This window comes from Komagataeibacter sp. SM21 (genome assembly GCF_041402665.1).
Taxonomy (GTDB): Bacteria; Pseudomonadota; Alphaproteobacteria; order Acetobacterales; family Acetobacteraceae; genus Komagataeibacter; species Komagataeibacter saccharivorans.
This window is the reverse complement of the sequence record NZ_JBGLOV010000004.1, coordinates 56,637-114,307: the sequence shown is the minus strand read 5'-3', so window position 1 is coordinate 114,307 and position 57,671 is coordinate 56,637. Positions and strand designations below refer to the sequence as shown.

The window sequence follows — 57,671 nt, the reverse complement described above, 5'->3', positions numbered from 1 at the left end:
GGCGTCGATGCCGTTTTCTTTCCCTTTCACAAGGCGTTGGAATTCCTTGGCATGTCCGGGCTGCCTACTTTTCTGGCCACCGATGTGATCAAGGCGCCTGCGGTTGACGTGACGCTCAGCCGCTACCGCCAGCATCTGGGCGAAGTATTCGGTAACGCAGCCTGACGGCCCTGACCGGCCCGGTTCCCCTGCCATAACGGCGGGGAAACCGGGCCTGAAGGATGAAGCCAGGGCTGAAAACGCGCCCTTAGTGGTTTTCCAGTGTGGGGGACAGCACGGGACCGGTCAGGTTGTCATCCGGGTCGGCGCCATGCGTATGGGGGGCAGGCACATCGCCGGTCGCACGGGCGTTATGCAGGCCGGAATACTGCATGGGATCGACCGAAAACAGGCTGTTGGGCGCGGGTAGCTGCGCCGCATCCCAGCCGCCGCCACATGCCCGGATCAGGCCGATCTGGGCCTGCAGGTAGCGCGTCTGCACTTCCACCTGCTGGATGCGGGCATCAAGCGTGCTGACCTGCGCGATCAATACGTCCAGATAGGCGGCAAGCCCCCCTTTATACAGGTTCATCGTAATGTCCTGCGTCTGGCTGGCAGCCCCCACGGCGGCGCGCAGGCGGCCATTTTCACCATCCAGCCGGTTGGTGCGCGACAGGCCATCTTCCACGTCGCGGAACGCGTTCAGCACGGTTACCCGGTAATGGTCGCGTGTTTCACGATAGGCGGACCAGCTCTGCTGCAACTGTGCGCGGCGCAGCCCGCCTTCGAATACCGGCATGGTAACGGTGGCGCCGTAGGACCACATGCTGTTGGCCAGATTGGCCAGGTTGAAGCCATTATCGTCAAACCCGCCATCCATATGGAACGAGACATGCGGGTAGAACGCCGCCCGTGCGATCCCGATACTGCGGTTGGCCTGCGCCATCTGGCGTTCCGACATGGCGACATCCGGCCTGCGTTGCAGCAGTTCGGAAGGCATGGCGGGGCTGAGTGCAAAACGGGTGGCGTTCAGGTGGCTGTCCGCCGGCAGATGAAAGGCGGAGGGCGCGACGTTGACCAGAACCGCGATGGCATGTTCCATCACCTCACGCTGGGCCTGAATGTCCAGCAGATGGGCCTGCGTGGTGTAAAGCTGGTTTTCAGCGCGGGCCACATCCAGCCGCGATGCCGCCTGATCCGCCAGCCGCGTGCGCGTGACCCGCAGGGATTCCTCATAATACCCGATCGACTGGGTATAGATCGCAGCCTGCGCGTCCAGTCCGCGCAGGGTGAAATAATCGGTGGCCAGTTCCGATTGCAGGCTCAGACGTGCTGCCGCATATTCGGCGGCCTGTTCCTGCGCGAAGTCTTTCTGCAGCCTTATGCGATTGCGGATGGAGGACCAGAAATCCGGCTCCCACGACGCCATGCCGCCATAGAATTCATCCGAATCCGTAATCGGCCCCTTGTAGCGGAACAGCCGCTCGGCGGAGCTTTTGTTGTTGCTCCCCCCGAACGCCAGCCCGAAATGCGGAAGCAGGTCGGACCGGGCCTCGCTTACGATGGAGCGGGCCTGCAGGAAGCGTTCGGATGCCGCCTGCAGATCCCCGTTATGGTCGGTCGCCTGAGCCTCAAGCGTATCGAGTTGCGGGTCGCCAAAGCGTGTCCACCATCCGGCGCGGATGCTGTCATCCATGGGGTGGGCCACGCCGAACGGGGCCTGCCCTTCCCATGTGGTGGGAATGACGTAATGGGGCGCATGGTAGGCGGGTGCGAGATCGCACCCCGCCAGTGACAGCAGCGACAGGACGCAGGCCCCGCCCATCGATACGGAACGGCGGATGTCACGCACCATCATTCATCGTCCTTTTCAGATGCGTCGTTGCTGTATCCGGTTGCGGGCTGGACGACATGGACCTTCTCGCCTTCCAGAAGGTCGGCAGGCGGGTTGTCGATGATCCGGTCGGAAGGCGACAGGCCGGAGAGGACCTGCGTTGACCCATCCCCCATGCGGCCGACCGAAATGCCACGGAAATGGGCCGTATCCTGTCCGTCCACCACCGCGACCTGCATGCCATGTTCCTGAAACACCAGCGCCCCGGTGGGTATGCTCTGGTGGCCTGACTGTTCCGGGGCACTCAGGCTGACGGCGGCAAACGTGCCGGGCCACAGTGCATGGTCCGTATTGTCGATGATGAATTCACTTACGCTGGTGCGGGTATCGGGATCATATCCGCCTGATACGGTCAGGAACCGGGCCTCGAACACCCGGTCGGGAAACTGCGGCACATGCACCTGCGCGCGTAGGCCGGGCTGCAGGATGTAGGACATGTTTTCGGGAATGGAGACGAACAGGCGCATCTGATGCGTGTCCGCCACGCTGAACAGTTCGCTAGCCCCCCCGTTGGCGTTCAGGTTGCCACCCCCTTCATGCACGTAGTCGCCTACGTTGATGGCGCGTTCTGTCACCACGCCATCGAAGGGGGAAACAATCACCTTGAACCGTTCCAACGCCGCGTAGCGGTCCAGATTATGGCGCGCGGCCTCCAGATCGGCGGCGGCTGATTTTTCGTTCGCGTCCTGCACCGATACCGACTGCCCGGACACGGCCTGTGACTTGCCCATAAGCCGCCAGCGCTGCGCCGTTACCACGGCAAGGTCGTATTTCGCCTGCGAGGACTGAAGGTCGGCCTGTGCCTGCGCGAACTGGGCATCAAGGCCGGGCGTGTTGATTTCCGCCAGAACGTCGCCGCTTGAAACATGCGCGCCGTAGTCCTTGTACCACATCTGCACATACCCGGACACCTGCGGGTAGATCGGCGCCTGGTACCACGCGTCGATCGTGCCGGGCAGGTCAAGGCTGACCTGCCGTGCTTCGGGACGGGGCGAGATGACCATGACATCCGGCACGGCAGCCGCCATTGCATCGCGGCGCAGATCGCCCGCGTGATGCACGCGTTCGACCAGCAGGTAGCCACACCAGCCCAGAAACACGGCGGCACCAGCCATTATTATGATTTTCGATGATTTTGCGGTCGACATCAGTTCATTTCCTCCCGGCTCCGGGTCGGGCGGTTGTGCAGGATTGCGTAAACACACGGCACAAACAGAAGGGTGGATACGGTGGCCACCAGCAGCCCGCCAATTACGGCGCGGCCCAGCGGGGCGTTCTGCGAATTGCTCATCGCCATAGGCACCATGCCAATGATCATGGCCAGCGCCGTCATCAGGACGGGACGGATACGGCCGTACCCCGCCTCGATCGCGGCACGGAGGGCGTCGCCATGTTCCTCGATCCGTTCGCGTGCGAAGGAGACGACAAGGATGGAGTTGGCCGTGGCTGTCCCCATGCACATGATCGCCCCCGTCAGCGCGGGCACGGACAGGCGCGTATGGGTCAGGAACAGCGCCCATGCGATCCCCGCCAGCGCGCCGGGCAGGGCGGTGATGATGATGAAGGGGTCAAGCCACGACTGGAAATTGACCACGATCAGCAGGTAGATCAGCATGACCGACACCACCAGCCCGAAGATCAGTTCCACATAGGAATGCTGCATGGTTTCGGTCTGGCCCCGGATGGCGACCGCCGCGGTGGAGGGGACCATGCCCCGTGTTTCGTGCAGCACACGTTCCACGCCCTTTGTGACCTGACCCAGATCCGCCCCTTCGGCGGAGACATAGATGTCAACTTCCGGCATGGAATTGAAATGCGAGACCTGTCCCGGCGTGCCGGTTGCCGTGACGTTGCTGATCCCGCCCAGAAGCTGCATGTGCCGCCCCTGCGGATCGCCATCGCCCTTGTCCACCGGTATGGTCATGAGGTTGTTGAAATGGGTAAGCTGATCCTGTGACACATAGACATTCAGCGGGAAGGTGATGCCTGTCTGCGGGTCCAGCCAGTATTGCGGGTCTACCGTCTGGCTGCCTGACAGGGTCATGAGTTCGTTGTTGGCCAGATCGGCTTCCGTCATGCCGGTGGCCTGCCCGAAGGTGCGGTTGCCCTGCACGAACAGGGTGGGCGTTTTCATGGTCTGCTGGATGGTCACGTCGGCCGCACCGGGCACCAGCCGCAGCCGGTTGACCAGCTGGCGGGCGTATTCGTAATTGTCGCGCAGGTCCGGCCCCGAAATCTGCACGTCAATGGGCGAAGGCGAGCCGAAATTCAGGATCTTGGCTGTAAGGTCGGCAGGCTGGAAGGTAAAGACCGTGCCGGGAAAACGTGCCGACAGGTCACGGCGCAGGACGGCGCGGTAATCCCATACCGGCGTTTCCTCGTCCTTCAGGGCGATGGTGATGTCGCAGTCCTGCGTGCCGATGGTTGGGGTAGGAATGAAGGCCTGGTTATGCGCGCCTTCAGGCAGGCCGCAGTTTTCGATCATGGTATCGACCTTGCCGGGAAACAGCGCCCTGACGCGGTCTTCCACCAGTGAGGCTTCGCGGCCAGCGACCTCGATACGGGTGCCCAGTGGGGCGCGCATGTGCATCTGGAGCGTGCCGGATCTGGTTTCGGGAAAGAAGTCGCGCCCGGCCATGAAATAAAGCCCCATCGAGCATATCGACACACCCAGAAAGATGCCCACGAAGCGCTGCCGCCGTTCAACGGCCCGGCGCAGGACGCCGGCATACTGTTCGCGGAATGTGTTGAACCCGCGTTCAAATGCCTGCTGGAAGCGTTCGGGCAGACGGGTGGGATATTGCAGGTTGTGGACCTGCGGTTCGCAATGATGGGAATCCCCATGTCCCGCCACGCTGTGCCCGGCCAGAAGGTATTTGGCCATGGTCGGCACCAGCGTGCGCGACAGGATGAAGGACGCGATCATGGCGAAGATGATGGCTTCCGCCATGGGCATGAACAGCCAGCCTGCCACGCCGCTCAGCCCGAACAGGGGCAGCCAGACAATGCAGATGCAGGTGGTGGCGACAAAGGTGGGAATGACGATCTGGTTGGCGGCGTCGATAATGGCGGGTTCAAGCTGCTTGCCCATTTCCAGATGCGCGTCGATGTTCTCGATCATGACGGTGGCGTCATCGACCAGGATGCCCACCGCCAGCGCCAGACCGCCCAGCGTCATGACGTTGATCGTCTGCCCCGCCCAGTGCAGGCCGATAATGGCGCACAGGATCGCAAGCGGGATGGATGTTGCGATGATGACGGTCGGCCGCCATGAGCCAAGGAACAGCAGCACGATCATGCCGGTCAGGAAGGCCGCGGTCAGCATTTCGCGCACCACGTCGAAAATCGAATCCTTCACGAAGATCGACGCATCCCCCAGAATGCTGATCTTCACATCGGGCGGCAGCAGTTTCTGGATACGCGGCAGCAGCGCCTTGGCCCCCGCCACGACATCCAGTGTCGAGGCATCGCCACTTTTCATGACAACGATCTCGACCCCCTGCTGGCCCTTGACCAGTACGAGGTTCGTCTGTGGATGGCCGCCGCGATAGACCTCGGCTACGTCATGCACGTAGATTACGGCGTTGCCCACGCGTTTGACGGGAATATCGCCCAGTTCCTTCATGGAACGCGGGGTGGCGTTGGTCTGGACCATCCAGTCCGTGGACGAGATTTTCTGGTCGCCCGCTGGCAGGACGATATTCTGCCCGCGCAGCGCGTTCTGCACGTCCATGGCGGAGAGGTGATGCGCCTGCAACTGCTGCTGGTTCAGCGATACCATGACGAAGCTGTCCATCCCGCCATAGGCCTGCGGCACAACGGCGCCGGGCACGGTCACCAGCAGGGGACGGACGCGGATCATGGCCAGCTTGAACAGGTCGGACGGCGTCTGCCGGTCGGAGGTGACCTGCAGCGTCAGCACCGGCACGGATGAGGCATCAAGGCTCATCACCATGGGGGAGGGAATGTTTTCCGGTAGCTGTTTTATCACCGTCTGGGAAATGGCGGTGACTTCCGCTTCGGCCTTGCCAATATCCGTTCCGGGCTGAAAGTATATGTTTACGATGCCGCGCCCATAATACGAACTGCTTTCCATATGTTCGATACCCTCGACAGTCGAGGTTACCATCAGTTCGTAATTATAGATGATGCGGCCCGCGAATTCCTCCGGCAGCATGCCGCCATAGGTCCAGACAACGGACACAACCGGAATGCGGATATTGGGGAATACATCCGTCGGCGTACGGAATACCGACATGATGCCAAAGACCACGATAAGGATCGATAGCACCACAAAGGTATAGGGCCGACGCAGTGCGGTGACTACGATGGCATTCATGGGATGGAAAATTCCCTATGTTATTATAAGCGTAGTTTTTTGCGGAACGGTCCGCGATATCTGCGTGGGTCCTGTCGTATTATTTACGGAATACGGACCGGATGGTACGCATGACTTATGGAATACAGGATATCGTGACGGGAAAAGACATGGCGGCCCACTCCGGCGTGATTGGTGGCAGCATGCCGGGATGGATTCATGTGGCATCTGCTTATGCGACAGATACCGTTTTTTTTTACAAAGTATGAACGGTTAATATTTAAAATAATTTTTCATTACAGGTAATTTGTTTCATAATTACCAATACTTAATAAAGTAATTTTTAAGGAACCTGAATGTTCTAATTAACAGTGCAGATCAGATCGAACCTGTTCTTTGTCATGACATATCGGCGGCCCGGGGTATGTTGCGGTATGAAACACGACCACACGCATTATTGCCATCATGGCATGATGGACGGTCCGGTTATTACAGTATTGCCTGCCCGGTCCTGTATGGTGGCAGGATGCAGAAAGATCGCTGTCCGACCATGATTTCAGGACAGGACACAGATTGTTCTATTGCCACGCAGCAGGGCAACCTGTTTGATACGATATGGAAATGTTAACCCGCTGTGAGTGGTCATGGCAGCAGAGCAGGAAAAAACCATGAATACCCGCCCCTATCGTATCGGGCAGATCGTCCCCAGTTCCAACCTGACCATGGAAACAGAGATCCCGGCCCTTCTGGCCGCACGTCAGTTGATCCGGCCCGAACGCTTTACCTTTCATTCGGCGCGCATGCGGATGAAGACCGTACGTAAGGAAGAACTGGCATCCATGGATGCGCAGTCCGACCGCTGCGCGCTGGAACTGAGTGACGCGCATGTGGATGTGCTGGGCTATGCCTGTCTGGTCGCGACGATGTCCATGGGGCTTGGCTATCACCGGGTATCTGAAAAACGGCTGCATGAATGCACGCAGGCCAATGATGGTCCCGCCCCGGTGGTAACCAGCGCAGGCGCGCTGGTGGATGGCCTGCGTGTCCTGAAGGCACGGCGCATCGTTCTGGTCGCGCCCTACATGAAACCGCTGACACGGCTTGTGGTCGATTACCTGCAGAACGAGGGTTATGAGGTCATCGACCACATCGCGCTGGAAATTCCCGATAACCTGGATGTGGCGCGGCATGACCCGGCGCGGCTGCCGTCCATCGTGGCCGGACTGAATTATGCCGATGCGGATGCCATTGTAACCTCCGCCTGCGTGCAGATGCCCTCCCTTCCGGTCATCCCCCGGATCGAAGCCCTGACCGGAAAGCCGGTGCTGAGTGCTGCGGTTGCAACCACCTACGCCATGCTGGACCGGCTTGGGCTGGAAACCATCGCACCGGGCGGCGGCGCATTGCTGTCAGGTGCTTACTGGCAACCTGCGGCAGAAAAATGATCGTAGCGGCTGCGCGTGGGTGAAGATGGGGCGCGTCATGCCCCGTCGAACTGCGTGTCCATTTGCCCGATACCTGCCCGGAATTCCCGTTCTTTGTGGCGGGCATGATGAAGGTGTTTAACGGATTTCACCGGTCCTGAAAGTCGCCACTTTTTCCTGTCCGGTATGACGGGACGGGAAAGGTACGCGGCGTTACGTTTCTGTATGGAAACATGATGGGCGTTAGTGAGTACTGCCATGAATGCTGTTTCCCCCACGGGCATGAGTGAACACGATCCCGCCCTGCCGCGCCTGTGCGCGCGCGTGGCGTGGCGGCTGCTGCCGCTGCTGTTTCTGGGTATGCTGGCGTCTTACCTTGACCGGGTGAATGTCGGCTTCGCCAAGCTGCGCATGCTGTCCGACCTGTCCATGAGCGAGGCTTCGTACGGCGCGGGAGCAGGGCTGTTCTTTCTGGGCTATATTTTATGCGAGATACCCAGTAACGCGCTCATGATCCGTTTTGGTGCCCGGCGCTGGCTGGCCCGTATCCTGATCACGTGGGGCATCTGTTCCGGTGCGATGGCGTTCGTGCATTCTGCTGGCCTCTTTTACCTGCTCCGCCTGCTTCTTGGCGTGGCGGAAGCCGGGTTCATGCCCGGTGTCCTGTTTTATCTGTCGCAATGGTTTCCACCGGGCTACCGCGCACGGGTAACAGGGTGGTTCATGGTCGGGATACCACTGGCCAGCGTGATTGGTGGCCCGGTTTCCGGTCTGATCCTTGGCCGGATGGAAGGGGCGATCGGCATTGAAGGCTGGCGCTGGCTGTTTTTTCTTGAAGCCATGCCGCCGGTCCTGCTGGGTCTTATGGTCTTCTTCTGCCTGCCCGACCGGGTGGAGAATGCCCGGTTCCTGACCGAACGGGAGAAAACACTTCTCATCACCCATCGCGTCATGCCCGATCATGCCCATGTGCTGCAGGGTATAAAGGCGGCATTGTGGGACCGGCGTATATGGAAACTGGGGCTGGCGGATGGCGCGTTGCTGCTGGGGCTTTATACAATCGCGTTCTGGATGCCATCGCTGCTGCATGATGCAGGTGTGCATTCCCTTGTGCGGACCGGGGTTCTGACGGCCATACCGAATATAGGGGCCGCAGTCGCCATCATGCTGATCGGCTGGGATTCCGACCGGACGGGGGAACGGCGCTGGCATATCATCGTGCCCATCCTGATCGGGGCGCTGAGCATGGCGCTGCTGCCACTGGCGCGTGGCAACCTGACGCTGGCCATCATGCTTATTACACTGGCGAATATGGGTATTATTGGTGCGCTGGCCCCGTTCTGGGCGCTGCCTTCGCTATTGCTGACCGATACCGCAACCATTGCGGCGGGTCTGGCGCTGATTGGCGGCATATCCAATCTGGCGGGTTTCATGGCTACGGGGCTGATTGGGTGGGCAAGAAGCATGGCGCCCGGATCGTGGGGAATTTTCGTTATTTTCGCAGGGTTTGTTGCCATGGGGGCGGCTCTTGTATGGTCCATTCCCGAAGTGGCTGCCCGCGCAGACAGGGACAGGACATGAAGTTTTTGGTGAAGCTTTTTTCAAAAAACTTTATGAAACACCGCCTTTGTGAAGAAAAAGGCAGCACCCGGAAATGTCTGTTTTCATATGTTAATGAATTATTTTCAGACCATCTACCAACGCGGGCGAAGCCGTGGCCGCGTTATGCTAGGGAAGGTGAATAAAGGCCCATGGGGCGGGATATCGGGAATGGAAAAGGTCGCGGACGGTGAATGACAGAAGGGATGATGAGGTCATGGCATATGATCTCAATAAACAGATCGGCCATCTTTTGCGGCGTGCCTATCAGCGTCATACTCACCTGTTCCAGACCGCCATTCCCGACGAGCATCTGACATCGGTGCAACTGGCGGTGATCGCCACCATTTTCCGCGAGGGTGAGCGGTCGCTCATGTATATTGGCCGGGTTACGGCAATAGATCACGCAACCCTGCGCGGTATCAGCCTGCGTCTGAAACAGCGAGGGTTGATAAGGATACGCAGCAACCCCGATGACAGGCGCGAACGTCTTGTCTCCCTTACCAGAGAGGGAGAAGAAGCCGCCCGCCTGTATATCCCGCAGGCCGCCCATGTGACGGAACTGACGCTGGAACCGCTCGACCCGTGTGAACGTATCGCCGCGCTGCATGTGTTGCGTAAGCTGGCGGGTGCATAGATGTATAGACTTATAAATTCTGTTAAATCCTGAACGACGGGACGGACTGCATAGCTGTTTATGATGGGCATGATGCAGTCTGCTGTTTCTGATACCGCATGGTCTGTCTGGGAACCTTTGATTGGGGAGGTCCGCCCGAAACGCCGAAGAACCTGCGGCGGACGATATCCGCGATTTTCTGGCGGCATCAGAACGGCGCGAAGTAAAGATGCCCTTCAACGTCAACTGAATCTCCGTCGCTGACGTTCTTGAGTCACGCATCAATCCTGAAAGAATCATGCCCAGGCGCTGCGTGATAGGTCTCCGCAGCAGAACCGGGGCGTGGAGTGCGTCAAGACGCACGCGGGCATGGCGGTCGGTATTGTATTGGCGGTGGTGGATTATGTATATTTTCTGATAAAATCAGCAATGTTCACTGCATGTTGTGGTGTCTTCCGGTCCGGTTCTGTCGGTCTGGTTATATGGATCATGGACGGTGCCGGTAATATGGGAAGCACAACAGGCGGAACGGATCTGCCGCTGAAGGGAGACACGTCGGATGCCGTGCGCGGATGGCGTGCCAGACTGCGTGATGTTGTCGCGGGCGTATCCCTTGCTTCAATGAATATTCCGCAGGTGCTCGGCTATACCCGTATCGCCGCGATGCCTGCGGTCACGGGCCTGTACACGGTTCTGCTGCCGCTGGTGGCCTTTGCCTGTTTTGGCAGTTCGCGGCATCTGGTGGTTGCAGCGGATTCCGCTACTGCCGCGATCTTTTCCAGTGCGCTGGGGCGCATGGCCACGCCCGGCAGCCCGCATTATATGGCGCTGGTCAGCATGGTCGCGCTGCTCAGTGCGGGGTTCCTGCTGGTTGCGCGGCTGTTCCGCCTCGGCTTCCTTGCCGATTTCCTGTCGCGTACGGTGCTGGTGGGATTTATGGCCGGTGTCGGCGTTCAGGTTGCCCTTGCCATGCTGCGTGACATGCTGGGTCTTGCAGTCACCGCGCATAATCCCCTGCTGCAACTGTTCCAGATGCTGGCCCATCTGCCCCGGCTCAGTGTGCCGACAATGGCGCTGTCGGCCTGCGTGGTGGGACTGATAATGCTGGGCGATCGTCTGGCCCCCCGTGTGCCGCTGGGTCTGCTGACCGTAGTGGGGGCCATTGCCGCAAGCATGATGTTCGACCTGTCGCGCTACGGGATCGAGACAATCGGCCTGATTGAAAGTGGCCTGCCGCATCTGGGCCTGCCGCATGTTTCGTGGAATGACATGCTGGCGCTTCTGCCGGTGACAACATCATGCGTGTTCGTGATTATTGCGCAGAGTGCCGCGACATCACGTGCCTTTGCCATGCGGTTCCACGACCGCGTGAATGATAACGCGGACATACTTGGCCTGTGTGCGGCCAATGCGGTGGCCGGACTGAGCGGGACCTTTACCGTCAACGGCAGTCCGACACAGACGGCCATGGCCGCCCGTGCCGGCGCACGCACACAACTGGCGCAGTTGACCTTTGCTGCCGTTACGATGCTGGTATTGCTGTTCCTGACCGCGCCCCTGCGTTACCTGCCGCGTTGTGTGCTGGCCTCCATCGTCTTTACCGTTGCGCTGGGGATGATCGACCTGCGGGCCATGAAAGCCATCTGGCGTGAAAGCCCCGGTGAATATGGACTGGCCATGGCAACCGCCGCCGCCGTGGTGGGGATCGGGGTGGAACAGGGCATATTTCTGGCCATCGCCCTGTCCCTGTTCCGGCATGTGCGGCACAGCTACGAACCCCATACGATGGTCCTGCGCTACGATACCCATACCGGCCTGCTGGAACCTGGTGCCGTCGCCGCGGGGCAGCAGACCGCGCCGGGACTGGTTGTCTATCGTTTCAGCGCGGACCTGTTCTATGCCAATTCCGCGCGGTTCGTGGCGGATGTCCGCCTGTTGGTGGATAATCCGGCCACACCCGTTTCCTGTCTGGTTGTGGAGGCGAGCGCGATTACGGATATCGACTTTTCCGCAGCCAGTGACCTGCGCGATCTGTTTATGGCGCTGCGGCGGCGTAATATCGGCGTTGTATTCGGACGCGTCAGTCCCTACCTGCGGGCGGACATGGACCGCCATCGCATTACGCCGGTGGTGGGGGCGGAAAACCTGTATACCCAGTTGCACACTGCCATCGGGGCAGCGCAGGCGATCGTAAAAGCACGCGGGGAGGCTGCCATCCACAGGCAAGGATAGACCCGAACACCCGCGATGGCACCTTTCCACGTTGCCAGCATAGCAGTTTTGCACCTGTTTCCGGCTATGTGCGTATAGAAAGGGGAACGATTATCCGCCCGGATCCTTTTCATTAAGGGAGTGCGCCCGTTTCAGCATCTGTCGCGACGTGGATAGTCAGTTTTAGGGAAGGAAGTATGAAATCGTTACCATTTGTAAAATGCCAGTCCGTATAATTCTGGCATGAATATTATGGCGTTCAGTCTGCTACCCTGCCTGTCAAGAGAAGGTGCAGGTCCCCCACCCCTAGATGCCAGAGATGAAATGAAAGCCGGGATCTACACGCAAAGCCACATTTCCCCTGTCCAGAAATCCTCTTCGGGTCGGCGTATTGTCCCGCTTCTTATGGCGCTGTTGCCCCTGTCTGGTCTTGCGGGCTGTGGTTATACGGATTCCCGCACCGCTCATCGCGCCCAGATGACCATGATCGGCATGGACAGTACGGATGTACAGTCCTGCGTCGGCATCCCGGATAAAATAAAGAAAATAGATGATAACGTGCAGGTATTTGAGTATGTGCGCACGCTCAATATTCCCGCTGCCAATGATTCCACGCTGTTTCCGTTACAGACGATCGTGAACCTGACGCAAACGGCGCTGGGTGGCGCGGGCAAGACCTGTGTTGCCGACATACGCTTTGAAAATGATAAGGTCACGGACCTGCATTACAGTGGCGATGATGATGAAATCATCGGGGTGGATGGCGTGTGTTCCATCGTGACGCGCGGGTGTATCCGTCGTCCCCTTTCGTCCATGCGGCATGTGAAAAAGGGTATATTGGGGCCGGTATCGGCCTTCCATCCCCCGGCAGCGGAAACGCCGCCTGCGAATACGCCGGTTTCAGCCACAAAGTAATCTGTTGCCGCCAACTTTTTAAGAGCTCCCATACGTTCGTTTTCTTACGCAGATCCCCGCATCATCCCGTGTTGCGGCAGGACGGGAGAAAATGCGGCGAAGGGGAATGGAGCAACAAGTCCAGAAGTGGGGGCGCAGGGGGGGGCGGCTTACGTCTCTTGCCCGGATGGCACGCCCATACGGGCAATGACCTTCAACGCACCGGCCAGACGTTCAATATAGGGGTCATCGTGGTCCTGCCAGTGCCGGTCGTGCAGGATGGCGCGTGCCATGGCCTGTGCCTTCGGGTCATGATCCTGCCATGCCCGAAGGAAGACGCGCAGCCGCCGCTCCAGCCATCGGGACAGGAAGCCCGAGCGTGCCAGTTCCCGCACTGTGATGACTTCAATCCCGACCGTCATGGCGTCAAGCCGCATCTGGATATGGGCCAGCACGACCGGACGGGAAACGCCGTGTGCGTTACGGACCGAGCGGACCATGCTGTCCGCATTTTCCGACAGCCATTGATATACGGACATCCCGTTACGCCGGTCAGCCAGTGCCCATAGCCGCCGCCGCGTCCAGGCTTCGGTGCGCCGCATATGTGCGTCCGGCCGGAAGGGCAGCACCAGCCGGAATGTCCACCATGCGAACAGGACCGCCCCCAGGAACGCGGAAATGCCGTTGAGGAAGGAGACCTCGTCAAACCGCCCCTGATTGGCTGGTCCGATCAGCACCGGCAGGAACATGTTGAATGAAAACGCGTAACCGGCAGTGGCAGGCGTGCGCGCCGCAAGGCCGCCAATCGTCATCGGGACCAGCAGCAGCAGCACCAGTGTTTCCGGCGCCGTCACGGCAGGCATGACCAGAAAGACGAACACGGCGGCAACAGCCGCGCACCATACCGCCCCCTTGAAAAACGGGCTTGAAGCCAGAAGCGGGTTTTCCCGTGTGGCCAGCAGCCCATAGACCAGCGATACAAAGGATACGAAGCCTGCCCCGGCGGGCCAGCCCGTTACCTCCCACAGCAACCACGCGGCCATGATCCCCGCGGCGGCGCGGATGCCGTTTTCCGCCGCTTCCACCGCCAGCCTGCGTGAACGCAGCGCGAAGCGGAACCTGTCGCCCGGAACGGGTGTTTCACACGCCTGTATATGGGTCCGTGCCGCAGCCAGATCGGCCGCGATTCCGTGGCTGTCCGTCATGTCCGCCACCTGCCCGGCAATGGCCATGCCACGCGCGCGCGCGATCAGCATCATCATGTCCGCAAGGGCGGCACGCGCATGGTCCGCGACCCTGCCGCCCTGTGGGCCCATTTCCAGCGTGTCGTATTCCACCCGGCTGTTTGCGCCCACCAGATCGGTCAGCAGGCGGCCCTGTGTCTCGGCGTCGATGCGTCCCTGCGTAAGGGGACCGACATCTCTCGAGACCTCGCTCCACAGGGCGTGGAGCCGGGCAAGCAGGCGGGTGCGCGCCTGTTCGTTCAGGGCGGGAATGAATATCGCCGCCAGCGTCGCCTCACACACGATACCCAGAATGATGTAGGAACCGCGTGACATGGCGATGTTGAACACGTCATCGGGTGCCGTGATGGCCCCGGTGGCCACTATGGCCGATGTAAAGCTTGTGACCAGCAGGCCGTAGGAACGATAGCCGTCAAAAAAGGTGGCGCAGCCGCAGCACAGGCCGATCCATAAGGCCAGTCCCGGAAAAAACAGCCCCGGAGCCTGCGGGAATGCCGCGATCAGCGCCACGGCGGCGGCACAGCCGATCAGGGTGCCCACGACACGCCAGCGTGCTTTGGACAGGGATTCCCCGCGGGAGGACTGGGCCACGACCCATACCGTCAGCGGCGCCCATTGCGGGCTGTCCAGTTCCATCCACATCGCGATCAGTAGCGACAGCGCCGCTGCAAGCGACGTGCGCAGCGCAAACACCATATCGGCGGGGGAAGGGGCAAGAAGCCAGCGCAGTTTTCCATGCCACAGACCGGCGTGGTTGTGAAAGGGGTGGCGCAGGGCGGAGATGAAAGCCTTTGTCTGGCTTCCTGCTGCATCCGTCTCCGCATTCATGGCGCATTCCACCTTCAAAAAAGCATACGCTGCGAAAAACGGCGTTTTTCGTCCAAGTCTTTATAATGATAAAATCATAAGCAGGATTTATCAGAAGTTTTTTTTGGCGTAAGGGCCCTTCAGGTTCACCCGGAAGCCGGACGGAAACGCGCAGGAACAGGGGCGGCAGACCGGCTGGTGCTTTCGGCCCGCGGAAGTGGGGCGAATGTGCCCGATTTCCAGTATATCCACACGCATGGCTGTCGCCCTGTGTCGGCACTGGTTCTCGGTCACTCTTATCCATAATGCCGCAATAGCGGTACCATATAGGCAAGACAGATGAATACGGCCTTCCTTTCCTCCGGCATGATGCTGGCATTTGCGGCGTTTTCTGCGTTCTCGATCAGCGATGCGTATTCAAAGCTGCTGGCCGGGCAACTGGACCCGTTCGAGGTCGCGTTTTCAGGCGGCGTGTTCGGTTTCCTGATCATTCCCTTCATCCGGCGTCCCGATGAATCCTACCGGGATATCTTCTCCACCACCCACCCGCTCATGTGGCTGGTGCGGGCGGTGTCCATTTTCGCCGCCACCGCCGCCAGTGTCGAAGCCTTCATGCTGCTGTCCATGCCTGAAGCGCTTTCGCTCATGTTTCTCATGCCGCTGTTCGTCACCATCCTTTCGGTCGCCCTGTTGCATGAAAAGGTGTCCGGCTGGGCGTGGCTGGCCGTCATTCTGGGCTTCGTGGGCGTGCTGATCGTGCTGCGGCCGGGCGTGCGCGCCATGCATCTGGGGCATCTGTGCGCGCTGATCGCGGCGGTGGCCAATGCCGTGGGGGTTATCGCCTACCGGCTGGCGGGTACCAGCACGCCCCGGCTTTCCCTGTTCGGGTCCAGCCTGTTCGGGCCGCTGATAGGGGACGGGGCGCTCATGCTGGCCCATGCGCACTGGCCGCATGGGGTAAAAACATGGGCGTTCCTGTTCGGCTACGGTTTTCTTGCGGCCCTTGGCCAGTTACTGATGATGATGGCAACCGAACGGGCACCGGCAAACCGGGTCGCGCTGCCGCAATACAGCCAGATGCTATGGGCCGTGGCCTTCAGCTACTTCCTGTTTCATCAACCGCTGGATGGCTGGACGTTCGTCGGGATCGTCGTCGTTACCTTTTCGGGCATGCTGAACTGGATACGCCAGCGTATCCGCTACCGACACATGGCCATGAAGGAAAGACGGGCGGCGAAACAGCGCGCGCAGGCCCAGTATGTCGTCAGCAGGAACTGATCACCCGGCAAGGGGCAGGCCGGGTGTCCGGGCACAGGCGCTCCGGCTACGTGACATGCCGTAGCCGGACGGTGGTGCGGAGCAGGGATTAAAGTTTCATCCCGCCGGAGGCTTCGATACGCTGGGCATTGATCCAGCCGGTATCCGGCCCCAGCAATGCCGCGACCACACCACCGATATCGTCAGGCCGCCCCGCGCGGCCCAGCGCCGTGACCGAGGCGACATAGCCATTGATGTCGCTGTTATCGCGCACCGCCCCGCCACCGAAATCGGTTTCGATCGCGCCGGGGGCCAGCGTGTTCACGGTTATTTTCCGCGCCGCCAGTTCCGTGGCCTGATAGCGGGTCAGCACTTCGACCGCCCCCTTCATCGCGGCGTAGGCGCCATAGCCCGGCAGGCAGAAACGGGTCAGTCCGGTCGAGATATTGAGGATACGGCCCCCATCAGCCATGAGCGGCACGAGCTTCTGCGTCAGGAAAAATGCGCCCTTGAGATGGATGTTGACCAGCGTATCGAACTGCGCCTCGGTCGTTTCCATCAGGGGCGCATGAATCCCGATCCCGGCATTATTGACCAGAAAATTGAAGTGACTGGTCTGCCACTGGGCCAGTGTTTCGGCCACCTGACCGGCAAATGTGTCGAACCCGGCGGCATTAGCCACATCCAGTTGCAGCGTCCGGACCCGGCGGCCCTGCTGCGTCAGTTCCGCCGCCACGGCCTGCGCGCCTTCAAGATTGCTCCGGTAGGTCAGGATGATGTCAACGCCTTGGCGTGCCAGATGCCGGATCATGCTCAGGCCCAGTCCCCTGTCCCCACCCGTAACCAGTGCGATCGGTGCGGTATCTGCCATGTCTCTCTCCATTATCTGTAATGGTGGCCAGCATACAGGGCGGGGTAGGGCCAATAATCCCTGAACTGGCGATCACACCTGTCGCCAGTTCCGAACAATCCGGGACTGACTTCCGGACTTCTGTCGCTTTTCAGTTACTATCCTGTCTCGACATAACATGAACGGCATGGCAGAAGCCGTTGCCAGTAATAATGACGATGGTTTCATTGCCGGAAGCCATTATCCGGCGTGAGCGCCTGTTTTCTCGCGTCTTGAATGTTCCGTATGCCGTGGGGCAAGATGGATAAGGACGAGAGGAGAGGGAATGAAGCCCGTCGCCATGACAGATGCCCCGGTACAGGGATTGCGGGAACGCAAACAGGCCCGCGTGCGCAGTACCCTGATTGCGGAAGCGATGCGGCTGTTTTCCACGCAGGGATACGATCAGACAACGGTGGATGAAATCGCCGAAGCGGCCGAGGTCTCGCGCCGTACCCTGTTCCGCATGTTCGAGACAAAGGGCGACATCGTTCTGGCATGGACAAAGGGCATGACCCAGACCCTGACCGATGCCCTCGCGGCTTGCCCCCGGGACATGCCCGCGGGGGATGCGATGATGCACGCCTTCATTTCCCTTGTGCCCCGTATCGCCGCAAACTGGCAGGATACGTATGATTTTGTCTATCTGATCGAAAAGACGCCGTCCCTGCAGACGGTCAGCCTTCAGAAATATGGCAAATGGGAAGACTGTCTGGCGGAGGGGCTGGCAAGGCGCCTGCCGGTACGCAGGAACCGCAAGATTGCTGCCCGTCTCATGGCGCGTGGCGGCATCGCCATTTTCCGCACGGCGCTGGATGACTGGATCAGGCTGAAGGGTCGTCCCGCACTGGTGCCGCTGCTGCAGAAAACCTATGCGCTGCAGACCGCGCTATGGTCACACCCCGCTGATCCCGAAACGGATGCCCCGGCCTGACCGGCCGGGACATTTCATTGATATGATGGCGGGTTCTCAGTCCAGCCGGACGGAGGGGCGCACGAATACGTCCAGCCAGTCCACAAGGCAGGACACCGTGCCGCGGAAGGTGCCGTACAGTTCAAACTGATGCTGGCGATAGAGCATGATATGCACCAGTCGCGCCGTAATGCCGCGCAGCCAGCCGCCACCGAACACCTTGCCGCCGGGGAAAGTGCCCCAGCCGTTGTAATCGCCCAATGCGACGACCGCGCCCTTGTTGTGGAACGCAAAGGCCGGTAGCGGGCGACCATTGATCCATGCGGGCATGTAGCGTGCCAGATGATGGGCCTGCTGGCGTGCCGCCTGCGCCGTGGGGGCCACCGGCTTTTCGGCAATGAAGGCGCAGTCACCCATGGCGAAGATATTGTCGTCTTCCACCAGTTGCAGGGTGGGACGGACTTCAAGCTGACCGGAGCGCGACAGCTTCAGTTCACCGAATTTGCGCGTGACATCGGGCGCTTTTACGCCTGCGGCCCAGACACGCAGCGTCGCGGGGATGCGGGTGCCGTCCTTGAGCATGAAGCCCTTTTCATCGGCGCCACTGACCATGGCCGATGTCATCACCTCGACCCCGATGGCCTCAAGCTGCTTGGTCGCGGCGGCCGATACGGATTCAGGGAAGGCGGGCAGGATGCGCGGGCCAGCTTCCAGCAGGGTGATCTTCAGCTTGGGCGGCTTCTTGCCAAAGCTGTAGAGGGAGGCGAGATCAAGCGCCTTGTGCAGTTCGGCCGCAAGCTGGGTACCCGTGGCGCCGCCGCCGACGATGGCGATGTCCAGTTCCTCGTTATTGCCAAATGCCTTGAGCAGTTCCATGCGGAAACGCTCGTTAAAGCCGTTGGCTTCGACAAGGTTGTCAATGAACAGACAGTGCTCGGCCACGCCCGGCGTGCCGAAATCGTTCGCGCGGCTGCCAATGGACAGGACCAGTGCATCATATTCCAGCTTGCGCTCTTCCAGAATGACCTCGCCCGACGTCTCGATCACCGGGGCCAGCGTGATCGTCCTGGCCTTGCGGTCCATGCCCGAAATCTCGCCGGGCCAGAACTCGAAATGATGGCGGCTGGCCTGTGACAGGAAACTGATGCGGTCGTTCTCGTTGGCCGCCGTGCCCGCCGCGAAGCAGTGCAGCATCGGCTTCCACACATGGGCGAAGCTTTTATCGACCAGCGTGATTTCCGCCCGGCCCGACTTGCCAATTGAATCGCCCAGACGGGTGGCCAGCGCCAGCCCGGCCACGCCGCCGCCAACGATCACGACCCGAAACTTTTGTGCCATCCCCAAACCCCCAATTACCCTGTCGCACAGCATCCCGGCCCCTGTGGAGAAGCCTGCCGCATAAATAAAAACATATCCGGCCGCCCGCCCCACATGGGCAGGACGGCCTGCGGCCGGACCGGAAAAAACCGGTCCGGCCGCTGCGCCTGCCCTTCAGGGCAGGGCGGTTTTCAGCTTGTCAGCGGATCAAAAGAAACCGCGCTTGTTCTCGCTGTAGCTGACCAGCATGTTCTTGGTCTGCTGGTAGTGTTCAAGCACCATCTTGTGCGTTTCACGCCCGATGCCCGACTTCTTGTAGCCGCCGAACGCCGCATGCGCGGGGTAGACGTGATAGCAGTTGACCCACACGCGACCGGCTTCCAGCCCGCGACCCATGCGGTAGCAGGTGTTGGCGTCGCGGCTCCATACACCCGAACCCAGGCCGAACGGCGTGTCGTTGGCGATGGCGAGTGCTTCTTCTTCCGTCTTGAAGGTGGTCACGGCCAGAACCGGGCCAAAGATCTCTTCCTGGAAGATGCGCATCTTGTTGTTGCCCTTGAACACGGTCGGCTGCACGTAGCATCCCTTGTTCAGGTCGCCGCCAAGGTCCGGACGGCCGCCACCGGTCAGAAGCTGCGCGCCTTCTTCCTTGCCGATGTCGATATAGGACAGGATCTTTTCCTGATGACCGTGCGAGTTCTGGGCGCCCATCATGGTGTTGGGGTCCAGCGGGTTGCCCTGACGGATGGCCTTGATGCGGGGCAGGGCGCGTTCCATGAACTTTTCATAGATCGATTCATGAACCAGCGCACGGCTGGGGCACGAACAGATCTGGCCCTGGTTCAGGGCGAACATGGCGAAGCCTTCGAGCGCCTTGTCCAGATAGGCATCATCATGATCCATGATGTCGGCGAAGAAGATGTTCGGCGACTTGCCGCCCAGTTCCAGCGTGGCGGGGATCAGGTGTTCCGCCGCGGCATGCGCGATCATCTTGCCGGTGGGTGTGGAACCGGTGAAGGCGATCTTGGCGATGCGGTCGCTGTTGGACAGGGCGGCGCCCACGTCACGGCCCAGACCGTTGACGATGTTCAGCGTGCCGGCCGGGAACAGGTCCCCGATCAGTTCCATCAGCACCAGCATGCTTGCGGGCGTGCTTTCGGCGGGCTTCATGACGACGCAGTTGCCTGCGGCCAGTGCCGGCGCCAGCTTCCATGACCCCATGAGCAGGGGGAAGTTCCACGGAATGATCTGGGCAACGACGCCAAGCGGTTCGTGGAAATGGTAGGCGATGGTGGTGGCGTCGATTTCGCCCAGCGTGCCTTCCTGTGCGCGGATGCAGCCTGCGAAATAGCGGAAATGGTCGATCGCCAGCGGGATGTCAGCGGTCAGGGTCTCGCGGATGGGCTTGCCGTTATCCCATGTTTCGGCGCGGGCCAGCAGGTCCAGGTTCTGTTCCATGCGCTCTGCCGCGCGCAGCAGGATCAGCGCGCGATCGGCAGGTGCCATGTGGCCCCAGGCGGTCTTCGCCTTGTGCGCGGCATCAAGTGCCAGTTCCACGTCCGCTGCGGTGGAAGCGGGCACTTCACACAGCACGCGTCCGTCGACGGGGGAAGTATTGGTCAGGTAGTGACCTTCAACCGGGGCAACCCATTCGCCACCGATATAGTTGCCATAACGCGACTTGAACGGCGGGGCCGCCGTGAGGCTATCTGCTGACACGTGAATATTCCTTCAGGATAAGGCTTCGTGCCCTAATAGACCTGACATGGATTCATGTAATTCCATGAGGTAATGAGGGTACTGCAAAACTGTATTTCGGTTCGATATGGCCGCCATTACTTTCATGGGTAATGGCATTGGCCGATCCGGACCGTAGGTGTGATTTCTTGAAACCTGTGGACGTGATCTCCCTGGAAACCAAACCGAACCTTGATGCGCCCCGGTAAGGTATCGGGGGATAATCTATATACGGTGATATATAGACGCGTCCGGTACCGCAAGCGTTCGGATTATAACGTAACCGTGAGGTGTGCATCTGGTGCCATAATGTGTTAATTAAAAACGTTTAAATACAGTATGTTAAATAATAATGAATAATAAATATCTATTGATTTCGACATCCTGTGTCACAAAACCGGCGAATGGAATTTTAGCGCCTTGCGGGGCGCAAGGGCCGATTCCTGCCCGGTCAGGTCTGAAATGATCCCCTGTCCGGATTCCGGCGGTTTCATGCGTATGACGCAGGAGGCAGTTACGGCTGTGTAGTCAGCCATCCGAGTCCGGGTAATGCGTCCCGCCTAGTGCGGTTTTCTACGCGGCATCCATATGGGATGTGACAATCCGGATGGGTGGGGCCACGTTCTATTGCGTGCAGGCGTGTCCCGCATGGCGGATGTCATCCGGTTGCCCGGTTCAGCAAGCGGGGCGTGGGCTTACCGGTGGCTGCGACCTGTCATGGGCTGACCATAATCCAGCCGGAACTGACAGTTCAGCTCCCGCGCATCCTTGCCGCGTTCTGGCCCCGCAACCGCGACACGCTGACCAGCGCGCCCAGCCAGGCCGTTGCCACGCCACATTCCATGCAGCGTAACGTCGGTTCATGCGCGACATCGGTCAGGATCAGCGCCACCAGCATGCCGCCTGTCGTCTGACCAAGGATGCGCGCCACGGAAATCATGCCACTGGCGCTTCCTGAACGGTGCAGCGGAGATGCGGCGACCATTGATTTATTGTTGGGTGCGACAAACAGCCCAAAACCGATACCCGCGAAAGCAAAGCGCCACATGATATCAAAATTGCCCGCATCCAGCGGTGTCAGGCGCACCAGCAGATAGCCAAGTCCAACAATAAACAGTCCCGCCGATGACAGGATGCCCGCCGGATACCGGTCGGCCATACGCCCGACAAATGGTCCCGCCACAATCATCCCCACTGGCCATGGGGTAATCAGCAGTCCCGTTTCCACGGCGGAGCGGTGGAAAACTCCGGTCAACGCAAAGGGAATGGAGATCATGTAGAAATTGGCGGCCATATATCCAAGAAAGCAGGTGATGAATCCGGTCCGGAAGGCAGTAATGGCAAGCAGGTCAACCGGAAGCAGGGGGGCAGCGCGTCCGTGCTGACGTCGCACCAGACCGGTCAGGGCGGCAAGTCCTGTTCCCGCCAGTCCGAGGGAGAGGACATCGACATTCCCATGGACCAGCATGTCGCAGCCAACCAGAATACCGCCGAAGGCCAGAATGTTCAGCACGATGCTGCCCCAGTCCAGTCGACGTGGCTGACCGCCCGCGCGTGGCAGGAACCCGACCACCAGCGCGAGTGTCACGATCCCGACCGGCAGGTTGAACAGGAACAGCCAGCGCCATGATGCCACCCCAAGGATCAGGGCCGCGACGGACGGACTGAGGGCCACGCCCCCCGCGATGGCCAGCGCATTGAGCGCCAGCCCCCGTCCCAGGCGGGAGGGCGGATAGACAAGGCGCACCAGGGCCGTATTGACGGCCATGATGCATGCGCCCCCCGCGCCCTGCACGGCACGGGCCAGTACCAGCACGCCCAGCGACTGCGCATTGGCGCAGATCAGGGACCCGATCATAATGACGACCAGCCCGATCGTGCATAATCGGGCCGGGCCAACCCGTTCCGACCATGCCGCCAGCGGCAGCAGCAGCATCGCGTTGACAAGCTGGTATGCATTTACCACCCATACCGATCCGGCGGCGGAAACATGTAGTTCACGCGAAATCGTGGGCAGGGCGATATTCGCAACGGCGTAATCCAGAACAGACAGTACCACCGCCAGAATGACGGGAATGATGGCGAAGCGATGTACTGCGCTTTCCGTTCCTCCCATGGAGGAAATGCCGTGTCTGCCCTGCTGCATACTGCCCATGCCGCGCCCCTTGCCCGCACTGTTGGTAATAGTGCGTAACCGAAACGACATGTCTTTTCCACCCATATGCGGGATGCTGTTCATCCGCGCATCTGTTCGAGATGGTTTGAAAGAAAACTGTGATAAAAATCAGGAAAAGTTTTTTGGGTGTCGCCGTCTTTCAAAAAAGCTTCACCAAAAACGTTTTTATGATCTCTGGATGTTTTCCAAACAGGCGCAGGAATTTCCGGATTGGGAGAATTCATGTGATGGCAATACGCGCGGTCGCCATTGCAGGGGATGGCCTATCGGCTTTCATCTTTTCATGCAGTTCGACGGGGCATCGTGTTCCACATGAATTCTGGGGCGGAGCTTAATCAAGGGCAGTAGCGATCAGGGTCCCCTGAAAAACTCGTCTCCCAGATATTCGGGCGGGCCGCCATCCAGCCCTTCGGCTTCAAACCCATCATTATATGGCCCCGAATAATCGCCCATGCCGTAACCGTGTTCGTTCCAGTCATTATTGGCGATCATCGGACCGTCCATGCCCATCGGTTCCGGCCCCGTGGGGCCGGAGCATGCTGCAAGCGCACCAGCCAGCACGAGCAGGCACAGGGCGGGGCGCAGGCGCGAAAAGGGTGTACGGAAGGGGCAGGCGATACGCATATCAGTCTGGTCGGGCTGAAGATACAGGTTGCCCCGCCAATGGGCCGGGAACCTGCCGGCCCCGATGCCATACCTGCGTCAGATGGTCGATGGCTGTAATATCCTGCGCGGGGTTACCTGTAACAACCATAAGGTCAGCCAGTTGCCCCAGCGCGATGGTGCCGCGGTCGGACAGTTGCATGAGGCGGGCCGCATTGCTGGTTGCCAGTGCAACGGCCTGCAGCGGCGTCAGTCCCGCCATTACCGAAAGACGCAGTTCCCTATGTTCGGCAAAGCCGGGAATGCGGGTAGGGGTCGCGCCTGAATCCGTGCCAAACCCGATGGCGACCCCCGCCTGGTACAGCGTCATGAGATTACGCATGTTCATCGTCAGCGCCTTGCGGGAGGCTTCCGTCAACGGGGCGGCCAGTACCTTTGCGCGCCATGCCGGGTCGGCAAACTGCTGGCGTAGCGCAGGCGACAGGCCATAGGACAGGAATGGATCGTCCAGCCATTCGGGGTGTTCGGCAAATATGTAATTGGCTTCATCCAGATCCAGCGTGGCGATGTAGCCGGTCCCCTGCTTTTTCATCGCACTGATCAGGGTCGGATCGACCGGTTTGTCGCGCACGCCATGGGCCAGAATGTCCACCCCTGCGGCAACAAGGGCCTGGGCATCCGACAGGTCATGGATATGGGCTGCCACCCGCTTGCCGCGCAGATGGGCCTGTATAATGGCCGCGCGGTAGATTTCCGGTCTCATCTTGGGCAGTCCGTGCGCCTTGGGCACGCCATTGCGGAAATCATCCACCCATAACTTTATAAGGTCGGTGTCTTCATCCGCCATCTTGTTGACTGCGGCACGGGCTTCGTCCGGTGTAGTGGGCCGGAAGACCTGATCCGCGCCAAGATGGAACATGTTTTCGGGCGGCACCCCATCGGGAGCGCCAATGCCCTGATCCACCCCGAACAGGTCGGCACCAGGGTTCAGTCCCGCATGCTGCTCCCGGCGCATGTCATCAAACAGGGGGGAACGGTTCAGCCCCAGCGCGGTGACGGTCAGCACGCCGTAATGTTCGTACTGCGCCAGCGCGGACAGGATATTGGCTCGGGTATAATTGACTTCCCCGTTCTGGGTGCCGCTGACCTGCCCGACATGGCTGTGGTCGGAAATCAGGCCCGGCAGCACCGTCTGGCCCGTCAGATCTATTTTACGGATATGGGCGGGGGCGTGGAGATTGCGGCCGATCGCGGCGATGTGGCCATCGCGGATCAGAATATCCGTATTGTCCTGCGCGGCGCTGCCGGTACCATCAATCACCGTGGCATGACGCAGCAGCACCGGTCTGTCCGTGGCGGCATGGGCGACGGCAGGCGTGGTGAACAGCCCCGTCAGCAGGGCGATCAGCGCGGGGCGATAACAGGACATGACGAAACTCTCCATCCAGCGGTGCCCCAGTGTTGATTGCGTGTAGCCCTGCGTCCAGTCACGTCTGTGTCGGTGGATGAAGGATTCTAGCGGGGCAGGGGCGTGGCGCCGCCTTCCGTCAGGTCGGTGAAGGCATCCTGCACGTCTCCGCTTTCGGGAAAGCATATCAGTACATCGTCGCTTTCCGCCTTGGCTTCACGCGCCGGGGTGATGACGCTGTCCCATTCACCGGCAAGGGAGGTGACCATACCAATCTCGGGTTCCAGAAACTGCCACGACCCACCCTTGACCGTAGATCCCATCACGGTCGTCAGCAGGAATATGCCCGCCTGTGCAGGCAGGGGGGATGGTACCCGCCGGAACTGGTAAATCGTGCCGGATTTTCCAAACAATGTGAATGAAGTCCACGGTTCCATGGGCCTGTTCCCTCCTGAGGATGACAGAGTATGCCATATTCTAAAGCATGGGAGGGGCGTCAGGCTGCACATCACGCATGCAGGTAGCTGGTGTCCGGCCATTCATCATTTTTGGTGAAGCCATTGGCGGGATAAAGTCCGGTCTGGTGAGGCCGCCTGCAATGGCAATTCCTTTTCGTGCGGGTGGAATGGACCAGCGTCATTAAAAAATTGGCGTGCCATACGGAATGCCGGTCAGCGTGGACGTTGCTATACGCATGGTGCTATCGCGCGTGTAATCGTCAGGGCTGCGATGCGGTTATGCCTGCCTGATCACTATTGATACGGTCATTCCCAGCAGCAGCGGTGGTAATCGAATCAGCGCGCCCTACGTGGTTTCTGGTCACGCATTGTGCCGTAAAGTAGCAATGCAGGTCGGGATGAGCGTTAACAAAAAAAGCCAGACGCTTTTTTATCTGTGACGGGCATGACAGAACCATATCCCGAAAATTCTGGACTGTGACTTTATGAAGGTCTGACAGGGAATGGAAAGGTATGTTGACGCGCATGCCCGCAGGTAGAAACCAGACGGCATAAACAGTTGCTACTGTCTCATGATTTTGCATGCGTGAGAAGAGAAAGCTGGGAAAGGGTAATCCCCTTTTCCAAAAGCAAATTCTCTATCTGAATAAGCCTGCGGATACTTTGCGTATCGTGTAAGCCCTTGAAAGGCTTGGCGTCCCGTACGGGATTCGAACCCGTGTTGCCGCCGTGAAAGGGCGGTGTCCTAGGCCTCTAGACGAACGGGACTAAAGGCGTGAGGGGTGTGTATCCCGGCACAGGGGGGCGGTCAACCCCCTGTTTTAAAAATATTGAAATTATTGGGCGATTGCCGCGTCACGGATAAAAAATGTGGCGGATGTCCGCCCGTTCCAGCTTTCTGCCCGCAGCCAGCCCGCCAGATGCAGCGGCGGCATGTCGCGATCTTCCAGCACGGGGGCAAGCGGGCTTTCATTGGCGCGGAAGATCAGGGCCTTCAGTCGGGGGCCGCGTCCTTCCCCCTGCAGGGTCAGGCGCAGGGTGTTGCCTTCGCGGCCAATACGTTCGGCATAGGCGACCCGTACGCGGGGCAGGGCGATCAGAGGTTCGTCATTGCCCGCGCCGAACGGGGCCAGCCGGTCCATGTCGGTGGCCAGCGCCACGTCCGCTGCGGCGACATTCACCATGGCGTCAATGGTCAGGTCCACCGCATCGGGCAGACTGGCGGCGGTGGCAAGGTGACGGTCCAGAAAAGCGTGCAGGGCGGGAATCCCCTCCGCAGGCAGTCCGAAACCCGCTGCCATTGCATGTCCGCCGCCGGATGACAGCAGTCCTGCCTGTCGCGCCGCGATTATGGCACCGCCCAGATCCTGCCCCGGTACCGATCGGGCCGAGCCTTTGACGGTGCCGTCCTCCATTTCCGCGCCGACCAGAACGGGGCGATTGAATTTTTCCTTTATACGCCCGGCCACAATCCCCACGACGCCGGGATGCCAGTCCCGTCCGCTCAGTACCAGCACGGCATGGCCCTGTTCGCGCTGTTCGGCGGCCAGTTCCATGGCGCGGTCCAGAATGCCCGCTTCAACGCTCTGGCGGCTGTGGTTGACGGAATTCAGGCGCTCGGCCAGCGTCTGGGCCTCGGCGGCGTCTTCGCACAGAAGCAGGCGCAGCCCCATGCCCGAATCCGCGATGCGTCCCCCCGCATTGATGCGTGGCCCCACGGCAAAGCCGCAGGTGAAGGCGGACAGCGGATCACGCGCGCCTGCAGCATCCAGCAGGGCGGCCAGGCCGGTGCGCTGCCTGCGCGCCATCACCTTCAGCCCCTGCGCGACAAAGGCCCGGTTCAGCCCGTTCAGCGGCATGACATCGCAGACCGTGGCCAGCGCCACCAGATCGAGGCTGTTCATAAGCTGTGGGTCCGGGCGGGAATCGAACCAGCCTTCCTGCCGCAATACACGTGTCGTGGCGACAGCCGTCATGAACGTCACCGCCGCCGCACAGATGCCATGCAGGCCCGAAGGGCAGTCCGGGCGGTTGGGATTGATGGTGGCCAGAACCTTCGGTAACGCGCCCTGCACCTGATGATGGTCAAGGATGATGACATCGGTTTTCTGGCTGGCCAGTTCCAGAATGTCCACCGCCGCCGTGCCGCAGTCCAGGCACACGATCAGGCTTGCGCCCTGATCCTGCATGGCGGCAATGGCCGGGGTATTGGGGCCGTAGCCTTCCGTCATGCGATCGGGGATGTGGTTCAGCACCGTGCAGCCCTGACCGCGCAGGAAATCGGTCAGAAGCGCTGTGGAACAGGCCCCGTCCACGTCGTAATCACCAAACAGCCCGACCGTTTCGCCATTGCGGATGGCGGCGGCCAGACGCCCGGCAGCCCGGTCCATGTCCGTGAAGGTGGACGGGTCGGGCATTAGCGCCCGTAGTGTCGGGGTCAGGTAGGTTTGGACCTGATCAGGTGCAATCCCGCGCAGGGCCAGCATGCGGCCCACGATTTCCGGCAGGTTGGCCTGCTGGGATATGGCCATGCCCATGCGGTCGGTATGGCTTGCCTGCCCGCCCTCGCGCCAGTTCCACCGCCGTCCCGTCACGCTGCGGACAACCCCCAGTACGGCCGGTTCGGGTTCGTTGCACCCGGACATGGCGGCAGGCGGGACGGAAAGCAGGTCGGCGGCGGACATTGGCCGTTTCCTTCAGATATGGGGGCGAACGGCGCGTGGCCGCCCGCCAGCGGGTTTCAGCCCGCGTCGATGCGGATCAGGGCCGGTTCGTCCAGAACGGCGGCCAGTTCTGCAATATGGTGCAGGGCGTGCTGCATCGCCGCTTCCGATGTTTTGTGGGTCAGCAGCACCAGCGGCACGGCATGCGTGCCATCGGGACGGACCTCATGCGCATCGGCATGCTGGAGCATGCTGCGCAGGGATACCCCGTTGTCGCGCAGTACGGCGGTGATGTCGGCAATTACGCCGGGGCGATCCTGCACGTTCAGGCGCAGGTAGTATTCCCCGGTAAACGACTTGCTGGGCATGGCCACGGCCTGTGTCAGGCTGTCGGCGTCGCAACCCCACACGGGAATGGCGCTGCCACGGGCAATGTCGATCAGGTCGGCGGCGACGGCGGTGGCTGTTGGCCCTTCGCCCGCGCCACGCCCCTCAAGCATCAGGCGCCCCACAAAGGCCCCTTCCGCCACCACGGCGTTGAATACGCCGTTGACCTGCGCGATGGAGGCATCCTGCGGCACAAGGCAGGGATGGACGCGCGCCTCGATCCCGTTTTCATGCTGGCGGGCGATGCCCAGCAGCTTGATGCGGTAGCCCATCTTGCGGGCAAACTGCAGGTCGAGCGCGCCGATACGCCGGATGCCTTCAATATAGACGGAAGCGAACACCACGGGCCGCCCGAAGGCCAGCCCCGCCAGAATGGCCAGCTTGTGTGCCGTGTCGATACCGTCAACATCGGTGGACGGATCAGCTTCGGCATAGCCAAGCTTCTGCGCGTCCGACAGGATTTCGGCAAAGTCCCGGCCGGTTTCGTGCATTACGCTCAGGATGTAGTTGCACGTACCGTTCAGGATGCCGCCGATCTTGAGTATCCGGTCGGCAGCCAGTCCTTCGCGCACGGTCTTGATGGCGGGAATGCCGCCTGCGACCGCGGCTTCGAACATGAGCGGCACGCCCGCTTCCTGTGCCGTGCACGCCAGTTCCGCGCCGTGGATTGCGATCAGCGCCTTGTTGGCGGTGACCACGGGCCTGCGGTTTTCCAGCGCGCGGCTGACCGTCAGGCGTGCGGGGCCTTCCGCCCCGCCGATCAGTTCGGCCACGACATCCACATCGGGATGGGTGGTCAGTTCTTCCGGCGTGTCGCACCACGCCACACCGGACAGATCGATCCCGCGATCCCGCGTGCGATCGCGCGCGCTGACGGCGGTCACCACCAGTTCGCGGCCCGCGCGGGCGCGGATCAGGGCCGCGTTTTCACGCAGCAGTCTGACAACGCCAGCGCCAACCGTGCCCAGACCGGCAATACCGATACGCAGGGGCCTGGGTTCAGATGTGGAATGGGGAGATGTCATTTCTTTTCCGTCAACCGATAGGGCAGTCATGAATGGGCGGACTGGGTGCCAGCCAGCGGGGCAGCCTGCTGCGTGGTGGGGGCGATGCCGCCATGCTCAGCCATGAAATGGCGGATGGAGCGGCAGGCCTGACGCAGGCGCTGGGTGTTTTCCACCAGACCGATGCGCACGAAACCTTCGCCATATTCGCCAAAGCCCAGGCCGGGGGCCACGGCGACGCCAGCTTCTTTCAGCAGCAGCTTGGAAAAGCCGACGCTGCCCAGTTCGCGGAAGCGTTCGGGAATGGGCGCCCATGCGAACATCGACCCTTCGGGGGAGGGCACGTCCCAGCCCGCCGAATGCAGGCCCTGAATGAGCACATCGCGGCGTTTGCGGTAAATATCGCGGATTTCCGCGACACAGTCCTGCGGCCCGCTGAGGGCGGCGACGGCGGCGACCTGAATGGGGGTGAACGCGCCGTAATCCAGATAGGACTTGATCCGGGTCAGCGCCGAAATCAGATGCGGATTGCCCGCAGCAAACCCCATGCGCCAGCCCGCCATGGAATAGGTCTTGGACAGGGAGGTGAACTCCACCGCGATGTCCTTCGCGCCCGGCACTTCCAGAATGGAAGGGGGAACCTTGTCGCCAAAATAGATCTCGGCATAGGCAAGGTCGGACAGGATCCAGATTTCGTGCTTGCGGGCAAAGGCCACAAGCTTGCGGTAGAAATCAAGGTCGGCCAGATACGCCGTGGGATTGGACGGGAAATTGACGATCAGCGCCGTGGGCTTGGGCACGGAATGGCGCACCGCGCGGTCCAGCGCTTCCAGCATCTCGTCATCCGGCGTCGCGGGAATCGAGCGTACGGACGCCCCGGCGATGATGAAGCCGAACTGGTGAATGGGATAGGACGGGTTGGGCACCAGAATGGTGTCGCCCGGACTGGTGATGGCAGAAGCAAGGTTGGCCAGCCCTTCCTTGGACCCGAGGGTGGCGATCACTTCGGTTTCCGGGTCCAGCTTCACGTTGAAGCGGCGCTCGTAATACCCCGCCAGCGCGCGGCGCAGGCCGGGAATGCCACGGCTTACGGAATAACGGTGGGCGCGCGGGTCGCTTACGGTTTCCACCAGCTTCTGCACGATGTGCGGCGGGGTGGGGGTGTCCGGATTGCCCATGCCCAGATCAATAATATCCTCCCCCCGCGCTCGGGCCTGGGCCTTGGCCTTGTTGACTTCGGCGAAGACATAGGGCGGCAGGCGGCGGATACGATGAAATTCTTCGGTCATGGGACGCTCTGTTGAGGGCACGCGGCGCGTGCCGGGTTGAAATCAGGTCGTGTGACGGCCCCGCAGGCGGGGCCGGATCGCACTCTAGCGCACGACGGCAATTCTTGCACCATTGCCAAAGGCATGGGCATGCACCGCAATGCGGTCGGCCGGCACGCCGCGCGCCAGCAGCAGGCCGGTCAGCGTGCGCGTGCGCAGTATGGCAAGGTTCAGGGCCGCGGCCTGCCCCTGCGCCGTGGCGGTGGCGGCATTGCCATAGCCGTTCACGATTACGAACCGGTTGCCACGCCCCTTCAGCACGGCGTTGACCACATCCTCCTCCCCTTCCTCGATCCGGTCGGAGCCGGGCAGGAACTGTACGGATTCGCCATCATCGGGGGATGCGATGTTGTAGGCGGGCAGGTCCATGCCATCGCGTTGCGCGTTGTCGGGCAGGGCGATGCCCCCGACAGTGGGCAGTTCCGGCGGGCCATCGGGTATCTGCGGCAGGTTGGCGGGCAGGGCTTCGGGCTGGTCGGGGATGGTGGTCGTGACTTCCGGCATGACCAGATGGCCCGCGCTGTCGCGCACGGGTTCCGCCTGTCGGGACATGCCCCGTGCAGACCCGCCCGTGCCGGATGACGTTGCAGGCTGCGGGCCACCGTTTGTCCCGGCGGGCGGCGGCCCGTCGGCGGTCTTGAGGGAGGCTGACTGGCTCCCCTTCGTCCGGGCGGTGGGAATGGGCGGAATATCCGCGACCGAGGGCATGTCCCCCATGATCGCATCCTGCCGCTGGTTGAGTTCGCGCTGCGCCTCCAGATCGGCGGTAATGTCTTCGCGCAGGTCCTGCGATGGCAGTTCGGGGGCTTTGTGCGGGCCAAGGCCGACCTTGGGGTAGGCTTCATGCGCGCCGGGCGGGGGCGGTCGCTGCTGACCGATCACGCCGCCCTGATACTCATGGTACCAGTCGCTGATGGTGTCGACCGTATCCTGATGATGCGCGCATCCCGCGACACCCGTGCCGAGCAGGGCAAGCAGGGCAACCCGTGAAGCGATGGCGAATCCGCATGGTGGAAAAAAAAATCTTCCCGGACTTGGCGATGGTGCCGGCTTTCCCAATCTCTAGCTCCCGTGGCCTTTCACGGCCCGTACACAACATGACCGGGGCAAACTAGCCTGCAATCCCGATCTTAGCGAGAGGGGGCGTGCCACCTGATCCATCTTGCCCGATTGCAAGGTCGGGACTTGGCACCGGACGCAAGGCAGCGCAGGATAAGGTCATGACCAGGCCAGTCCCGGAGAATAGGGAGAACCCGATGAACGGCATGCAGCCGAAACACCGCGTCCGTATGGATGATGAAGATCCCAGGGATCCCGATATCCCCGAACCCCAGGGTCCCGAAACCGAGGAACCTGATCGTAACCGTACGCTCTCGTCCCCCATCGGGGAGCTGGAAAGCCGCCTGTTCGACCAGCGCAAGGTGCTGGTGTTCGGCCCGATCAACGACAAGATCGCCCGTGACGTAACGGGCCGCCTGCTGGCGCTGGCCGGTACGTCGGACAAGCCGATCGACGTGTATGTCAATTCACCCGGCGGGCATGTCGAAAGTGGTGACACCATCCACGACATGATCCGCTTTGTCGATTCGATTGCCCCGGTCAACATGATCGGCACCGGCTGGGTCGCATCCGCTGGCGCGCTGATTTTTGCAGCCGGCCATCCGGACCGTCGTTTCTGCCTGCCCAATACGCGATTCCTGCTGCACCAGCCGATGGGCGGCGTGCGCGGGCCCGCCACCGATATTGATATCGAGGCGCGGGAAATCGTGAAAATGCGCGAACGCCTCAACCGTCTGTTCGCTGACGTGACCGGGCAGCCTTACGAGAAAATCTGCAAGGACACCGACCGCAACTACTGGATGTCCGCCCCCGAGGCGATCGAATACGGGCTGGTGACGCGCGTAATCGACAAAATCTCGGATCTGCATTGATCCAGGGCAAGGCGCACCTTTCGGCACGTTTCTAATGCTGGTGTTCCGTTTCGCGGGCAGGGCTTTGGTCTTGCCCGCGAATTCCAGATAACAGTTCTACGTTTCTTGTTGAGTATGATACCTAAACCGGCAACGAGGACGTCAGGCTGTTTGATGAATGCCACATCGGCCGGCGTAACCACACCGTTCCGAGCAGCGAGCCGACATGACGAAATCACTTTCTGACATCTATACAAACCTGCCCGAAGCCCGCGATGCGGGAACCGCCACGCCCGACGCCGTGGCCAGGGCCGATTTCAACGCCCGCCACTGGTCCAGTCCCGTTGCCGGCCCGCTCCAGCCCGGATCGGCGGAGCATAAGAAGGCGGTTGCGGACATGTTCCGCGATACCTTCAACCCCTACAAGCCGTCGGTCATCGAATGGCCGAAGCTGGACCCCGAAACGCTGAAGCGCGTGACGTCGCTGCCGATCTGGGACATTGCCGTCCAGACCGAAGGCAAGGCCCGCCTGCGCATGGCCGCCTATGCCCGTCTGATCGAGGACCCCGACATGAAGGATGCCCTTTCACGCAATGCGTGGGAGGAAAACCGCCATAAGGAAGTCCTGTCCAAGATGGTGGAAGCCTATGGCATCCCGCTGGCGTCCGAACCGCCTTACATCGAGCCGCGCGACGTGGAATGGGCCTATATGGTCACCGGCTTTTCTGAATGCGTGGACAGTTTCTTCGCCTTCGGCCTGTTCGCCATTGCCCGTAAATCCGCTTTCTTCCCGCCTGAACTGATCGAGACGTTCGAGCCGGTGATGCAGGAAGAATGCCGTCATATCCTGCTGTTCGCCAACTGGCTGGCCTGGCACCGTGCCGTCATGCCGCTGTGGCGTCGCCCGTGGTTTGAACTGCGGGTGATCGGCGTGTGGCTGTTCCTGCTGTATGAACGGCTGGGCATGGTCACGACATTCGATGCGGATGGCAACACGCACGAGCAGGACAACAACTTCACCGTAAACGGCACGAAGGATGTGGCCAATGTCGATGTTCCGCTGCGGGACATGATCGACATCTGCCTGATCGAAAATGAGCGCCGTTTCGCGGGTTACGATCCGCGCCTGCTGCGGCCGAAGCTTGCGCCCAACCTTGCGCGCTTCATCCGCTTCTTCCTCAAGCGCACGCCCGAAAGCGCGCAGCTTGAAAGCCAGCCCGGCGCGGCCTGAATGGCTCTGGTCCCTCACTCCCCGCCGGGAGGTGAGGGACCGTCGTTTTCTAGCCCAGTGTAGGGGTTACGGTCCCGGCCCCGAAATCAAGCTGGCCCAGATAGGCCACGCGGGTAGCAGGCACAATGTCGCCTATGCGGCCATCCGTGATGCGGGCATAGCCGAACACCTTGCTTTCCTCTTCCGATGAGGAGCCGATGGCCAGCCCGGCGAACTGCTTGCCGCTTTCATCCTTGAGCTGCCACACATCCCCCCGCACGACCGCATCGTATTTGTAGCGGAAACCGGGCACGATCCGGGTCAGGATCAGGGGCATGGCCTCGGTCACGTCGAGCGCCGTACGCACGAATTCCGTGCAGCTTTCATCCGGCGCAAAATAGCCGCGTGCGTCCTTTGTCATGAGAATCAGACCCGGCGTGGTTCCTTCCGGCGAGACAAGGCGGCTGCGGATGACCAGTTTCTGGTCATCGCGTGAGATTTCCGATGCAAGCATAACGGTGCCCATCCCTGCCGCCAGCAGGTCAGGCACGACGATCATCTGTGTCAGGGGAAGGGTGGCGAGCGTGGTCATCTCTCATTCTCCATCAGGGCATCTGTCAATAACGGACAGGGCAGACTGTGCGCTCCGTTATATGTCATGACAACCGCGTGGAGGCCGGGGGTTCCCATGCAGCATGGCACGGCCGCGCCGGACGCGTGGCGGACATGGGCCTGCTGATGGCTCTTGCCACAATATCATTGGCGATATGGTGTGCGATGGCCCTATAGATCAATCGACCGCAATGCGGAATGATTCAGCCGTGAGACAAGGCGGAGCAGGGGACGGAATGTTGGATTATGGGCGTAGTAACCGGTCGGTGGTACAGGTGGGTATGACCCTTTTCAGCTTTTTCGTGCCTGCGTGGCGGACAGGTGTCTGCCCGTCCTGTGCAGCATAAGGTGACCGGCATGACCCCGTCCGATATTCCGGCATCCCCGATGCCCGTCCGTTACAGTCGGGAAACCCGCTGGCTGCACTGGATCACTGCGCTTCTCGTGCTTGAACAGTTTGTCGTGGGACAGGTGGGATGGCACCTGATGGACCGCACCGCGCCGCTGCGTCCGTGGCTGGTTGCCACCCATACGTCGCTTGGGGTGCTGCTCGCGGCCGTATTCGTAACGCGCATTGCGTGGGGACTGACGGGCGGGCGGGCGATCCGCTTTCCCGTCGTCGGCGTTCAGGACCGGATCGCGCGTGGCGTCCATCTCCTGCTGTATGTGCTGCTGGGAGGCGAGATTGCGCTGGGTTACATGGCGCGCTGGTCCACCGGGCATCCCGTAATGGCGTTCGGCGTGCCGATCAATGCGCCGTTTGCGGCCATGCCCCATGCAACCCACGTCTTTTTTTCGCGGTTGCATCATTGGGATGCCTGGCTGCTTTTGTGGGTGGCCCTTTTTCATGCCGGTGCGGGTTTCTATCACCTTCTGTTCTGCAGGGACCGTGTTTTTCAACGGATGCTGCCCTGAAAACCGAATTCGGAATGATCTGGTATCGTTTCAGGAAAGTGAATATCCGTACAGATTTCAAGATGATTACAAGTATAAAATAGGAACATATGCCTATATATTCGAATTCGCCAAGCCTTTGAAAGTCGCGCGAAAATTGTTGTTTTCATCCGTTTGGACGTGATTGGGATGAAGCATATATAGAGTTTTCAGATGTATATTTTCTGTTGCATATCATTAGGGTGTTTACTATTCTTAACGTAATATCAGCACGCGTGAAAATAAAAAGCTGGTCCTTATCTGGAATGTCCCTGTTGCACGCGGTTGATGCCGGATGATTTATCCGCATGCCTTCATGCGGCGTCAGATATACGACTGTGTTCTGTCAGTAATTGGATGGTATTGATCGTTCAAAAATGGAACCTATGAGCAATCCTATCTATGAACTGAAGATCTATAGTCCGGTTCTTCTGGCTGGTGCGTTTATTGTCTGCATAACCGGGGCATGGATTACCATGCGTCTTGTTTCGCGCATTTCCGAAACGCATGGCATGCAGCGCGCCGGATGGTACCTTATGGCCGCCGTGGCCGGGTCCAGCTTTGTCTGGTGCACGCATTTTGCCGCCATGCTCGCCTATCATTCCGGGGTCATGGGGCATCTTGCCCCCGGCAGGACCGCGCTGTCGCTGCTGGTCATTTTCGCGGCCATACCCTGCGCGGTCGCGGCGGCGGTGCGGCTGAAGGGGCGCAGGGGGTCCCTGGTGGGCGGCGGTATTCTGGGGCTGGGCATCGCCAGCATGCATTATGTCGGCATGGAAGCATACCGGCTTGATGTGCCGGTAAACTGGAACATGCCGCTGGTCGCCCTGTCCATCCTGATCGGCATGGCCCTGTCTGCGGTAGCGCTTGAACTGGCGCGGCGTCCCGTCAACCTGCGGCGTGAAATCGAAATGACCGTGGCCATGGCCGGTGCGGTGGCCGGTCTTCATTTTACCGGTATGGCGGCGATGCATCTGGTCATGCAGCAGCATATGCGTTCGATGCCGGATAACGACCAGTTCCAGATGATCGGCTTTGCGGTCATCGGTGGCTCGCTGCTGACCATCATTACCGGTATCGCCAGTTTCGTGATCGATGGCAGCCTGCGCGAGGAATCGTATGGCGAACTCCATCGCATGGCGATGTCCGATGCGCTGACCGGCCTGCCCAACCGCATAAGCTTCCGTGAGCGCCTGACGGAAGAAGTGTCCATGGCTGACGCGCTTGGCAGGTCCTTTGCCGTGATCGGCATAGACCTGAACAAGTTTAAGGAAATCAATGACACGCGGGGACATGCCGCAGGCGATATCGTCCTGACCACCCTGGCGGAGCGGTTCTGCGCCCTGCTGGGGGAAGGCGAGTTCGTGGCCCGTCTCGGCGGGGATGAATTCGTCGCCATACACCGCATGGTGGATGATGGGGAACTGCACGGTTTTGTTGACCGTATCCAGCTTGCGCTGAATGAACCCATCCCGATCGAGAATTATACGGTCGCAAGCGGTGGCAGCATTGGTGTTGCGGTCTATCCTACGGATGGAACCGATTGTGAAACCCTGATTTCCCGTGCCGATCTGGCGATGTACCGCGCCAAGATCGACCTGCACCAGACAGTCTGGTTCTATGAAAGCTCGCTGGACCAGAACGTGCGCGAACGGCGCGCACTGGGCGAGGATCTGAAGCGGGCGATGGCGGAGGGACAGCTTTCGCTGTTCTATCAGGTGCAGACGGTCGTCGCGACCGGAAAGGTTGCGGGCTACGAAGCCCTGCTGCGCTGGGACCATCCCACGCGCGGCTCCGTGCCGCCGCTGGAAATCCTTGATCTGGCGGATGAGAACGGCCTTGTCATCCAGCTTGGCGAATGGGTGCTGGAGCAGGCGTGTCGAACCGCGCTGGGGTGGGATTCCGATATCTGTGTCGCCGTCAACATGTCGGCCGCGCAGTTTCTGGAACCGCGTTTTGCGGAAACCGTGCAGGCGGTGCTTGCACGCACCGGCCTGCCCGCGGGGCGTCTTATGATCGAACTGACCGAGGAAACGGTCCAGTGCGATCATCCCCGTGCCCTGACCATGGCGCGCAGGGTGCATGATCTGGGTGTTCGCCTTGCCCTTGACCAGTTCGGCGGCAAGCATTCGGTCCTGTCGGCATTAAGCGACTTTCCTTTTGACAAGATCAAGCTCGACCGCCTTGTCATGCAGCGTGCGGAAACGGACCCGAGCATTGCGGAACTGGTTCGTGCCGTGACGATTGCAGGCCATGCGCTGCATATGTCGGTTCTTGTGCAGGGGATCGAAACGGGCGCCCATCTTGCCCTGGTTTCATCGGGCGGATGTGACGAAGGGCAGGGTTTCCTGTTTGGCACCCCCATGCGGACAATCATGTCCGAAATGGCCCCGGCGGGGAACAAGGAAGATCTGCGTGGCGTCCAGTCCGCCCCACATTTTATCCCGCGATTTGAAAGCCCTGGAATCCGTTATGAAACAATCTGAGCAAGCGGCAGAACCGTCCGGACTGCACATGACGGCGGACGCGAAACCAGCAGGGAATGATGGTGGCATGACCGCTGTTGTCAGCCTTGAACTGCTGGAACAGGCGACGGATGGCATTGTTGTCATCAATGAGCGCAACGAAGTTGTTTTTTTTAATCCCGCAGCCGAAAAATTGTGGGGTTTTACGGAAAGCGAGGTTCTGGGACACAATGTCAGCCGTCTCGTGCCCTCCATCTATCGCGGGGATCACGACAGCTACATTGACAAGAACCGCAAGACCGGCGTGGGGCGCATTGTCGGCACATCGCGGGAGGTGACGTTCGAGAACAAGGCCGGAGACTATATTTCCGGCGAGATGTCGATTTCCACTGCGGTGCTCGGGCCGGAAAAGAAGCGTTTTTACATGGCCGTCATGAAAGGCGTGACGGAAGAAAGCCACCGGCGCAAGCTGCATGACCTGCAGAATGCGGTGTTCGAAGCCATTTCAAACGACATGCTGATACAGGATGTGGCCGATCTGGTGTGCCGGGAGGTCGAAAGCTTCGTTCCCAACACCGTGGCGGTCCTTCTCCTGCTGGATGAAAACAACCGCCTGCGTATCCTGTCCGGTCCCGGTCTGCCCCGCCATTATGCCTCCGCGCTTGAAAACGTGGTATTGAGCGACGCCGATCTGGCGGCCGTCACCAATGACCTTACGGCAATCGGCAGCATTGTCTGGGACAGTTACAGTTCACTTGGCATCTCGCTGGGGCTGCACGACTGCTGGGCTTCGGCCATCCGGTCGCGCAATGGCCGGATTTCGGGTATTTTTGCCCTCTATTCCCGTAATCAGTACAAACTGAGCGACTGGCCGCGGAAGATCGTCGCAGGATGCGTGTCGTTCTGTAGTGTCGTGATCGAGAATTATGAGGCGCAGCAGCATATCTCGCAACTGGCCAATTATGATTCGCTGACCGGCTTTCTCAATCGTTCCGCCATTCACAAGGTCATCAAGTCGATGATCGACCTGCCGGGCGATAACAGTTTTTCGATCTTCATGATCGATATCGACCGCTTCCGCGATATCAATGACACGCTGGGTCATATGAATGGTGATGCCTTCCTCAGGGCCATTGCCGACCGGCTGAAATCCCTGTCGCAGAGCAACTATATCCTCAGCCGTTCCGGCGGGGATGAGTTCGTTATTGTCATGCCCGACAGCAACGAAGCCAGCGCCGTATCATTTGCCCGCAGCCTGATAAAAGGCATGCAGGAACCGGTCGAGATTGCGGGCAACCTGCTTGTCGTGTCGCTGGGCATAGGGATCAGCATTTTTCCCGAAAACGGCCCCGACGGACAGTCCCTGCTCAGTCATGCCGAAAGCGCCATGCGCCGGTGCAAGAAGGAAGCACGCGGCAGTTTCTGCGTATCCAGCACGGCGGATAACCGTGCGGCACAGGACCGGCTGCTGCTGGGGTCAGCCCTGCGGGACTCACTGGCGCGGGGCTTGCTGAACCTGCATTACCAGCCGCAGGTGGATATCAGGACCGGCAGGCTGTACGGGGCGGAAGCCCTGTCGCGGTGGAACCATCCCACGCTCGGCAACATCTATCCTTCCCGCTTCATCGCGGTGGCGGAGGATACCGGACAGATCGAGACGATCGGCACATGGTCGCTGGAAGAAGCCGTAGGCCAGCTTGTCAAATGGGACGGGGCGGGGCTTCATGTCCCGGCGGTGTCGGTCAACCTGTCGGCGGCGCATTTCCGTAACCGTGACCTGCCCGCCCTGATCGAACGCATCCTCAGGGAGCATGACATCCAGCCGCAGCGTCTGACTGTTGAAATTACGGAAAGCGTCATGGTGGGGGAAAACGAGGATACGATGACGGGACTGGCCGCGATCCATAATCTGGGTGTCGGCCTGTCCATGGATGATTTTGGCACCGGTTACTCCTCCCTTTCGCGTCTGACGCGGCTGCCGCTGACCGAAATCAAGATTGACCGCAGTTTTATCATGAATCTGGAACATGACGCCAACGCGCAGGCTGTCACGACGGCGGTGATCGGTATCGGAAACCGGCTGAAGATGACGGTTGTGACTGAAGGCGTGGAGACGGAATCCCAGCTTGAACTGCTGGAGGGACTGAACTGCGATGTGGCGCAGGGTTACCTGTTCGCCCGGCCCATGACGCCAGATGACATGCTGGCCTGGGCCCGCCAGAAGATGAAGATAACGCAGTAGCCGGCGCATATCTGCCGGGTATTGCGGCAGCAGGTCAGGAGTGGTTCCGAATACCGTGCGACGTGGCCCGGTCCGGTCATGACCGGTTTGCATGGCGCGGGGGGCATGTCATACATCGGGAAAGACGTGCGGGGTGCGCCCATACCGGGCCTGCACGACATTTCCTGCCCCTGCATCCATCATCCGGTGCGCTGGGGCATATGGCCACAGGATAATCCCATGACCCAACCCGTTTTTGATCTTTGTCTGAAAAATGGCAGCGTTGTCCTGCCGGATGCCACGGTTATTACCGATGTGTATGTGCGTGACGGGCGTATTGCCCGGATCGGCGGACAGGGCGACGCGGGGCGGGTCATTGACTGCACCGGTCTGACCATCCTGCCCGGCGTGATCGATACACAGGTCCATTTTCGTGAACCCGGCCTGACCGGGGCGGAGGATCTGGCAACCGGCAGTATGGCCGCCGTGATGGGTGGTGTGACGGCAGTGTTCGAGATGCCCAACACCAAACCCGCAACCGACTGCCCCGAGGCCGTGGTGGACAAGCTGGACCGCGCCCGGGGCCGTATGTGGTGCGATCATGCTTTTTATGTGGGCGCCACAACGGATAACGCCGATCGGTGCGGCGAGCTGGAAATGCTGCCGGGCACGGCGGGTATCAAGATCTTCATGGGGTCATCCACAGGCAACCTGCTGGTATCCGATGACGCGGTGCTGGAGCGGGTCTTGCGTTCGGGTCGCCGCCGCGTCGCCATCCATGCCGAGGATGAGGGACGCCTGCATGAACGTCTGTCGGAACGTAAGGCGGGTGATCCGTCATCCCATCCCGTGTGGCGGGATGATGAAACGGCGCTGCGTGCGACGCAGCGCATCGTGCATCTGGCGCGACGCACCGGTCGCCGTATCCATGTCCTGCATGTCACCACACCTGCTGAACTGGAGTTCCTGTCCGGCCACAAGGACATCGCCAGTTGCGAGGTCACGCCCCAGCATCTGACACTGGCGGGCGAGGAAGCCTATGCCGAACTGGGCACGCTGGCGCAGATGAATCCGCCCATCCGGGGGCGTGAATGGCGTGACGGGCTATGGTACTGGATGGGGCAGCGTGTGCCCGACATCATCGGCTCCGACCATGCGCCGCACACGCTGGAAGCCAAGCAGCGCGCTTACCCCGATTCACCGTCCGGCATGCCGGGGGTGCAGACCCTGCTGCCGCTCATGCTGGATCATGTCGCCCATGGGCGGCTGTCGCTGCGCCGGGTGGTGGACATGACCTCCGCCGGGCCGCAGCGCCTGTTCGGGCTGGTGAACAAGGGGCGTATCGCGGTGGGGTATGATGCCGATTTCTCGGTCGTTGACCTTGCCGCGCGCTGGACGGTCCAGCAGGAGTGGCTGGCCTCCAGATGTGGATGGTCGCCTTTTGTGGGGCGTGAACTGACGGGGCGTCCCGTTGGCACCGTTATCCGCGGGAACGTTGTCATGTGGGAAAACCAGCTTGCCCCCACCGCGCAGGGTGAGCCGCTGCGTTTTGAAGCAACGGATCGTCCCCGCGAAGCCTGATGCTGTTCCGGTGCTGTGTATCGTTCCTGCAAGACGGCAGGATGCAGCACCGGTATCCGCTACGTATGGTTCTGGCGCTGGGGACGTGGGCGAGAGTGGCTGCATGTCCCCTTTGGAGCATCTCGTGGGCTGCATCTCATCGAACCCGGATGTTTCGGGTTCAAAAACGCAGCCACCTCATCAGTGCATAACCGCCTGATCTGCTGGCATCTGACTGGCATGATGCGTTTACCAGACTGAGTCTGGTTCAGCCGGTCCCGGTTGGATACGGGGAAGCATCGTCTGACGGTGCGATGTATGCCGATACGGCGGAAATAACAGGCATCGCTGTCAGGTGTGCTGCTGGTGTCCTGTCATCATGCAGCGTGATCTGTGTGCATTCTGCTGCATGCAGGGCGAAGGACATGACGACAGGTCCGCACGTTCCCTGTTACAGGGCAGCATGACGCATGCGTAAATGCGCTACCATTTTATTATTACTGATTTTCTGGAAGTAAAATGGTGCCCAAGGGCGGGATCGAACCACCGACACTGCGATTTTCAGTCGCATGCTCTACCAACTGAGCTACTTGGGCACCGGGCCGTTTGTCCGGCTTGTCACGACACTCAGGAGCACCGTGACGGTGGACAAGCGTTTAACCTACCTCATCATCGGGATCAACCCGTCTTGTGTATTTTTCATCCTCTTCAGATGGAATCTCTGTCGAGGGAACGCGGTACTGCCCTGAAAACCAGCGGCCAAGGTCCACATCCGCACACCGGCGCGAGCAGAACGGCCGGAAACGCGCCTGCGCGGGCTGGCCACAGATGGGGCAGGGGGGAAGGGTGGGCTGTTCGGTCATGGTTCAAATCTCCAGCCATTGGCGGGCAGGGTCTGATCCGCAACAGGCTGGAGTATGCGGCCGGTCAGGCGCGTGAAGTCCTCCATCCAGCCCGGATGGTCTTGCAGCAGCGTCATGATACCATACCCGCATGCCAGTCGGACAGGCTGTCCAGTGGGCGGCATGCCCCGATGGGCCTGCATCTGTCCGCGCAGGGCATGGATCAGCCGTCCCTCACGGGACTGAAGCAGCTCATGCAGGGGCGGATGGACGCGCGGGCGTACGATTTCGGCCAGACCAAGTGCGGTAAACCCGAGAAAGCGCGGACGCAGCGGATCGTCTTTCAGCAGGGTCTCGATCACCTCACCCAGCGCACGTCGCTTGCGTACGGCCAGTCCCGCTACGTCAACAATGATCGCCCCAGACAGGTTGCGTAGCCGTAGCTGGCGCAGAAGGTCGGGCAAGGCATCACGGTTGGCGGCGAACTGGGCTGTCTGCTTGGGGCGGCGGTCTATGCTGGTCGCCCCCCCATCCATGTCGATCGCCACCAGTGCGGGTGTGGGGGTAATGCTGGCCGACATGCCACCGGGCAGCGATATCACAGGGTCTTCCAGCCCGTCCGCCTGCGCGCGCAGGTCGCTGTCGAAAGCGGAATTGACGCGTGTCAGGCGCGGATGCAGCGTTACGGGCAGCAGGGTGGCAACGGCGGCATCGTCGATAACGATAGGGGCGTCTGGATACTGGCGCGCAAGCCGGTCCAGCGGGGTTGGTCCGCGTCGCAACAGTTGTGGCGCCGCCCCGCCGGGCAGGTCGGGTGGCAGGTTGCGCGCACCCAGCCGTACCCCTTTGCCGCCCTGCGCGCTGCGCGTGACGGAAACAAGGATGGTCTGTCCCTGTGTCAGGGGGCCAAGCCCTTCCGAATCAGGCAGGAAGCCTGCCTGTTCCTGTCCGGGCAGGGTGACGAAGGTGCCCCCAAGGGCCGGCACATGGGCGCTGACGGCGGCGCGGTAGATGTCGCCCACCCCATCGGGCATGTCAGGTCGCCACAGTGCGAAATCCTGCATGACGCCATTGCTGGTTACGGCAAGGCGGATCTCGCCGGGGCTACTGCTGGCGCAAATGCGCATATTCAACGGAGCCAGTTTCCCTTCTGCCCGCGCAGCATCTGCGCGGTTTCAAACAGCGGAAGGCCAACAATACCCGTGTAACTGCCAGACAGGAACCGCACGAACGCCGCCGCGTGTCCCTGTATCGCATAGCCGCCTGCCTTGCCATTCCAGTCGCCCGCTTCAAGCAGGGCGTCGATCTGCATGGGTGTGAGGCGGGAAAACGTGATGGTGCTGGCAACCAGACGATTGCTTGCCCGTCCGTCCTTCCATGTGGCGCTGGGCCGTATGGACACGGCCGTATAAACGGTATGACGCCGCCCGGACAGCAGGGTCAGGCATTTGCGTGCCGTCTGCACATCCTCCGCCTTGGGAAGGATGCGTCGCCCCAGGGCTACAACCGTGTCAGCCGCGATGACCAGTGCCGGTTCATCGTGCATGGCCGCCACATGTTCGGCCTTCCGGGCTGCCAGACGCTGGGCGTAGGGCCGGGGCAGTTCCTCCCGGCGGGGCGTTTCATCAATATCCGCAGGGCAGACCTGATCCGGGACGATCCCGATCTGGCGCAGAAGTTCAACCCGTCTGGGAGAAGCAGACGCAAGGACGAGCCGTGCGCCCGCATCCGCCCCGGATGGGGCGGTGGTTCCGGTCATGACCGACAATGCGGGCTTACTTGAAGCGGAAGGTGATGCGACCCTTTGTCAGGTCATAGGGCGTCATTTCCACGTTCACGCGGTCACCGGCCAGAACGCGGATGCGGTTCTTGCGCATCTTGCCGCTGGTATGGGCCAGGATGGTGTGCTCATTATCCAGCGTGACGCGGAACATGGCGTTGGGCAGCAGTTCGGTTACCGTGCCGCTGAATTCAATCATGTCTTCTTTAGACATCGTGTCCTTCAATCATTAGAATTGCCGTCCGTCTGCGGGGCCGCAGCGCAATACGGTTGGTTTATGTGGGGATACAAACGCCCCGGGTCAAGTTTCGTTGTGCGCGCCGTCCAGCGCGGCGAGCCTGACGGACACGCTCAGCGCATGTGCGTCAAGCCCTTCGGCCTGTGCAAGGCTGACGGCGGCAGGACCGATTTCGCGCAGCGACTCGGCCTGCGCCTCGATGAACGTCGTGCGCTTGATGAAATCGAACACCGACAGACCCGATGAAAAACGCGCTGTACGGCTGGTCGGCAGCACATGGTTGGGACCACCCACGTAATCACCGATCGCCTCGGGGCAGTAACGCCCGACAAAGATGGCGCCCGCGTGCCGCACGCGTTCAAATACCGGTGCGGGATTGTCGATCATGAGTTCCAGATGTTCCGGCGCGATCGTGTTTACAAGATCGGCGGCTTCATCCAGATCGCGTACGATGATGATCGCGCCATGCGCGTCCCAACTGGTGCGGGCAATTTCGGCACGTGGCAGGGTTTCAAGTTCTGTTGCTACCGCGCGCTCCACTTTTTCCGCCATGGCGGTATCGGGCGTGATCAGGATGGACTGGGCCATGGGGTCATGTTCGGCCTGCGCCAGCAGATCAAGTGCTATGGCGCGCGGGTCGTTATTGCCATCGGCTACGACAACCACTTCCGACGGACCGGCGATGCTGTCGATCCCCACCGTGCCGAATACCTGCCGCTTCGCTTCGGCCACATAGGCATTGCCCGGTCCCACCACGCGGTCCACGGGGGCGATGGTCGCCGTGCCATAGGCCATGGCGGCCACGGCCTGCGCGCCGCCCACGCGATAGATCTCGCTCACGCCGGAACGGCGGGCAGCGGCCAGCACCAGCGGGTTAAGCGCCCCATCGGGCGTGGGAACGCACATGGCAATGCGCTTGACCCCCGCCACACGGGCCGGGATTGCGTTCATCAGAACGGAGGAAGGATAGGCTGCCTTGCCACCGGGTACGTAAAGCCCCACCGAATCCAGTGCCGTCCACCGCATGCCCAGTGTCACACCGGCCTGATCGACGTAACGCAGCCCCTCGGGCATCTGGGCCTTGTGGAACGACTCGATACGGCTGGCCGCGACTTCCAGCGAGTCCAGCAGTTCGGGTGCCACTTCAGCGCAGGCGGCCTCGATTTCATCCGGGGTGATCCGCAGGCGGTCAGGGGTGACGTCGGTGCGGTCGAAACGGTTTGTGAATTCACACAACGCTTCATCGCCACGGGCACGGACGGCTGCCAGAATTTCGGTTACCGGCCTGTCGACGCGGGCGGTGTCGCTGTCACGCTCGGCCAGCAGTTTACGGAATTCGGTGTCGAAATCGGTCCGGGTCGTATCAAGGCGTTTCATGACTGCTGGTCCCTGGTCTGCGCCGGTGCCAGCGCCGTGCGGAAACGGTTGATGAGTGCGGTAATGCGTTCGGGCTGGGTTTTCAGCGCCGTACGGTTCACGATCAGGCGGCTGGTGATGTGCGCGATGGTGTGAGTTTCCTCCAGCCCGTTGGCCCGCAGGGTGGAGCCCGTATCGACCAGATCGACAATCAGGTGCGACAGGTCCAGAACCGGGGCCAGTTCCATCGCGCCGTGCAGATGCACGATGCTGGCGTTTATGCCGCGTGCGGCGAAATGCCGCCGCGTGATGGAGGGGTATTTGGTCGCCACCCGTACCTGCGACAGGCGGTTGGGATTGTCTTCCTGCCCGCTGCGGTCACGCGGCTGGGCGATGGAAATACGGCAGCCACCGATCCCCAGATCAAGTGGGGCATAGATTTCAGGGTAGTCGAATTCCATCAGCACGTCGGCGCCGCATATGCCGATCTGTGCGCCGCCGAAGGCGACGAAAGTTGCGACATCGAACGAGCGCACCCGCACCACGTCCACGCCGGGATCGTTGGTTTCAAAGCGCAGGAGACGGCTTTTTTCGTCATTGAAATCCGGGCCGGGCACAATGCCCGCCGTATGCAGAAGCGGCGCCGCGGCTTTGAGGATACGGCCCTTGGGCAGGGCCAGTACCAGCGGGCTATCCGTTTCCGGAACGGGGTTCTGGGCCGGTGACAGGACGGTCAATGCATTCTCCGACATGAAGGCGGGCACCCGCTGTCAGTGCAGGGTGCTTTTCGTGACATGCGCGCATACCACATTCAGCCGTCATGCAGGAAGGGCGCTTTTCTCCGGTCTGGTGTGCTAGCCCGACACGCGCTCGATATGCGCGCCGCACTGTGCGAGCTTGCGTTCCACGGCCTCGTAACCGCGGTCCAGATGATAGACACGGCTCAGGATCGTTTCGCCGTGGGCTGCAAGCCCCGCCAGAATCAGTGAAAACGACGCCCGCAGGTCGGTCGCCATGACCGGCGCGCCGGATAGTGCATGCACGCCGCGAATGATGGCGGAAGATCCATGGACATTGATGCGCGCGCCCATGCGGTTGAGTTCGGGCACATGCATGAAGCGGTTTTCGAAAATGGTCTCCGTCACCATTGACGCCCCTTCGGCGACCGACAGCAGCGCCATGAACTGGGCCTGCATGTCGGTGGGGAAGCCGGGATAGGGTTCGGTCATGATATCGACGCCACGCAGCGCGCCGGTGCGCTGGACACGGATCGCACCATCTTCTTGCGTCATTTCAACGCCCGCTTCCTCCAGCGCGCGCACGACCGCGCCCAGATGTTCGATCTGGCCGCCCACCAGCCGCAGTTCCCCGCCGGTAATCGCGGCAGCGCAGGCATAGGTGCCGCATTCGATCCGGTCGGGCATGACCCGGTAGCGCGCGCCATGCAGCGCCTCCACCCCGTCAATGACCAGCTTGCCGCCACCGGCATCGGTGATGCGCGCCCCCATGGCGTTGAGGCAGCCCACCAGATCACCGATTTCGGGTTCACGCGCCGCATTGACGATCTCGGTCCGGCCTTTGGCCAGACAGGCGGCCATAAGCAGGTTTTCCGTCGCCCCGACCGAGGCGAAAGGCAGGATGACCCGCTCCCCCTTCAGCCCGTGGGGCGCTTCGGCATGGATATAGCCGTTTTCAAGCGTGATCTTCGCCCCCAGCGTTTCCAGCGCCTTGAGGTGCAGGTCAACCGGGCGCGTGCCGATGGCGCAGCCGCCGGGCAGCGATACGCGCGCCACCCCGCAGCGTGCCAGAAGTGGCCCCAGCACCAGAATCGATGCCCGCATCTTGGATACGATGTCATAGGGCGCTTCGGTGTTGGTGATGGTCCCGCCAATGGACAGCGTGCCGCCGTCGCCGCTTACGTCTTCCACCGTCAGGCCGTGCTGTTCCAGCAGGCGACGCATGGTACGGATGTCGGCAATGCGGGGGACATTGTCCAGCACGAGCCGTTCGGACGTGAGCAGGCCGGCGACAAGCAGCTTCAGGGCCGAATTCTTGGCCCCGCCGATAATGATGTCGCCACGCAGCGGATGCCCGCCGTGAATGATGAAACGGTCCATGCGGTGTGGTTCCTGCCCTTACATGCGTGGCGGGGCGACGCCAACCTGCCCCATGTACTTGCCCTTGCGGTCGGCGTAGCTGACCTCGCAGGGGGAAGCGCCCTGGAAGAACAGGAACTGGCAGATCCCCTCATTGGCATAGATGCGCGCGGGAAGTGGCGTTGTGTTGCTGATTTCGATCGTGACCTGGCCTTCCCATTCGGGTTCCAGCGGGGTCACGTTTACGATGATGCCGCACCGCGCATAGGTGGATTTGCCAAGGCAGACCACCAGCGTGTCGCGCGGTATGCGGAAATATTCGACCGTGTGCGCCAGCACGAAGCTGTGGGGCGGGATGGTGCAGCAGTCCCCATGGCGGGTGACGAAGCTGGTGTCGCTGAAATTCTTGGGATCGACGACCGCGTTGTCCACGTCCGTAAAGATCTTGAATTCATTGGCGACACGCGCGTCATACCCGTAGGAGGACAGACCGAACGAGATGACCCCGCTACGGTTCTGCTTCTCCACGAAGGGTTCGATCATGCCATGGTCCGTGGCCATGCGGCGAATCCACGTATCAGGCATTATTGGCATGGTGTCCCTTCCTTCGGCATCTGGTGCGTGCGGACGGAACTGCCGCCAGCCGCTGCGCGACCACTAGCGAAGTGACCGCCCAACCGCAACTGGCAATCACCTTTCATTGCAGGATATGTCGCACCCGTCGCTTTTGTCCGTATCCGGGGCCGGGGTGCTGCGCGCACGGCTCTGCTGCTTGCGGCGGCGCAGGTTGGCGCGCAGGGCTTCGGCCTCGCGTTCAAGGCGTTCGCGGCGCGCGGCGGCGGCCCTGTCGGTCAGGGTGGGGGAATCGGTCCGTTCGGTCATGGTTGCGTTTCGTCGGCACAAGGTGTTGCCCGCCCCGGTAGCCAGGGCGGGATGGGGGTCAGGCCGTGGTTTCGGCTTCAGGCTGCGTGGCTGCGGTCTGCTGCTTCACGTCCTGCGGACAGCCACAGCGGATCAGCAGTTCACGCAGCGCGCGCACGACGGGAAAGATTTCGACATTGCGGTCGTGGCCGACTTCGTCCCATGCCGCCTGTTCCATTTCCACAATTTCCTTGTCCTCAAGGAAGATGCGGTTGGTGAACCAGCCAAGGGCGGGCCAGATCACATCGATCAGCAGCGGCGTCTGCGGGCGCAGGACCGAAAGCAGGCCGAAGGAAAGGGTCTCGCGCTGGTCCTTGTCCTGCGGGACGTAGGCAACCCACAGGTCCATGATCAGGTCACCGTCCTTATCGACGATGCGCAGGGTCTGGTACGGATATTCCGTACGGATGGTCACGACTTCCTCAATGGGCTGTTCCTTGCCCTGAAGGTCCTTGTGCTTGCCAAAGATCAGCCGTTCGGCCAGGGGCTGCTGCCCCGCGCTGCGCATGAAGCTGTAGCGGGCTTCGATAAAGTCCTCGCCACGGTCCTGACCGAGGAAGCGGGCCTTGATCTGCCCCATCTGGCGGCGGTGCAGGAACTGATGGTTCATGTCCATCAGGTTTTCGTGCATGAAGGTGTAGTGGCAGTTCACGCGCGGGCTGAAATGCTTGGTCTTGTAGGCGGGGTTGTCCGTCTGGGCCAGTTTGGGGAAGGGGACGGTATCAGCCTTTTCCGGGTCACCGGGGAAAATGAAGATCAGGCCGCCCGCCTCGCGCACGGGGAAAGTACGCACGCCGTTGGGCAGCTTGCCCTTGCCCAGATAAGGCACGTCGATGCAGCGGCCCGAACGGCCGAATGCCCAGCCATGGTAGCAGCAGCGCACGGTCTGCCCCTTCACCAGCCCCTTGCTCAGCGGCACCTGCCGGTGGGGGCAGCGGTCATACAGCGCGAAGACGCCACCTTCTTCGGGTCGGACCAGGGCGATCGGCGTACCGGCATAGGATACGCCTACCGTTTTGCCCTTGGGCACATCGGATGACCACGCGACCGGATACCAGAAATCCGGATTGGCATTGACCCGGCGCAGGTCGGGCTGCGGGGTCGCGGATGCGGTGTCAGCCATGGCGGGGGAAATCTGGTTCATGTGGTGCAGTCCCGAAAGTGTTCACGTTGGAATGGTGGCCGGCGGGTCACGCCCGTATGCCACGGATATAGCTGCGCAATGGGTGAAGAATTTCGGCGATGTTGTCGACTGTAAACCATGCCTTGCATAAGGCCCATGCTTAATGCTGGACGCTCCGCGCGGCTTTCCGGGCCAGCATGAGCCAGATCAAGGAAACCCTTTTCCAGCCATGGCATAATTGTCATGCGTCACAGGCTGGCCTGTGCGGGGTGCGGGTCCTGCCCATCTTCCTCCCCGGTGGTCAGGCCATGGTAGAAACTGTCCGCCAGATGCGTGTGCAGCAATTCATCATAGACCGTCAGCGTCGCGTACTGCATCGCCTGTGTCGAATAATGCGTGACTACATTTTCGCGCGCATGCCATGCCAGATTTGCCCGCTCCTCCGCGGAGAGGGTCATGACGCGGTGGATGCATCCGGCCAGCGCCTCCACATCACCGGGGGGGAAGATGAAGCCGGTTACCCCATCCTCCACCGTTTCCAGTGCCGCGCCGTGTCCCGCCACGATGACGGGGCAGCCCATGGCCTGTGCTTCCACCACCACGCGGCCGAACGGCTCGGGCCGCAGGGAAGGGACGATAACCATGTCCGCCAGCATCATGGCGGCGGGCATGTCGGAACAGTGACCGGCAAAGCGCAGATGCCCGTCAATGCCGCGCTGCCGGGCGAGGTTTACAAGCTCCGTTCCCTGCTTCTCGTTCGCTTCACCCACGAAAACGCATACCCATTCCCCGATGGACGGTTCCGTGCGTTGCAGCCGCGCCAGCGCTTCGAGCAGCAGGGTATGGCCTTTCCACGCCGTAACCCGCGCAGGCAGCATGATCACGGTGGCTCCATCGGGGATGTTCCACTGTTCGATCAGGGGCTGCACGCGGTTGCCCCGCACGCCGTGGGGGTCGAAGCGCACCATGTCCGCGCCACGTGGGATCAGGCGCAGGCGGTCGCTGCCAACCCCGTATTCATCATGCAGGCGGTTCGCGATGTAACGGCTTATGGCAATGACACGCGTGCCGGAGGCCAGCACGCTGTTATACCGCTTCTTGCCCGGCAGATTGGCGGCATGCACGCCATGCCATGTGGTGACGAAAGGGACATCAAGCCGCCGACATGCCAGATAGGACGCCCATGCAGGCGCGCGCGAACGGGCATGGACCAGTCTTACGCCGTAATGCTGTATGACATGGCGCAGCCTGCGGGCGTTGCGCATGATGGCAAGCGGGTTCTTGGCGCCAAGTTCCATTTCAATGGGGATGGCGCCGATATATTTCAGGCGCGGTACAAGACGCCCACCGGCACTGGCGACGAGGGCCGTGCCCCCGGCCTGCACGATGGCCTGCGCCATTTCCAGCGTGCCCTGTTCAATGCCGCCGGATTCGAGTGCTGGCAGGGCCTGCAGGATAACGGGGCGGTCGGTAACGGTTTGCATCACACTCCACCCTATCATGAACGTAACGGAACTGCACGGTCTGCTGGCGAATGGGGTTTTGTCCTTGACCTTCATGCCCTGCGGTCCGACGAATGGGGGTAATGAGACTTTCTGCCTGCCTGCCTGTTCCCCGTTTCGCCATGCAGGGATTGCGCCCTGTCGGGCGCGCTGTTTTCCATGCCCGGCTTCCCCTGCGGCCTGACCGCAGCCCTGGGGTAGTGTGGGTGGCGGCCATGGCCGTGGCGGGGATATGCATGCTGCTGGCTGTCGTGATCTGCGGGCGCGCATGGGCGCAGGCGGCTCCAGCCGCCCCCGCACCGTCCGAACCTGTGGCTGTATCAGCGGGTGGGGAGTGGAGCTTCCGGCGCTGTACCGCCACCCTGTCCGATGACCCCGATGGCGCACGCGATTATGCGGAGGACTGGCAGAGCCATGGTGGCGGGCTGGAGGCTGAACAGTGTGATGCCATGGCGCAGATGGAACTGGGCGACGTGGCGACCGCCGCGACAATGCTGGACCATCTGGCCCATGTAACCGACTGGTCATCCCCCCGGCAGGCCGGAACGCAGGCTCCGGCGGATACAGCTCTCGCCCTGTCGCGCCGCGCGGGTCTGGCTGAACAGGCGGCGCGGGCATGGCAGGCGGATGACAGTCCCCGTCAGGCACTGGACAGCGCCGCCTATGGCCTGACGCTCAGGCCCGATGATGCGGCGCTGAAACTGGTTTATGCGCGCGTTGCGGTGGAACTGGGCCAGCCCGCGCGGGCGGTCGAGACGCTTACGCCGCTGCCGGGCAGTCAGATGGAACGTGATGAGGCATTGGTGGCGCGCGCCGCCGCATGGCGCCAGATGGGGCGCATCGATAAGGGTATGGCCGATATCAATGCAGCGCTGAAGGATATGCCTGATAATGGTGCGGCCCTGCTTGAACGCGGTATCCTGTACCAGCGGCAGGGATTGATGGAAGCCGCCCGCGCCGACTGGCAGGACGTGGTTGCGGTGGCCCCGGATTCGGATGAGGCCGATCTGGCGCGTCAGGACCTGTCCCTGCTGGAAACAGACCCCGAGGCCCCCTGATCCCATGGCCCGCATTCTGGTGATCCGGCTGGGTGCGCTGGGCGATTTTGTCCAGTCCTTCGCACCTTTCGTCGCCATTCGCGCCCATCATGCGCATGACCGGGTTGATCTGCTGACCCAGCCCGCCTTTGCCGAACTGGGGCAGCACGCGCCATGGTTCGACCATGTGCTGACGGACAGCCGTCCGCCTTGGCATGACCTGCGCGCGGTCATGGCCCTGCGGCGGATGCTGCGTTCCTATGATTTCATCTACGATCTGCAGACATCGGGGCGCAGCACGCGCTATTTCCGCCTGTCGGGCATGAAGGCGTGGTCGGGAATCGGGCGGGGCGCAGTGGCGGTGCATGACAGCCCGCAACGTCGCTTCATGCATACCCGTACCCGTCAGCGTGACCAGTTGCGTCATGCGGGACTCGACAGCCTGCCGGTGCCCGACCTGTCATGGCTGGCGCGGGGTGGTCCTGTTCTGCCGGGGCCGTACGCCGTGCTGGTGCCGGGGGCCGCCGCCCATCGTCCCGCCAAACGCTGGCCGGTGGAGCGGTATGCGGCCCTTGCCACACATTTGCACGCGAAAGGGCTGCTGCCCGTTGTTGTCGGCAGTAAGGCGGAAACGCCGCTTGCCACCATTATCCGCCGCGCATGCCCCACGGTGCTGGACCTGACGGGCCGGACCAGCCTGCTGGAACTGGGTGGAGTGCTTGCGCGCGCGGCCTGTGCCGTGGGCAATGATACCGGGCCGATGCACATGGCCGCAGCGCTGGGCGTGCCCGCCACCGTGCTGTTTTCGGCAGACAGCAACCCGGCGCTGACCGCCCCGGTGGGGCAGTATCCGGGGCAGGTAAAGGTGATTTATGTGCGCGATCTGGCCACTGTGCGCATGGACAGGGTTGCGGCGACGCTCGCCTGACGCCATTACAGCGGAATATCTTCATACCGGAGCAATGAAACCATGCCTGCCATAACCCTGCCTGACGGATCCGTTCGCCGCTTTGACGGGGCAGTGACGGGCACTACCGTGGCGCAGTCCATTGGTGCGGGCCTTGCGCGCGCCGCCCTTGCCATGGAAGTGGACGGTAAGCTCATGGATATCGGCCGCGCGGTCGATCATGACGCCCATGTCCGTTTCATCACCCGCAAGGACCCCGAAGCGCTGGAAATGATCCGCCACGACGCCGCCCATGTGCTGGCCGAGGCGGTGCAGTCGCTGTTTCCCGGCACGCAGGTCACGATCGGCCCGTCCATCGAAAACGGCTTCTATTACGATTTCTACCGCAACGAACCCTTCACGCCGGAAGATTTCGCCGCGATTGAAAAGCGCATGGGCGAAATCGTGGCCGCGAACGAACCCTTTGTGCGCGAAGCATGGCCGCGTGATCAGGCCATCGAATTTTTTGAGGCCAAAGGCGAGCGCTTCAAGGCCGAGCTGATCCGCGACCTGCCCGAAGACGAGGAAATTTCCATCTACCGTCAGGGCGAATGGCTGGACCTATGCCGTGGGCCGCATCTGCGTGGCACGGCTGACGTGGGGAATGCTTTCAAGCTGATGAAGGTGGCGGGCGCCTACTGGCGCGGCGATCATCGCAATCCCATGCTGACGCGCATTTACGGCACGGCATGGCGTGACCGTAAGGAACTCGAAGCCCACCTGCATCAGCTTGAGGAAGCCGAACGGCGCGATCATCGCCGCATTGGCCGGGAAATGGACCTGTTCCACATTCAGGAAGAAGCCGTGGGCCAGATCTTCTGGCATCCCAAGGGCTGGCGGCTGTATTCGGTGCTGCAGGACTATATGCGCCGCGCCCAGAACGGTAACGGCTATCAGGAAGTGCGCACCCCGCAACTGGTTGACCGTGGGCTGTGGGAAGCATCCGGCCACTGGGACAAATACCGCGAGCACATGTTCATCGCCACGGTCGAGGACGAGGACAAGACCCTTGCGCTGAAGCCGATGAACTGCCCATGCCATGTGCAGATCTTCCGCCACGGGCTGCGTTCGTATCGCGAACTGCCGCTGCGTATGGCGGAGTTTGGCGCCTGCCACCGTTACGAACCGTCGGGCGCGCTGCATGGCATCATGCGTGTACGTGGCTTCACGCAGGATGACGCGCACATCTTCTGCACGGAAGACCAGATTGCGGATGAGACCGCCCGTTTCGTGCGGATGCTGTCCGATGTGTATCAGGATCTGGGCTTCGAGCATTTCCGCGTGAAGTTTGCCGACCGTCCCGAACAGCGCGCCGGTGATGACGCGACATGGGACCGCGCCGAAAACGCGCTGAAGGTTGCCTGTGACATGGCGGGCGTTGCCTATGAACATAATCCGGGCGAGGGCGCGTTCTATGGCCCGAAACTGGAATTCGTGCTTCGCGATGCCATCGGCCGTGACTGGCAGTGTGGCACATTGCAGGTGGATTACGTTCTGCCCGAACGGCTCGACGCCTCCTATGTCGGGGAGGACAGCGCCCGCCACCGGCCCGTCATGCTGCATCGGGCCATCCTTGGTTCCTTCGAACGGTTCCTTGGCATCCTGATCGAACAGCATGCCGGTCGCTTCCCGCTATGGCTGGCTCCGGTGCAGGTGGTCGTGGCCTCGATCGTGACCGATGCGGCGGAATACGCGCAGCATGTAACCGATACCCTGCGCGCGGCGGGGCTGGTTGTTGAAGCCGATCTGCGGAACGAGAAGATCAACGCCAAGATCCGCGAGCACAGCCTTGCCCGCGTGCCGGTCATCCTGGTGGTCGGGCGCAAGGAAGCGGAAGAAAACACCGTCGCCATGCGCCGCCTTGGCGGCAAGGCGCAGGACGTGCTGCCGCTGGATGAAGCGGTGTCCGCCCTTGCATATGAGGCCCTGCCACCCGATATCCGGCGTGCGCGCGGCTGAAAGCGCATTCCCGTGCCGTGACTGCATGGCTGTTTTCACGGTTGCCGGGCAAGACAGTACTTGATCTGGGGCGCATCTTTGCGTCACATATCTTCCATAATGCAAGGTCATTCCCTGCCCGCGCGTTTTCGGTGGCTCCGGCCCCCGGCGCGTAGGCATGCGGGATGGCCCTGCCTGCCGTTTGAATGAAACAGTTACAGGAGCTGACCATAGCCAGACCCCCCATGCCCACTCCGCCGAACCGAGAGGGCCCCCGTGTCAATGAAGAGATCCGCGTACCGCAGGTACGTCTGATCGACGAAGAGGGCGAGATGCTTGGCATCATGTCCACGCGTGATGCACTGGCACGCGCTTATTCTGTCGGGCTCGACCTGCTCGAAATCAGCCCGAACGCCGAACCGCCCGTGGCCAAGGTCCTTGACTACGGCAAGTTCAAGTACGAGCAGCAGAAGAAGCGTAACGAAGCGCGCAAGAAGCAGAAAGTCATTGAAATCAAGGAAGTCAAGGTTCGTCCGAACATTGATGAAAATGATTATCAGGTCAAAATGCGCGCGATGAAGACCTTTATCGGCGAAGGGGACAAGGTGAAGGTAACCCTTCGTTTCCGTGGCCGTGAAATGGCGCATCAGGATCTGGGTGTGAAGGTTCTCGAACGCATTCGGGCCGAGATGGACGAACTGGCCAAGGTTGAGCATATGCCCAAGCTTGAAAACCGCCAGATGATCATGGTGCTGGCCCCGCGCTGAAGCGCCCGGTTTTCGGTCCATGAAATGAATAAAGGCCCGTGAGAGATACTCTCCGGGCCTTTTTCATATCCATCCCCGGCATGGGGATCTGGGTATTGCCGCCCTATGGCGTCAGCAGCACGGTCGCGCGGGCGGTGGCTGTAACATCCTGCATCCCCGTGGGGGCGGATGGGGCCATCATGTCGGCGCTGGCGGCGCGCGCCATCATCATGGGCATCGGGCGTGGCATGTCCTGATCGTCCAGCGAGACAGAGGCGAGGGATGAAATCTTCAGCTTCAGGGTATCGGCGGCGGCATGGGCGCGCTGCTGCATATCCTGTAGTGCGAGGGTTTCCGCCTGTCGGGTCAGTTCAGCCCGTTTTTTGCGCGATACCGACCAGTCAAGCCGCGTCAGCGCAAGGTTTTCCGCCTGCAACTGCCCGACCAGTGGCAGCAGCGTCTTGCCATCAGCCGCCGTCAGCCGGATGGTCTGGCGGGCGACCCATTGCGCCCTGCGGTTCTGACGGGTGTCGGCATCTTCATGCTGGACGAAATACGACTCGGCATTGACCGTCAGGTCCGGGGTCTGCGCGGCGGCAGATATGGCCTTGCCGATCAGTGAATTGACCTGTGCCTGCGCCGCCGCAGCGGTGTCCGCCCGGGATTCGGCAAAGAAGGTGGCGGTCAGTTGATCGGGCTGGGCCTGCACCGTACCCGATGCGGTCAGTTCAAGCCGGGTTTCGTCGGATGGGGCGGAGTCGGTGTTCGCACCGGTTCCCTGCGCCAGCGTTACGGCCGGATACAGGCTGGCGGCGGCCAGCAGGGCAGGAAGGGCATGGCGACGGGTAAGGGAACGAAAGCGTGTGAAAATCATGAATGCGTGGTCTCCTTCAGTTCGACCAACGCACGACGGAGTCGTACGATCCCTGAGCGGATGCGCCCGATGCGGCACATGTCTTCTCCCTGCATGCGCAGGCTGTCCACATCCTGCGGCAGGGCAGGGCCGTAGGCATCGATGATGTTCAGCAGCCTGTTGCAGTAGGCCTTGGTGTCGCTGGTGATGATGACGGGTTTGTCCGCCCCGTCCCGTGCGGTAATCACGCGCGCCA

General features: G+C 61.2%; 49 protein-coding genes and 2 tRNA genes (2 of these 51 cut by a window edge). 20 read left to right on the top strand and 31 right to left on the bottom strand.

Features of this window, described 5'->3' with window-relative positions; all coding sequences use genetic code 11:
• Positions 1–165, top strand: the 3' portion of a protein-coding gene (locus ACBR42_RS05915; RefSeq protein WP_132304945.1) for an NAD(P)H-dependent oxidoreductase. 426 nt of this gene lie to the left of the window's left edge; the window shows 165 of its 591 coding nt (coding positions 427–591); its start codon lies beyond the left edge, outside the window; the stop codon is at positions 163–165.
• Between the two features lie 82 nt (positions 166–247).
• Here ACBR42_RS05915 and ACBR42_RS05910 read toward each other — a convergent pair whose 3' ends face one another.
• Genes ACBR42_RS05910 through ACBR42_RS05900 form a run of 3 tightly spaced genes read right to left on the bottom strand, consistent with a single transcriptional unit; the run spans position 248 to position 6,212 of the window.
• The gene (locus tag ACBR42_RS05910; protein ID WP_371207477.1) at positions 248–1,837 is read right to left on the bottom strand and encodes an efflux transporter outer membrane subunit; all 1,590 of its coding nucleotides are present in this window, start codon (positions 1,835–1,837) and stop codon (positions 248–250) included.
• A complete protein-coding gene (locus ACBR42_RS05905) occupies positions 1,834–3,021 on the bottom strand; it encodes an efflux RND transporter periplasmic adaptor subunit (RefSeq protein WP_371207476.1) in 1,188 nt (395 codons plus the stop codon). Before ACBR42_RS05905 ends, ACBR42_RS05910 begins: the two co-directional genes overlap by 4 nt.
• A complete protein-coding gene (locus ACBR42_RS05900) occupies positions 3,021–6,212 on the bottom strand; it encodes an efflux RND transporter permease subunit (RefSeq protein ID WP_102325571.1) in 3,192 nt (1,063 codons plus the stop codon). The genes ACBR42_RS05905 and ACBR42_RS05900 overlap by 1 nt, the downstream gene beginning before the upstream one ends.
• 110 nt (positions 6,213–6,322) lie before the next feature.
• Here ACBR42_RS05900 and ACBR42_RS05895 point away from each other — a divergent pair, with 110 nt between their 5' ends.
• From ACBR42_RS05895 to ACBR42_RS05870, 6 genes are all read left to right on the top strand, one after another.
• Positions 6,323–6,460 (top strand): hypothetical protein, encoded by a 138-nt coding sequence (locus ACBR42_RS05895; protein WP_162900431.1) that lies wholly within the window; start codon positions 6,323–6,325, stop codon positions 6,458–6,460.
• 399 nt (positions 6,461–6,859) lie between these two features.
• Positions 6,860–7,636, top strand: a complete 777-nt coding sequence (locus ACBR42_RS05890; protein WP_102325685.1) for an Asp/Glu racemase — start codon at positions 6,860–6,862, stop codon at positions 7,634–7,636.
• 237 nt (positions 7,637–7,873) lie between these two features.
• A complete protein-coding gene (locus ACBR42_RS05885; RefSeq protein WP_371207475.1) occupies positions 7,874–9,196 on the top strand; it encodes an MFS transporter in 1,323 nt (440 codons plus the stop codon).
• 235 nt (positions 9,197–9,431) lie between these two features.
• Positions 9,432–9,851: a MarR family winged helix-turn-helix transcriptional regulator gene (locus tag ACBR42_RS05880; RefSeq protein WP_110547067.1), complete on the top strand. Its 420-nt coding sequence runs from the start codon at positions 9,432–9,434 to the stop codon at positions 9,849–9,851.
• A gap of 486 nt (positions 9,852–10,337) precedes the next feature.
• Positions 10,338–12,062, top strand: coding sequence for a SulP family inorganic anion transporter (locus ACBR42_RS05875; RefSeq protein WP_371207474.1), 1,725 nt, complete (start codon positions 10,338–10,340; stop codon positions 12,060–12,062).
• 303 nt (positions 12,063–12,365) lie between these two features.
• Positions 12,366–12,956 (top strand): hypothetical protein, encoded by a 591-nt coding sequence (locus tag ACBR42_RS05870; protein ID WP_371207473.1) that lies wholly within the window; start codon positions 12,366–12,368, stop codon positions 12,954–12,956.
• Between the two features lie 149 nt (positions 12,957–13,105).
• On the opposite strand, the gene ACBR42_RS05865 is transcribed toward ACBR42_RS05870, so the two are convergent.
• Positions 13,106–15,007 carry an FUSC family protein gene (locus tag ACBR42_RS05865; RefSeq protein WP_371207472.1) on the bottom strand — a complete coding sequence of 634 codons (1,902 nt, stop codon included), beginning with the start codon at positions 15,005–15,007 and terminating at the stop codon, positions 13,106–13,108.
• Positions 15,008–15,325: 318 nt separating this feature from the next.
• Here ACBR42_RS05865 and ACBR42_RS05860 point away from each other — a divergent pair, with 318 nt between their 5' ends.
• Positions 15,326–16,264 (top strand): DMT family transporter, encoded by a 939-nt coding sequence (locus ACBR42_RS05860; RefSeq protein WP_371207471.1) that lies wholly within the window; start codon positions 15,326–15,328, stop codon positions 16,262–16,264.
• A gap of 88 nt (positions 16,265–16,352) precedes the next feature.
• On the opposite strand, the gene ACBR42_RS05855 is transcribed toward ACBR42_RS05860, so the two are convergent.
• Positions 16,353–17,114, bottom strand: coding sequence for an SDR family NAD(P)-dependent oxidoreductase (locus ACBR42_RS05855; protein WP_371207470.1), 762 nt, complete (start codon positions 17,112–17,114; stop codon positions 16,353–16,355).
• Between the two features lie 304 nt (positions 17,115–17,418).
• On the opposite strand from ACBR42_RS05855, the gene ACBR42_RS05850 reads away from it, so the two are divergent.
• The gene (locus ACBR42_RS05850; protein ID WP_371207469.1) at positions 17,419–18,066 is read left to right on the top strand and encodes a TetR/AcrR family transcriptional regulator; all 648 of its coding nucleotides are present in this window, start codon (positions 17,419–17,421) and stop codon (positions 18,064–18,066) included.
• A gap of 36 nt (positions 18,067–18,102) precedes the next feature.
• Here ACBR42_RS05850 and ACBR42_RS05845 read toward each other — a convergent pair whose 3' ends face one another.
• From ACBR42_RS05845 to ACBR42_RS05835, 3 genes are all read right to left on the bottom strand, one after another.
• Positions 18,103–19,383 (bottom strand): NAD(P)/FAD-dependent oxidoreductase, encoded by a 1,281-nt coding sequence (locus ACBR42_RS05845; protein ID WP_371207468.1) that lies wholly within the window; start codon positions 19,381–19,383, stop codon positions 18,103–18,105.
• 186 nt (positions 19,384–19,569) lie between these two features.
• On the bottom strand, positions 19,570–21,081 hold the full coding sequence (locus tag ACBR42_RS05840; protein WP_102325578.1) for an aldehyde dehydrogenase family protein: 1,512 nt from the start codon (positions 21,079–21,081) through the stop codon (positions 19,570–19,572).
• Positions 21,082–21,850: 769 nt separating this feature from the next.
• The gene (locus tag ACBR42_RS05835) at positions 21,851–23,305 is read right to left on the bottom strand and encodes an MFS transporter (RefSeq protein WP_371207467.1); all 1,455 of its coding nucleotides are present in this window, start codon (positions 23,303–23,305) and stop codon (positions 21,851–21,853) included.
• Between ACBR42_RS05835 and ACBR42_RS05830 the strand changes: the two genes are divergently transcribed.
• Positions 23,304–23,591 carry a hypothetical protein gene (locus tag ACBR42_RS05830; RefSeq protein ID WP_371207466.1) on the top strand — a complete coding sequence of 96 codons (288 nt, stop codon included), beginning with the start codon at positions 23,304–23,306 and terminating at the stop codon, positions 23,589–23,591. The two genes, ACBR42_RS05835 and ACBR42_RS05830, sit on opposite strands and share 2 nt — an antisense overlap.
• Positions 23,592–23,626: 35 nt before the next feature.
• Here the strand turns inward: ACBR42_RS05830 and ACBR42_RS05825 are convergent, their stop codons facing one another.
• From ACBR42_RS05825 to ACBR42_RS05790, 8 genes are all read right to left on the bottom strand, one after another.
• A complete protein-coding gene (locus ACBR42_RS05825) occupies positions 23,627–23,899 on the bottom strand; it encodes a hypothetical protein (protein ID WP_102325579.1) in 273 nt (90 codons plus the stop codon).
• Between the two features lies 1 nt (position 23,900).
• Positions 23,901–25,307, bottom strand: a complete 1,407-nt coding sequence (locus ACBR42_RS05820) for an amidohydrolase family protein (protein ID WP_371207465.1) — start codon at positions 25,305–25,307, stop codon at positions 23,901–23,903.
• Between the two features lie 86 nt (positions 25,308–25,393).
• On the bottom strand, positions 25,394–25,723 hold the full coding sequence (locus tag ACBR42_RS05815; protein WP_132304933.1) for a hypothetical protein: 330 nt from the start codon (positions 25,721–25,723) through the stop codon (positions 25,394–25,396).
• Between the two features lie 713 nt (positions 25,724–26,436).
• A tRNA-Glu gene (locus tag ACBR42_RS05810) sits at positions 26,437–26,512 on the bottom strand.
• A 68-nt stretch (positions 26,513–26,580) separates the two neighbouring features.
• A complete protein-coding gene (gene recJ / locus ACBR42_RS05805) occupies positions 26,581–28,428 on the bottom strand; it encodes a single-stranded-DNA-specific exonuclease RecJ (protein ID WP_371207464.1) in 1,848 nt (615 codons plus the stop codon).
• A 56-nt stretch (positions 28,429–28,484) separates the two neighbouring features.
• Positions 28,485–29,819, bottom strand: coding sequence for a homoserine dehydrogenase (locus tag ACBR42_RS05800; RefSeq protein ID WP_102325583.1), 1,335 nt, complete (start codon positions 29,817–29,819; stop codon positions 28,485–28,487).
• Between the two features lie 26 nt (positions 29,820–29,845).
• Complete coding sequence (locus ACBR42_RS05795) at positions 29,846–31,087, bottom strand: LL-diaminopimelate aminotransferase (RefSeq protein WP_102325584.1); 1,242 nt, start codon at positions 31,085–31,087, stop codon at positions 29,846–29,848.
• Positions 31,088–31,171: 84 nt separating this feature from the next.
• Positions 31,172–32,185 (bottom strand): hypothetical protein, encoded by a 1,014-nt coding sequence (locus ACBR42_RS05790; protein WP_371207463.1) that lies wholly within the window; start codon positions 32,183–32,185, stop codon positions 31,172–31,174.
• Between the two features lie 197 nt (positions 32,186–32,382).
• On the opposite strand from ACBR42_RS05790, the gene ACBR42_RS05785 reads away from it, so the two are divergent.
• Entirely contained in the window at positions 32,383–33,057 is a 675-nt protein-coding gene (locus ACBR42_RS05785) for an ATP-dependent Clp protease proteolytic subunit (RefSeq protein WP_102325586.1), read from the top strand.
• A 205-nt stretch (positions 33,058–33,262) separates the two neighbouring features.
• Entirely contained in the window at positions 33,263–34,267 is a 1,005-nt protein-coding gene (locus tag ACBR42_RS05780; protein ID WP_102325587.1) for a ferritin-like domain-containing protein, read from the top strand.
• A 49-nt stretch (positions 34,268–34,316) separates the two neighbouring features.
• On the opposite strand, the gene ACBR42_RS05775 is transcribed toward ACBR42_RS05780, so the two are convergent.
• Positions 34,317–34,838: a hypothetical protein gene (locus ACBR42_RS05775; RefSeq protein ID WP_102325588.1), complete on the bottom strand. Its 522-nt coding sequence runs from the start codon at positions 34,836–34,838 to the stop codon at positions 34,317–34,319.
• Positions 34,839–35,215: 377 nt separating this feature from the next.
• On the opposite strand from ACBR42_RS05775, the gene ACBR42_RS05770 reads away from it, so the two are divergent.
• The 4 genes from ACBR42_RS05770 to ACBR42_RS05755 all read left to right on the top strand — a co-directional run bounded on the left by ACBR42_RS05770 (position 35,216) and on the right by ACBR42_RS05755 (position 42,058).
• Positions 35,216–35,773 carry a cytochrome b gene (locus tag ACBR42_RS05770; protein ID WP_282761193.1) on the top strand — a complete coding sequence of 186 codons (558 nt, stop codon included), beginning with the start codon at positions 35,216–35,218 and terminating at the stop codon, positions 35,771–35,773.
• Between the two features lie 404 nt (positions 35,774–36,177).
• The gene (locus ACBR42_RS05765; RefSeq protein ID WP_243705136.1) at positions 36,178–38,277 is read left to right on the top strand and encodes a bifunctional diguanylate cyclase/phosphodiesterase; all 2,100 of its coding nucleotides are present in this window, start codon (positions 36,178–36,180) and stop codon (positions 38,275–38,277) included.
• A gap of 28 nt (positions 38,278–38,305) precedes the next feature.
• A complete protein-coding gene (locus ACBR42_RS05760) occupies positions 38,306–40,498 on the top strand; it encodes an EAL domain-containing protein (RefSeq protein ID WP_371207531.1) in 2,193 nt (730 codons plus the stop codon).
• Between the two features lie 219 nt (positions 40,499–40,717).
• Positions 40,718–42,058, top strand: coding sequence for a dihydroorotase (locus ACBR42_RS05755; protein ID WP_102325690.1), 1,341 nt, complete (start codon positions 40,718–40,720; stop codon positions 42,056–42,058).
• 499 nt (positions 42,059–42,557) lie between these two features.
• On the opposite strand, the gene ACBR42_RS05750 is transcribed toward ACBR42_RS05755, so the two are convergent.
• From ACBR42_RS05750 to ACBR42_RS05695, 12 genes are all read right to left on the bottom strand, one after another.
• A tRNA-Phe gene (locus ACBR42_RS05750) sits at positions 42,558–42,633 on the bottom strand.
• Positions 42,634–42,693: 60 nt separating this feature from the next.
• The gene (locus ACBR42_RS05745) at positions 42,694–42,900 is read right to left on the bottom strand and encodes a DNA gyrase inhibitor YacG (RefSeq protein ID WP_102325592.1); all 207 of its coding nucleotides are present in this window, start codon (positions 42,898–42,900) and stop codon (positions 42,694–42,696) included.
• Complete coding sequence (locus ACBR42_RS05740) at positions 42,897–44,006, bottom strand: ribonuclease E/G (protein ID WP_371207530.1); 1,110 nt, start codon at positions 44,004–44,006, stop codon at positions 42,897–42,899. Before ACBR42_RS05740 ends, ACBR42_RS05745 begins: the two co-directional genes overlap by 4 nt.
• 2 nt (positions 44,007–44,008) lie before the next feature.
• The gene (locus ACBR42_RS05735; RefSeq protein WP_118963608.1) at positions 44,009–44,638 is read right to left on the bottom strand and encodes a nucleoside triphosphate pyrophosphatase; all 630 of its coding nucleotides are present in this window, start codon (positions 44,636–44,638) and stop codon (positions 44,009–44,011) included.
• A 16-nt stretch (positions 44,639–44,654) separates the two neighbouring features.
• Positions 44,655–44,873, bottom strand: a complete 219-nt coding sequence (gene infA / locus ACBR42_RS05730; RefSeq protein ID WP_010508114.1) for a translation initiation factor IF-1 — start codon at positions 44,871–44,873, stop codon at positions 44,655–44,657.
• Between the two features lie 87 nt (positions 44,874–44,960).
• On the bottom strand, positions 44,961–46,274 hold the full coding sequence (hisD, locus tag ACBR42_RS05725; RefSeq protein WP_371207462.1) for a histidinol dehydrogenase: 1,314 nt from the start codon (positions 46,272–46,274) through the stop codon (positions 44,961–44,963).
• Positions 46,271–47,005: an ATP phosphoribosyltransferase gene (hisG, locus tag ACBR42_RS05720; RefSeq protein WP_102325595.1), complete on the bottom strand. Its 735-nt coding sequence runs from the start codon at positions 47,003–47,005 to the stop codon at positions 46,271–46,273. Before hisG ends, hisD begins: the two co-directional genes overlap by 4 nt.
• A 102-nt stretch (positions 47,006–47,107) precedes the next feature.
• On the bottom strand, positions 47,108–48,370 hold the full coding sequence (gene murA, locus ACBR42_RS05715; protein WP_371207461.1) for a UDP-N-acetylglucosamine 1-carboxyvinyltransferase: 1,263 nt from the start codon (positions 48,368–48,370) through the stop codon (positions 47,108–47,110).
• An 18-nt stretch (positions 48,371–48,388) separates the two neighbouring features.
• A complete protein-coding gene (dcd, locus tag ACBR42_RS05710) occupies positions 48,389–48,943 on the bottom strand; it encodes a dCTP deaminase (RefSeq protein ID WP_102325597.1) in 555 nt (184 codons plus the stop codon).
• Between the two features lie 96 nt (positions 48,944–49,039).
• The gene (locus tag ACBR42_RS05705; RefSeq protein ID WP_371207460.1) at positions 49,040–49,231 is read right to left on the bottom strand and encodes a hypothetical protein; all 192 of its coding nucleotides are present in this window, start codon (positions 49,229–49,231) and stop codon (positions 49,040–49,042) included.
• Between the two features lie 58 nt (positions 49,232–49,289).
• Positions 49,290–50,414, bottom strand: a complete 1,125-nt coding sequence (locus ACBR42_RS05700; RefSeq protein ID WP_102325599.1) for an aromatic ring-hydroxylating dioxygenase subunit alpha — start codon at positions 50,412–50,414, stop codon at positions 49,290–49,292.
• A gap of 227 nt (positions 50,415–50,641) precedes the next feature.
• Positions 50,642–51,877 (bottom strand): glycosyltransferase family 4 protein, encoded by a 1,236-nt coding sequence (locus tag ACBR42_RS05695; protein ID WP_371207529.1) that lies wholly within the window; start codon positions 51,875–51,877, stop codon positions 50,642–50,644.
• Between the two features lie 101 nt (positions 51,878–51,978).
• Here ACBR42_RS05695 and ACBR42_RS05690 point away from each other — a divergent pair, with 101 nt between their 5' ends.
• The 4 genes from ACBR42_RS05690 (at position 51,979) to infC (ending at position 56,583) form a co-directional block, all read left to right on the top strand.
• The gene (locus ACBR42_RS05690) at positions 51,979–52,953 is read left to right on the top strand and encodes a hypothetical protein (protein WP_371207459.1); all 975 of its coding nucleotides are present in this window, start codon (positions 51,979–51,981) and stop codon (positions 52,951–52,953) included.
• A gap of 4 nt (positions 52,954–52,957) precedes the next feature.
• On the top strand, positions 52,958–53,860 hold the full coding sequence (locus ACBR42_RS05685; protein WP_371207458.1) for a glycosyltransferase family 9 protein: 903 nt from the start codon (positions 52,958–52,960) through the stop codon (positions 53,858–53,860).
• Between the two features lie 42 nt (positions 53,861–53,902).
• Complete coding sequence (thrS, locus tag ACBR42_RS05680; RefSeq protein ID WP_371207457.1) at positions 53,903–55,837, top strand: threonine--tRNA ligase; 1,935 nt, start codon at positions 53,903–53,905, stop codon at positions 55,835–55,837.
• 224 nt (positions 55,838–56,061) lie between these two features.
• A complete protein-coding gene (gene infC, locus ACBR42_RS05675; RefSeq protein ID WP_014105241.1) occupies positions 56,062–56,583 on the top strand; it encodes a translation initiation factor IF-3 in 522 nt (173 codons plus the stop codon).
• 103 nt (positions 56,584–56,686) lie between these two features.
• Here infC and ACBR42_RS05670 read toward each other — a convergent pair whose 3' ends face one another.
• Both ACBR42_RS05670 and ACBR42_RS05665 read right to left on the bottom strand, forming a co-directional pair.
• Positions 56,687–57,436, bottom strand: coding sequence for an SIMPL domain-containing protein (locus ACBR42_RS05670; protein ID WP_110547783.1), 750 nt, complete (start codon positions 57,434–57,436; stop codon positions 56,687–56,689).
• Positions 57,433–57,671: the 3' portion of a hypothetical protein gene (locus ACBR42_RS05665; protein ID WP_102325604.1), read on the bottom strand. The gene runs 91 nt beyond the window's last position; only the last 239 of its 330 coding nucleotides appear in the window; the start codon falls outside the window, past its right edge; its stop codon occupies positions 57,433–57,435. Before ACBR42_RS05665 ends, ACBR42_RS05670 begins: the two co-directional genes overlap by 4 nt.

What these genes read in the sequence shown, in the direction of transcription:
- hisD (WP_371207462.1), bottom strand. Translation starts at nt 46,274, where the DNA reads ATGAAACGCCTTGATACGACCCGGACCGATTTCGACACCGAATTCCGT.
- ACBR42_RS05740 (WP_371207530.1), bottom strand. Translation starts at nt 44,006, where the DNA reads ATGCGCATTTGCGCCAGCAGTAGCCCCGGCGAGATCCGCCTTGCCGTA.
- recJ (WP_371207464.1), bottom strand. Translation starts at nt 28,428, where the DNA reads ATGTCCGCCGCCGACCTGCTTTCCGTCCCGCCTGCCGCCATGTCCGGG.
- ACBR42_RS05670 (WP_110547783.1), bottom strand. Translation starts at nt 57,436, where the DNA reads ATGATTTTCACACGCTTTCGTTCCCTTACCCGTCGCCATGCCCTTCCT.
- ACBR42_RS05895 (WP_162900431.1), top strand. Translation starts at nt 6,323, where the DNA reads ATGACTTATGGAATACAGGATATCGTGACGGGAAAAGACATGGCGGCC.
- ACBR42_RS05865 (WP_371207472.1), bottom strand. Translation starts at nt 15,007, where the DNA reads ATGAATGCGGAGACGGATGCAGCAGGAAGCCAGACAAAGGCTTTCATC.
- ACBR42_RS05795 (WP_102325584.1), bottom strand. Translation starts at nt 31,087, where the DNA reads ATGACCGAAGAATTTCATCGTATCCGCCGCCTGCCGCCCTATGTCTTC.
- ACBR42_RS05780 (WP_102325587.1), top strand. Translation starts at nt 33,263, where the DNA reads ATGACGAAATCACTTTCTGACATCTATACAAACCTGCCCGAAGCCCGC.
- hisG (WP_102325595.1), bottom strand. Translation starts at nt 47,005, where the DNA reads ATGTCGGAGAATGCATTGACCGTCCTGTCACCGGCCCAGAACCCCGTT.
- ACBR42_RS05770 (WP_282761193.1), top strand. Translation starts at nt 35,216, where the DNA reads ATGACCCCGTCCGATATTCCGGCATCCCCGATGCCCGTCCGTTACAGT.
- ACBR42_RS05910 (WP_371207477.1), bottom strand. Translation starts at nt 1,837, where the DNA reads ATGATGGTGCGTGACATCCGCCGTTCCGTATCGATGGGCGGGGCCTGC.
- ACBR42_RS05705 (WP_371207460.1), bottom strand. Translation starts at nt 49,231, where the DNA reads ATGACCGAACGGACCGATTCCCCCACCCTGACCGACAGGGCCGCCGCC.
- ACBR42_RS05695 (WP_371207529.1), bottom strand. Translation starts at nt 51,877, where the DNA reads ATGCAAACCGTTACCGACCGCCCCGTTATCCTGCAGGCCCTGCCAGCA.
- murA (WP_371207461.1), bottom strand. Translation starts at nt 48,370, where the DNA reads ATGGACCGTTTCATCATTCACGGCGGGCATCCGCTGCGTGGCGACATC.
- infA (WP_010508114.1), bottom strand. Translation starts at nt 44,873, where the DNA reads ATGTCTAAAGAAGACATGATTGAATTCAGCGGCACGGTAACCGAACTG.
- thrS (WP_371207457.1), top strand. Translation starts at nt 53,903, where the DNA reads ATGCCTGCCATAACCCTGCCTGACGGATCCGTTCGCCGCTTTGACGGG.
- ACBR42_RS05835 (WP_371207467.1), bottom strand. Translation starts at nt 23,305, where the DNA reads ATGTCGTTTCGGTTACGCACTATTACCAACAGTGCGGGCAAGGGGCGC.
- ACBR42_RS05815 (WP_132304933.1), bottom strand. Translation starts at nt 25,723, where the DNA reads ATGGAACCGTGGACTTCATTCACATTGTTTGGAAAATCCGGCACGATT.
- ACBR42_RS05855 (WP_371207470.1), bottom strand. Translation starts at nt 17,114, where the DNA reads ATGGCAGATACCGCACCGATCGCACTGGTTACGGGTGGGGACAGGGGA.
- ACBR42_RS05755 (WP_102325690.1), top strand. Translation starts at nt 40,718, where the DNA reads ATGACCCAACCCGTTTTTGATCTTTGTCTGAAAAATGGCAGCGTTGTC.
- ACBR42_RS05830 (WP_371207466.1), top strand. Translation starts at nt 23,304, where the DNA reads ATGTCTTTTCCACCCATATGCGGGATGCTGTTCATCCGCGCATCTGTT.
- ACBR42_RS05700 (WP_102325599.1), bottom strand. Translation starts at nt 50,414, where the DNA reads ATGAACCAGATTTCCCCCGCCATGGCTGACACCGCATCCGCGACCCCG.
- ACBR42_RS05800 (WP_102325583.1), bottom strand. Translation starts at nt 29,819, where the DNA reads ATGACATCTCCCCATTCCACATCTGAACCCAGGCCCCTGCGTATCGGT.
- ACBR42_RS05820 (WP_371207465.1), bottom strand. Translation starts at nt 25,307, where the DNA reads ATGTCCTGTTATCGCCCCGCGCTGATCGCCCTGCTGACGGGGCTGTTC.
- ACBR42_RS05860 (WP_371207471.1), top strand. Translation starts at nt 15,326, where the DNA reads ATGAATACGGCCTTCCTTTCCTCCGGCATGATGCTGGCATTTGCGGCG.
- ACBR42_RS05775 (WP_102325588.1), bottom strand. Translation starts at nt 34,838, where the DNA reads ATGACCACGCTCGCCACCCTTCCCCTGACACAGATGATCGTCGTGCCT.
- ACBR42_RS05825 (WP_102325579.1), bottom strand. Translation starts at nt 23,899, where the DNA reads ATGCGTATCGCCTGCCCCTTCCGTACACCCTTTTCGCGCCTGCGCCCC.
- ACBR42_RS05735 (WP_118963608.1), bottom strand. Translation starts at nt 44,638, where the DNA reads ATGACCGGAACCACCGCCCCATCCGGGGCGGATGCGGGCGCACGGCTC.
- ACBR42_RS05685 (WP_371207458.1), top strand. Translation starts at nt 52,958, where the DNA reads ATGGCCCGCATTCTGGTGATCCGGCTGGGTGCGCTGGGCGATTTTGTC.
- ACBR42_RS05745 (WP_102325592.1), bottom strand. Translation starts at nt 42,900, where the DNA reads ATGACCGAACAGCCCACCCTTCCCCCCTGCCCCATCTGTGGCCAGCCC.
- ACBR42_RS05900 (WP_102325571.1), bottom strand. Translation starts at nt 6,212, where the DNA reads ATGAATGCCATCGTAGTCACCGCACTGCGTCGGCCCTATACCTTTGTG.
- ACBR42_RS05850 (WP_371207469.1), top strand. Translation starts at nt 17,419, where the DNA reads ATGAAGCCCGTCGCCATGACAGATGCCCCGGTACAGGGATTGCGGGAA.
- ACBR42_RS05765 (WP_243705136.1), top strand. Translation starts at nt 36,178, where the DNA reads ATGAGCAATCCTATCTATGAACTGAAGATCTATAGTCCGGTTCTTCTG.
- ACBR42_RS05785 (WP_102325586.1), top strand. Translation starts at nt 32,383, where the DNA reads ATGAACGGCATGCAGCCGAAACACCGCGTCCGTATGGATGATGAAGAT.
- ACBR42_RS05690 (WP_371207459.1), top strand. Translation starts at nt 51,979, where the DNA reads ATGAGACTTTCTGCCTGCCTGCCTGTTCCCCGTTTCGCCATGCAGGGA.
- ACBR42_RS05760 (WP_371207531.1), top strand. Translation starts at nt 38,306, where the DNA reads ATGACGGCGGACGCGAAACCAGCAGGGAATGATGGTGGCATGACCGCT.
- infC (WP_014105241.1), top strand. Translation starts at nt 56,062, where the DNA reads ATGCCCACTCCGCCGAACCGAGAGGGCCCCCGTGTCAATGAAGAGATC.
- ACBR42_RS05890 (WP_102325685.1), top strand. Translation starts at nt 6,860, where the DNA reads ATGAATACCCGCCCCTATCGTATCGGGCAGATCGTCCCCAGTTCCAAC.
- ACBR42_RS05875 (WP_371207474.1), top strand. Translation starts at nt 10,338, where the DNA reads ATGGGAAGCACAACAGGCGGAACGGATCTGCCGCTGAAGGGAGACACG.
- dcd (WP_102325597.1), bottom strand. Translation starts at nt 48,943, where the DNA reads ATGCCAATAATGCCTGATACGTGGATTCGCCGCATGGCCACGGACCAT.
- ACBR42_RS05885 (WP_371207475.1), top strand. Translation starts at nt 7,874, where the DNA reads ATGAATGCTGTTTCCCCCACGGGCATGAGTGAACACGATCCCGCCCTG.
- ACBR42_RS05870 (WP_371207473.1), top strand. Translation starts at nt 12,366, where the DNA reads ATGAAAGCCGGGATCTACACGCAAAGCCACATTTCCCCTGTCCAGAAA.
- ACBR42_RS05845 (WP_371207468.1), bottom strand. Translation starts at nt 19,383, where the DNA reads ATGGCACAAAAGTTTCGGGTCGTGATCGTTGGCGGCGGCGTGGCCGGG.
- ACBR42_RS05880 (WP_110547067.1), top strand. Translation starts at nt 9,432, where the DNA reads ATGGCATATGATCTCAATAAACAGATCGGCCATCTTTTGCGGCGTGCC.
- ACBR42_RS05905 (WP_371207476.1), bottom strand. Translation starts at nt 3,021, where the DNA reads ATGTCGACCGCAAAATCATCGAAAATCATAATAATGGCTGGTGCCGCC.